Raw genomic sequence first — 56642 nt, 5'->3', positions numbered from 1 at the left:
GGCGTCGCGCGCCCTGTCGGAAGAGATCAACCTCGAGCGGCTGATCGAAACCCTGATGACCATCCTGCTGGAGCGGGCCGGGGCGCAGCGCGGCTTTTTGATTCGGGTGAATGACAACAACATCCCGGAGATCGAGGCCAGCGCCAGCACCACCACCGACGGCGTGAAGGTGCAGATCCGCAAAGAGGTGCCGATGGCCACTGAGATGCCGCTGACGGTACTGGCGGCGGTGATCCGCACCGGGCAGGAGATCCACACCGGCAAACCGGAAGAGTTCCACCCCTTCAGCCAGGACCCGTATCTGGTCACCTCCGGCGCGGCGGTGATGTGCGTGCCGATGTTCAAGCAGGCGCGGCTGGTGGGGGTGCTCTACCTGGAGAACCGCCTGATGCCGGAGGTCTTTACCGTCGAGCACTCCCGGGTGGTGAGCCTGCTGGGGGCGCACGCCGCCATCTCACTGGAGACCGCCCGGCTCTATGCCGAGCTGCTGGAGGAGAACCAGCAGCGGCGTCGGGTGGAGAAAGAGCTGCGGGCCAGCCAGACCTCGCTGATGCTGGGGGAGCAGATCAGCCATACCGGCAGCTGGCGCTGGGAGCTGCAACAGGATCTGATGTTTATGTCGGAGGAGTATGCCCGCATTCTGGGCCTGCCGGAGAAGCAGAAGATGATCTCGATGGCGGAGTTTCTCACCTTCGTGCACCAGGATGACTATCCGCGCATCAGCACCCTGGTGACCGAGAGCGTGCGCGATGGCCTGACCATGCGCGCCGAGTTCCGCATTATCCGCGCCGACGGCGCCGTGCGCACCATTCTGGGGATTGGCGATCCGGTCGGCGTGGGCAGCGAAGTGAACGAGTATTACGGCATCATCACCGACATCACCACCCAGCGGACGGCGGAAGATGCTATGCGGGTGGCGCAGGCCGAGTTGGCCCGCGTCTCCCGGGCGACCACCGTCGGCCAGTTAACCTCGTCCATCGCCCACGAGATCAACCAGCCGCTGATGTCGATTGTCGCGAATGCCGGGGCCAGCCTGCGCTGGCTGAACCGCGATCCGGCCCGGCTGGATAAGGCCAGGCTCGGGCTGGAGGAGATTGTCTCCGAGGGGGAGCGGGCAGGGGAGATCATTCGCAGCCTGCAGTCCCTCACCCGCAAACAGGATCCGGCCTTTGCCCGTATCGATCTGCACTATCTGGTGCGGCACATCATCACTCTTTCGCGCAGCGAGCTGGAGCGGCGGAACATCAGCGTCAGCTATGCCCTGGCGGCGGCGAACAGTTTTATTGTGGCTGATAGCGTACAGATCCAGCAGGTGCTGCTGAATCTGGTGATGAACGCGGTGGAGGCGATGGCCGAGATCAAAACGCGGCCCGGTACGCTGCTGCTCTCCACCTCGAACCCGGAAGGGGGCGGGATCACATTTGAAATCGCCGACAGCGGTACCGGCATCGCCCAGGGGCAGACCGAGCGTATCTTTGACTCGTTCTACTCCACTAAAGCCCAGGGGATGGGGGTGGGGCTGACCATCAGCTACAGCATTATCGAGCGCCATCGCGGCAAGCTGACGGCCCGCAACCGCGAGCCGCACGGCTCTGTCTTTGCCTTTACCCTGCCGCTGGCGGAGGGCGAGACGTCACTCTGAGGGCTGGCTTCTGGTCAGGCGCTCCGCGGCCCTGACCAGATCCGCCAGCGAGCGGGCCTGCATCTTCTCCATTACCCGTCGGCGGTGGACTTTGACGGTAATTTCACTCACCCCCAGTTCGGCGGCGATCTGCTTGTTCAGCATCCCGCTGATCGCCAGCTGCAACACCTCCTGCTCCCGCGGCGTCAGCGAGAGATGGCGCTGCTTCAGAGAGTACTGCTCCCGCAACTGCAGGGCGTTCTCTTCCGCCAGCTTCAGCGCGTCGCCAATGGAGTTCAGCAGATCGTTCGACGCCACCGGCTTGGTGAGAAACTCATACGCACCGCCCTTCATCGCCTTCACCGTCATCGGAATGGTGCCGTGGCCGGTAAGATAGATTATCGGGATCTCGCGCCCGCTGGCCTTCAGGGAGTCCGCCACTTCAAACCCGCTGATGGTGGGCATCTGCATATCGAGGATCACGCAGGAGGGCACATCTTCAAAGGTGTGTTGCAGAAAAGATTCTGCCGAGGAGAAGTCGAGGGCGTTCAGCCCGGCAGACTCCAGCAGCCCGACCACGGACCGCCTGACAGCGTGATCATCATCAACGACATAGACAATGTGTTCCATTAATAGCCCCAATGTTTCAGCCTGACAAAGATGAGAGGATTTTCGCTCAGCGTAAAAACCGCCCCCTCTGTTCATGCGTTTCAGGTGGCAGTTTTATGAACATGTCAATTTTAACACATTAATTATCATTATCATTTAACAATATGATAACTATATGAAAGGCGCATAGCGGAATAGGTGAATCGGCGTTTCTTATCGGGTAAGCGTAGGCCAGAATGGATTACATTGTCGTCATGGGACAGCGGGCCAGAGTAGCAATCGATATTTTTTCCAGCTCAGTCACGGTTTTCGGCAGTCCCAGCCTACGGGTTTTGTAGGCCGGGTAAGGCGTAGCCGCCACCCGGCAATGCCTGATGCTCTCTCACGAGGGGTAAAATATTGGCAGATTATTCCCCCACCAGCTCAATACGGTTCCCGTCCGGGTCCGCAATTACCGCTTCATAATAGCCATCTCCCGTCATCCTTGGAGCGCTCAGCAGCGTATTGCTCAACCGCGCCTGCTCCGCCATCCGATCCACATCCGCCCTGCTACCCACGTTCAGGGCAATATGCGCCCAGCCGACAAACTCCGGGTGCGAAGGGCGATCGGGCAGATCCGGCACCGTCATTAGCTCGATAGTCGGTCCGTCGGACAGCGTGATAAAGTGCGATTCAAAGCCCGGACGGTTTTTGCTGAGGTAGCGTTCGTTACGCTGGCCGCCAAAAACCGTCTGCCAGAAGTGGACCTGTGCGTCCAGGTTACGGGTCCAGAGTGCCACATGTGCAATATTCATCTTATCCCTCGCTGCGGGCGGGTTGAGAGGCGGTGACGGTCACGGAGAGCAGGGCGACGACCAGCATCAGCACCATAATGACCATAAACGCCTGGGTTAAAGAGGTGGCGTGCGCCACGAAACCGATAATTGCGGGCCCGGCGAGCACGCCGAGATAGCCCAGGGTGGTGATAGCCGGGACGGCAACTGCCTGCGGCATGCGGGTCTGGCGGCCAACGGCGGAGAACATCACCGGCACGATATTGGCGCAACCGGCGCCCACCAGCACGTAGCCCAGCAATGACAGCTGCCACTGCGGGACAAAGGTCACCAGCGCAAACCCTGCGGCGGCCACGATGGCGCCCCCCACCACGGCGCGCAGGGCACCGGTGCGGGCGATCAGTTTATCGCCGGTTAAGCGGAAAAAGGTCATCGCCACCGAGAAGCAGGTGAAGCCCAGCCCACCCAGGGATTCAGGCACGCCGCGCACCTCGGTCAGGAACACCGCGCTCCAGTCCAGCACCGTGCCTTCGGCGAGAAACACCGCAAAGCAGATGAGGCCGATCAGCAGCACCACGCCGCGCGGCACGGCAAAGGCCGGGCCAGAGGCGGGATTGGCCCAGGGCAGCAGCCCTTTCAGGCTGAAAGCGAGCATGAGCGCGACGCTCAGAATGATGATCAGGCAGGCGATAAAAGCGCTGGCCCCGAGGGTCAGCAGCAGGGTCATCGCCCCCGCGCCGGCAATGCCGCCCACGCTGTACATGCCGTGAAAACCAGACATCACCGGCCCGGGGGCGTCGCGCTCAACGATGATCGCCTGAATATTCATGGCGCAGTCCGTCACGCCGACCCCCACACCAAACAGCAGCAATGCGGCGGCGAGCAGGCGCGGATCCGGGATGATGGCAAGCAGCGGGGTAGTGAGCAGGACGATCGCCATCGCGGTGATAATCACCCGGCGGCAGCCGTAGCGGCTGGTCAGCATCCCGGTGAGCGGCATCGCAATCAGCGCCCCCATCCCCAGACAGAGCAGCAGCGAGCCAAGCGTGGCCTCGTTAACGCCGGTATTGGCTTTGGCGAAAGGCACCAGCACCGCCCAGGTGGCGGTGACATAACCGGCAATAAAAAAGACGATCCGGGTGGCAAGCCGCTGGACGGCTCCGGTGGTCTGAGAGGTCATTTCACATCCTTATCAGGTTTCAGTAACGGGGAGGCAGGCGCCGTGCGCTGCACCGTTTCCCCGGCGCGCGCATCTGCGTTCACAGGTTCAAACAGGAAGCCGTCATGGGGCTGTGTGGCGGGCACCTGCTGACGGTAATCATCATAGCGCTTCATTGTGATACTCCGGTTTCGGGCCAGGTGGATTGACAGAGCGCGTCGTCATGCAACATTATGCGCATTGTTGCTCGATTCAAATCCAGAGAAGATAATTTATGCTCGATTATGCAGCTTTCCCGGAACAACGACAAGATCGGATCCGCCAGATCCTGCAAGAAAATGGCCGGGTGGTCTGCGCTGACCTGGCGATCCGCATGCAGGTATCGGAACACACGATTCGCCGTGATTTACATGAGCTTAGCAAAGAAGGATTCTGTAAGAAGGTCTATGGCGGGGCGGTGCTACAGCTGGCCGATGCCGGGAACTTCTACAGCCGCGAGCAGCAAAACCACGCAAAAAAAGCCACGATCGCGCAGAAAGCGGCAACCCTGATCAAGCCGGGTAGCTGTATCTTTATCGATACCGGCACCACCAACCTTGCACTGGCGAAAGCCCTGCCGCCGGATCTGGCCGTCACCGTGGTGACTAACTCCCCGGCCATCGCCGCAGAGCTGCTGCGTCACCCCCTGTGCGAGGTGATCATCACCGGTGGGCAGATCCAGCGCAGCTCCGGCGGGGCCGTGGGGGCGACGGCGGCCAGCCAGATCCAGGGGATGATTTTCGATCAGGCGTTTATCGGCGGCTGCGCCATGGATCCTGGGATGGGGCTGACCGGTTTCGACTTTGCTGACTGCGAGTTCAAGAAAGCGGTGATTAGCCAGAGCAGCCAGACCATCGTGGCGCTCACCACCGACAAAATCCCCGGCGTGGCGCGCTTTGTGGTGGCGAAAAGCCGCGATATTGACGTGCTGGTGGTGGAGGCGAGCCTGGATCAGGAGGCGATCGCGGCGTTTACGGCAGAGGAGGTGCGGGTTATCAGCGCCTAACGCACCGCAAATACCACCGCCGTCCAGTTAACGCGCGTAGCAGGCGGAAATTCGGGACAGGGCTGGATCGGCGTGCAGGCGCCCGCCCAGATAAAGGTCTCTTCATCAATCCGGTACCAGTGAGGATTGCCCTGCACCGCATCACCCACCACCGCCGCCTGAATGCGAACCACGCTTCCTTCAGGCAGCTCACCGGCCACAGGTGCGAAAACGGACGGGTTCTCCTTACGGGTATATACCCCCATCAGGGTCTTTACGCTGGCGGAAACCGGCAGTTCAATAAACGGGCTCATCGCAGGCCTCATGACAATACGCTCTTAGTGATTAACGATATAAGTCGCTCTGTAACTTGCGCTCACGATAAAGCGTGAAACTGTCACCCTGTGTCATGCGAATGGCTGAATGCGGCAGGTTTTCATTCCCCCTTGACCCACGACAAGGCAGCGCGGCCCCACCTCTTCCTATAATCACACCCGTTTGTCTTTTTAACTGGTGCTAACCATGGCGTATCAACTCAACCTGAACTGGCCGGAATTTTTAGAAAAATACTGGCAAAAGAAACCCGTTGTCCTCAAAAACGCACTGCCAAATTTTGTCGATCCTATCAGCCCCGATGAGCTGGCAGGGCTGGCGATGGAGCCGGAGGTGGACAGTCGCCTGGTGAGCCATAAAGAGGGCAAATGGCACGCCAGCAACGGTCCGTTCGAGCACTTCGATGGCTTAGGCGAAACCGGCTGGTCGCTGCTGGCGCAGGCGGTTAACCACTGGCACGCCCCTGCCGCCGAGCTGGTGCGTCCGTTCCGCGTCCTGCCGGACTGGCGTCTGGACGATCTGATGATCTCCTTCTCGGTGCCGGGCGGCGGCGTGGGTCCGCATATCGATCAGTACGATGTGTTTATCATCCAGGGGATGGGCAGCCGTCGCTGGCGCGTGGGTGACAAACTGCCGATGCGTCAGTTCTGCCCGCATCCAGCGCTGCTCCATGTCGATCCTTTTGAGCCGATCATCGACGAAGATCTGGCCCCGGGCGACATTCTCTATATTCCGCCTGGATTCCCCCACGACGGCTTCACCCACGAGACGGCGCTCAACTACTCCGTAGGTTTCCGCGGGCCGAATGGCCGGGATCTGATCAGCAGCTTTGCCGATTACGCGCTGGAAAACGATCTGGGCGGAGAGCACTACAGCGATCCGGATCTCACCTGCCGCGACCATCCGGGCCGGGTTGAGGCCTATGAGCTTGAGCGCCTGCGCAAGATGATGATCGACATGATCAGCAAGCCAGACGATTTTACACAGTGGTTTGGCAGCTTCATCTCCACGCCGCGCCACGAGCTGGATATTGCCCCGGCGGAACCGGAGTACACGCCGGAAGAGGTGCTCGACGCGCTGACGGGCGGCGAAACGCTGACTCGCCTGAGCGGGTTACGGGTCCTGAATGTCGGGGGCAGCTTCTTTATCAACAGCGAGCGGCTGGAGGTGTCGGATGCAAACGCAGCGGATGCACTGTGTCGCTACACCGAGCTTAGCCGTGCGGAGCTGGGGGATGCCCTGCGAAATCCGGCATTTGTGGACGAGCTGACCGGGCTGATTAACCAGGGTTACTGGTACTTCGACGAGTGATCGCAAAGGCGGCGCGGGGCACAGGCTCCACGCCGCCACCTTTAAGCGGCAAGGATATGACAGGCTTTCCAGTAATCAAGAAGGCGCTCGTCATCAGGTTCTCGCTCCGCTTTACTTTTCATGGCCCGTGCCAGATTCTCTCTCGACACCTCCTGGCCTTTTTGGACGATATCTAAAACCGCTTCACCAAGAGCCAGGGATATTTCGGTACGATTGGTTTCTACCATATATGCCTCCATGTTGAGTGCGTGAAGATAATTATGCGACATAATAACGTGCCTGGAATATTTCTCAGTCGATTCTTATATATTTCGTGCGAACCTAAAACGCGGCGGGAAATAATGTTTCGAAATGCTAATGAGGCGGTCGAAACGTTATTTATGGACTACAGTTAGTTTCGTGTCACACCCGTAGAAACCAAATGAGGAGAATTAATTATGGTAAACCAGAGTGAAATCAAGGACCATGCTCAGGTAATGGCAAGCTGCGGTACCCACGTTGGCACCGTTGACCATCTTGACGGCAACCGCATTAAGCTCGCAAAAAATGACTCCGAGTCTGGCGGTAAACACCATTATATTCCGCTTGAGTGGGTCGATAAAATCGACGGGAATAATGTGGTTCTGACCAAAGACCATAAAGAAGTGTTTGCTGGCTGGCAAGAAGCGTAATAATCGCCAGCACCAGGCGGATATATTTGAGCTCCGGCATTTTGTCGGAGCTTAATATTTATTAAATTTGCCTGCATTGCCGCCGCGTTAAAGGAGTGATACTGTTTTATTTTTAATATGCTTTTCCAGGCGCAGGTATGTCCGACTCAATGCTCCCTCACCCGGCCCCCACAGCGAAAAAAACCTTTTCCGTTGCTGACTTTAAGGTCTTTGGCGAGCGCTACGGCATTGACTACCGTTTTCCGCTGCTCACTGATACATGCGCCAGCAGCAGCCCGGTTCTGCACGGCCATGTCGAAGAGATGATTCTGCCGTCCGGCATCTCATTAACCCACTCCGATGTCCGCGTTCTGCAACCCTATGAAACCACCTCCCGCCACAGCAGCCCGCTCTATGTGCTGGTGGTGCTGGAAGGCTGCGTGACCCTGACCCTCAGCGGCAACGTTTATGTGGTGCGCCCGGGCATGGCTTTCAGCGCCAGGCTGAGCGAACAGCAGGCGATGTCTGCCCGTCATGACGCTGATATCGCATTGAAAACTCTCTCTTTTGGGGTTTACCCTGACGATGCCCGTCGTGAAAGCCTGCTCGCCTCTCTGCTGGCGCAGTGGGAGAAGCTTAACGCGCCCACCTTTGTCTGGCAGGTACCGGATTTTGTGCTGGCCGGGATCCAGCATGCCCGCCAGCGCGAGCGCAGCAGCCTGTCGCGGCAGCTGCTGCTGGAAGGAGTCATGTATCAACTGCTGGGCCACGGCCTGCACCTGCGGGAGCAGGAGGGCGCGGCGCGGGTAAGCGCTGCCGGCGGTGAGCATGCCCGGCTGGAGCAGATCCGTCATCTGCTGGCGCAGGCTCCGGAGCAGGAGTATACCCTCGCCCAGCTGGCGGCCCGGGCCGCAATGAGCCCCAGCAGCCTGCGCAGCAAATTCCGTCAGGCCTATGGCTGCACGGTATTCGACTACCTGCGCGACTGCCGCCTCGCGCTGGCGCGCCGCTATCTGCTGGAAGGCCACAGCGTGCAGCAGGCGGCGTGGATGTCGGGCTACCAGCACGCCACCAACTTTGCCACCGCCTTTCGCCGTCGCTACGGCATCTGCCCCGGCGCGGTCCGTAACGGCTGCTAATCCGTTTTTTCCCCATCGCCAACGCCATTCGTGCGGTTTGGCATTGCGCATACGTACTCTGGCAGCGCGCATAGCTATCTTCTAAATGAAAAAGGTAATAATTCTCATTAATAATTAGAAATAGCTCTGGAGATTTTCATGTTCGCTAAATCGCGGCTGGCACTGCTGGTGGGATGGGTTACCGGGAGCGTCGCGCTCCCCCTGATGGCGCAGGAGACGCCAAAAACCGAAACGGTTGTTGTCACCTCGCAGATGCAGAGTGGCGCCACCAAGCTGGCGACGCCGGATATCGAGACCCCGCAGGCGGTGTCGATTGTTACCCGCGAGCAGTTTGAGGAGCAGGGCGCCACCAGCGTCCGCCAGGCGGTGAGCTACACCCCGGGCGTCTACAGCAACCAGATCGGCGCCTCGAACCGCTTTGACTACATCGTGCTGCGCGGCTTCTCCGACGGCAGCCTGGATAACGTCTATCTCGACGGCCTGAAGATGATGGGCGACACCAACTCCCACAGCTCGCTGGTGGTTGACCCGTGGTTCCTGGAAAATATCGAAGTGGTGCGCGGCCCGGCCTCGGTGCTGTACGGCCGCTCGTCGCCGGGGGGGATCGTAGCGCTCACCTCGCGCAAACCGTCGTTCGATCCGGGCGGAGAAATTAAGCTGTTCGCCGGGAATAACGATCAGCGCGGGGCGATGTTTGACGTCACCGGCGCGCTGGACGACGACGACCGCGTAGCGGCCCGTCTGAGCGGTATGACCCGCTATGCCGATTCCCAGTTTGATCCACTCAAAGAGGAGCGTTACGCCCTGATGCCGAGCCTGACCTGGCGCATCACCGATAACACGCGCCTGGATCTGATGGCCTACCTGCACCGCGATCCCGAGGGCGGGAGCCACTCCGGCCTGCCCTATGACGGAACCGTGGTGCCGCACAACGGAAAGATGATCTCTAACACCTTCTTCGAAGGCGAGGACGATTATGACAAGTACGATCGCCGCGAGGATATGGTCGGCTATAACATCGAGCACCTGTTCGACAGCGGCTGGTCGGTGCGCCAGAAGCTGCGCTATCTGCACACCAAAGTGGAGCTGAACCAGGTCTATGCCGCGGGTTGGCTGAACGACACCGAACTCAACCGCGGCTACTCCGGCTCGGACGAGAAGATGAACGCCATCACCCTGGACAACCAGATCGACGGCAGCTTTGATACCTGGGCGGTGAACCACCGGGTGCTGATTGGCCTCGATTACCAGGATCGCAGCAACCACACCACCGGCTATTACGGCAGCTTCCCGCCGATTGACGCCTTTAACCCGGTCTACGGTGCCGGGCCGGAGAGCATCACGATGTACAGCAAGGAGAAGCACAAGCTGCGCCAGACTGGCTACTACCTGCAGGATCAGCTCTCCCTGGACCGCTGGCGCCTGACCCTGGGTGGACGCTATGACCAGGTGAGCGTCTCCAATGTCGACAAGCTGAACGATACCCGCAGCGATCTGGACAAGAATAACTTCAGCAGCCGCGCGGCGCTGCTCTACCTGTTCGATAACGGCATCGCGCCGTATATCAGCTACTCCACCGCCTTTACCCCGACCAGCTTTGCGGATGAGAACGGCGATCTGCTGGACCCGATGAAAGGCAAACAGTGGGAAGCGGGGGTGAAGTTTGAGCCGGAGGGGATGAACAGCCAGTTCAGCGCCTCGGTGTTCCGCATCAACCAGAAAAACATCGCCACCAAAGAGGAGCCGACCGATCCGTACCGCTCCATCGGCGAAATTGAATCGGAAGGGGTGGAGCTGGAAGCGGTAGGGCAACTGACCGACAGCCTGCGCCTGCAGGCGGCGTACACCTATACCGACATCCGCTACAAGAAGAGCAGCCCGGAGGAAGAGGGCAAGCGTGCGGTTTATGCCCCGCGTAATATGGCCAGCGGCTGGCTCAGCTATGACGTGAAAACCGGGCCGCTGGATGGCCTGACGGTGGGCTCAGGTGTGCGTTACGTCAACGGCGTGACCAGTGACCGCATGAATACCCACACCCTGCCGTCATACACCCTGGTGGATCTGGCGGTGGGCTATGACCTGTCGAAGGTGGGGCTGACCGGGGTAAGCGCCCAGCTCAACGTCAACAACCTGACGGACGAAAGCTACGTGGCGGCCTGTAACTCGCTCTCCTACTGCTACTTTGGCGCCGAGCGCAGCATTGTCGGCAGCGTGTCGTGGACGTTCTGATGTGAAAATGCCCGGTGGCGCTGCGCTTACCGGGCCTACAAAAGAGTCGAACCGTAGGCCGGGTCAGGCGCAGCCGCCACCCGGCGAACAGGCCGCACCGCGCTACTCCGCCATCGCAATATTCACCGCTTCCCCCATCAGCTCTACCGCCGCGCGGTGCTTCTCGTTTGGCGGCAGGGCGCAGTTGATCCGCAAACAGTTCCGGTACTTGCCGGAGGCCGAGAAGAGCGATCCGGCGGCGATCTGGATGTTAAACCGCGTCAGCTCCCGCGACACGCAGACCATATCCACATGTTCCGGCAGCTCCACCCACAGCATGTAGCCGCCCATCGGGCGGGTCACACAGATGCCGCAGGGGAAGAACTGCCTGACCCAGCAGGTGTAGGTCTCGATATTCTGCTGGTAGATCTGGCGCATCCGCCGCACGTGGCGGTGGTAATACCCTTCCCGGATAAAGGTAGCCAGTGCCAGCTGGCTGGCGGGCACGTTGGTGCCGCTGGCGGCATACTTCATGTGCATAATCCGGTCGTGATAGCGGCCCGGGGCAATCCACCCCACCCGCAGCCCGGGGGCGACAGTTTTGGTAAAGGAGTTGCACAGCAGCACCCGGCCATCAATGTCCAGCGAGTGAATGGTGGAGGGGCGGGGATATTCGAACGCCAGCTCGCCATAAATATCATCTTCAAAAATGACGATATCGTGCCGCTGGGCCAGCGCCAGCAGCTGACGTTTGCGGGACTCGGGCATGATAAACCCCAGCGGGTTATTGCAGTTGGGCACCACAATCACCCCTTTGATCGGCCACTGCTCCAGCGCCAGCTCCAGGGCTTCGACGCTGATCCCCGTCACCGGATCGGTGGGGATCTCGATCGCCTTGATCCCCAGGCCGCGCAGCATCTGCATGGTGCCGTAGAAAGAGGGGGATTCCAGCGCCACGATGTCGCCGGGCTTACAGATGGTCAGCAGCGCCAGAGAGAGGGCGCTGTGGCAGCCGCTGGTGACGATCAGATCGTCGGCGGTGACCACCGATCCGGCGTCCAGCATCAGGCGGGCGATCTGCTCGCGCAGTTCGCGTCGCCCGGCGAGTTCGTCATAGCTGAGCACCTCTTTAACGCTATGCTGCACCACCCGGCTCAGCTCTTTCCACAGGGGCTTGAGGCTTGGCTGGGTCAGGTCGGGCTGGCCGCCGCCAAAGGCCGTGATGTCGGTTTTATTGCGCCCCTCCATCAGGGTCAGCACCTCATCCCACTGGGTTACCTCCACCGGGCGCTGCACCGGGCGCGACATCGCCGGCACCGGCGGCTGCGCCTTTCGCGGTGCGACAAAATAGCCCGAGCGCGGCTGGGGGGTGATCAGCTGTAAGTTTTCGAGGATCTGATAGGCCTGCTGTATGGTGCTGATGCTGACCCCGTGCTCCTGGCTCAGGGCACGCACCGAGGGTAAACGCTCCCCGCTGCGATAGAGCCCTTGTTCAATGCGTTCCGCCAGAAGATTGGCCAGATGTTGGTAGCGCGTCATGCTGTATCCCTTATTCTCACCATACAGAAAAGCAAACCGGTACAGATGGCGGTAAAAACTGCCATGCAGTTCCTGTTTTAGACGATCTGTATGTTAAAAAAAAGTAATTTTTGAATCTGTATTGGAAGGTGTGGGATCCGTGATGATAACCCCTCAGACCCCCGAGGAGAGCATCATGGAATTCCACGAAAATCGAGCCAAACGCCCCTTTGCGATCTTTATCTGGATGGGAAAAGCCCTTGTCCGCTGGTATCGCATCAACCGCACGCGCCGGATTTTGAGCAAGTTAAGTGATGAACATTTAAAAGACATCGGGCTGTCACGGTATGATTTGTAGCCTGCGCAGTTATCGCCCGGTGACGCTGCGCTTACCGGGCCTACAAGGGCACGAACCGTAGGCCGGGTAAGGCGTAGTCGCCACCCGGCGCTTGTCAGCGCAACAGTGCCAGCGTCTGCTGTTTCGGTTTTTCCAGCAAAGCCACCGCCTCCTGATACGACCGCACGTTGTTATACCCCATCACCAGCCCGTAGCGTTTGCCCGACCCGCTGTACCACGCCGACAGGGCGTTCACCTGGAGCTGATGCTGTTGCCAGCAGTGGGCGATCTCCTGGTCACAGCTGCCTTTGGTTAAGAACGCCACGATATGCATTCCCCCATCGTTCTGTTCGGTGAAGAAGCGGTCGCCATAGACTGCGTGCAGGGCGGCAATCATCCAGTCGCGTCGCTGTTGATAGAGGGCGCGCATCTTTTTCAGATGGCGGAAGAAGTGGCCCTCGTTGAGGAAAGTGGTGAGGATCTTTTGCGTCAGCACCGGCTGGCCGCTGGCGAGCAGATCGGCGCAGTCGTTAAAAGCCGTTACCGTGCTGGCGGGCATCACCACATAGCCAAGGCGCAGGGACGGCATCACGGTTTTGCTGAAGGTGCCCATGTAGATCACCCGATCCTGGCGATCGAGGCTTTTCAGCGACGGCAGCACCTTGCGGGTGTAGTGAAACTCGCCGTCATAGTCATCCTCAACGATCCACGCCTCGTTGCGGGTGGCCCAGTCGAGCAGTTGCTGACGGCGCGGCAGCGAGAGAGTGACCGCCAGCGGGCTCTGGTGCGACGGGGTGACGATGGCAAACCGGGCGTCGGCGTGGTGGCGCAGCAGGTAGTCTGTGTCCATCCCCGCGCGATCTACCGGCACCGTATAGAGGCGGGGCACGATGCGCCGCAGCAGTTGCTGGCCCATAAAATAGCCCGGATCTTCAAACACCACCTTGTCGTTGCGGCTGGCGAGGGTATCGAGGATCAGGCGCAGGCTGCCGCTGTAGCCGCTGGTGATCAGCACCTGATCCGGCGTGCAGGTCAGCCCGCGAGAGATGTTCAGGTAGCGGGCAATCGCCTGGCGCAGGGGAGCCCAGCCCATCACCGGCGGGTTGAGCATCTCCTCCTGGCGCATGGCGCGCACCGCCTGGCCCGCCAGCAGCAGCCATTTTTTGTAGGGAAAGCTGTCCAGCGCCGGGATGCCGGGGCGTAAAAAGCCGGCCCGTTCGCGCTGGCTGACCAGGGACTCCGGTAACGTGCCGGTGACGGGATCGTCGGGCGGCGGTGGCGCGGCGGGGAGGTTTAAGTCCGGGTTCACCCGGGTGCCACGCGCCCCCTGGCTCACCAGATACCCCTCGCCGATGAGAATGGCATAGGCGGTTTCCACCGTTTTGCGCGCGACCTTCAGCTCCTCCGCCAGCACGCGAATGGCGGGCACCTTGTCGCCGGGCTTCAGTATGCCGCGGGTGATATTGTCCCGGTAGCGGGTATAGATCTGGTGATAGCCCGGTTTCATGTCCTACCTCGTTTCGCGGTTTTTGTATCTTTTTACTATGTCATGAACGGCGTAAATTTGCCCCATCGCATGACCTGTACCGCACAAAAGAGGAAAGACCATGAGCACTCGCGTTAACCACCATAAAGCCACACCTGCCCTCGCTAAAGCGCTCTCCGACCTGAGCATGGCGGTGAGCCAGACCTCCCTCGACCCGGCGCTGAAGCACCTGATCGACATTCGTGTCTCCCAGCTCAACGGCTGTACCTTCTGTCTGGATATGCACGCGAAAGAGGCGAAAATTGCGGGCGAGCGTGAGCTGCGCCTCTACCATCTGGCCGCATGGCGCGAATCCCCGCTGTTCAGCGCCCGGGAAAAAGCGGCGCTGGCCTTCGCCGAAGCGCTGACGCAGATTGGCCCGCACGGGATCAGCGATGTCCTCTACCGCAGCGTGGCGGAACACTACTCGGAAAAGGAGATTTCAGAGCTGAACTTTGCCATTGTGGCGATCAACGCCTGGAACCGCTTAGGCATCACCTCCCGTATGGAGCCGGGCTCCCTCGACGGTGCCTACGGCCTCAACAAGGCTAACCTCGAGTAAGGCCCCGCTCGCGGATCATCGCCACCAGCGCCTGCAACCCAGGCGGGACGTGACGATGGCCAGGGTAATAGAGACGCAGCCCGGCAAAGGGCTGCGTCCACTCCTCCAGCACGCTCACCAGTTCCCCGCTTTGCAGCTCCTGTTGAATATAGAGTTCCGGTAAAAATCCTACCCCCAGTCCGGCTTTTACCGCCCGGATCGAGGCAAACAGATCCGAGGTGGCAAAACGGGGCACCACCGCCAGGGCAATCTGCTCTCCGCGCCGCTCCAGCTCCCAGCGGTAGATCCCGCCGTGCGCCATCCGCATGCCGATCCCCTGATGTTGCAGCAGATCGTCCGGCGTAAGCGGAATGCCGTGACGGGCAAAATAGTCTGGCGTGGCGGTGATGAGCTGGCGGATATCGGGGGTAAGCGGCACGGCGATCATATCCTGCGGGACCGATTCCGCGAGGCGGATCCCGGCGTCGTACCCTTCCGCCACGATATCGATCATCCGCGCTTCGCTTACCGCTTCGACGCGCATTTTCGGGTAGCGGATCATGTAGTCGATCAGCAGCGCGTCCAGGAACAGAGCGCCGACGTTGTGCGGCACGTTCAGGCGCAGGATGCCGGCAGGCTCGTCGGGATCGCTGTGGATCTCCAGGCTGGCCTGGCGGATCTCCTGCAAGGCAGGCCCCACGCGCGCGACAAAGCGTTGCCCCGCCTCGGTGAGGGCCACGCTGCGGGTGGTGCGATTGAACAGGCGCGTTTGCAGGCGGCTTTCGAGCACGGCAATGGCGTTACTCGCGGCGGTGGCCGACATCCCCAGCTCCTGGGCGGCGGCGCGAAAGCTGCCGCGACGCACTACGGCCATGACCACTTCCAGCTCTGTCAGTCCTGAACGGTGCATAGATTATCCTGAAAATCGAAACAACCTTTGCAGCATAGCGTGGATTATCGTAACGGAGAAGGCGTGCCAGACTCGCTTTATCCAGTCTGAGGTGGTCGCTATGCATCACATCGAACAGGTTTATATCAACGGGGAGTTTGTCACTCCACACGGCACGGAGCGCTTCGATTTGTATAACCCGGCGACGGCGCGCGTCATCGGTCAGGTGCGTCTGGCCGACGCGGTGGATGGCGAACGTGCCATTGCCGCGGCCAGAGCCGCGTTTCCGGCGTGGTCGAAAGCCACAAAGCAAATGCGCATTGCCGCCCTGCAACGGATGCAGGCTGCGGTGGCCGCCCGCCACGACGATCTGCTGGAGGCGGTGGTTGAGGAGTATGGTGCCCCCGCATCACGCTCGGCCTGGATGGCGAGCTATCCGGCGGAGGTGATTGCCCAGGCCATTGCGGCGCTGGAGGCGTTCGAATTTACGACCGTCGCGGGTGCGGCCAGAGTAGAGATGACCCCGCTGGGCGTCGCCGGGCTTATCACCCCGTGGAACAGCGATGCGGGCTTTATCTGCGGCAAACTGGCGGCGGCGCTGGCCGCAGGCTGCACCGCGGTGATCAAGCCCAGCGAGATGAGCGCCCTGCAGACGCAGATTGTGACCGAGGCGCTGCACGCCGCAGATCTACCGCCGGGGGTGTTTAACATCGTTACCGGGCGCGGCGATACGGTGGGGGAGACGATTAGCCGTCACCCCCATGTGGCAAAAATCTCCTTTACCGGATCGACCCGGACCGGCAAAGCGATCCTGCGCAACGCGGCGGAGAACTTTACCCGCGTCACCCTCGAGTTAGGCGGTAAATCGCCGACGCTGATTCTCGACGATGCCGATATCAAACAGGCGATCCCGCTGGCGGTCCAGGCCGGGCTGATGAACAGCGGCCAGGCGTGTGTGGCCGGTACGCGTATTCTGGTACCGCAGTCGCGTAAGGCTGAATTCGAGCAGGCGCTGGCGCTGGCTGTCGCGGCGGTGGCGTCGGGCGATCCGCGCGATGCGAAGACCGTGGTCGGTCCGATGGTGAGCGAGAGACAGTGGCAGCGGGTGCAGGGCTATATTCAGAAAGGGCTGGCTGAGGGGGCGCGTTTGCTGGCGGGCGGGGTAGGGCGGCCGGAGGGCACCCGGGATGGCTGGTTTGTCCGGCCAACGCTGTTCACCGATGTGCATAACCAGATGGCTATCGCCCGGGATGAGATTTTTGGTCCGGTGCTGTGCGTGATCGCCTACCGCGATGAGGCGGAGGCCATCGCCATTGCCAACGACACCGACTATGGCCTGAGCGCGCTGGTGCTCGGCGGCGACAGCGGGCGTGCCCGGCGCGTGGCGCAGCAGATCCAGGCGGGTCGCGTGCTGGTCAATACCCTCACACACGAGCCCAAAGCGCCGTTTGGCGGATTTAAGCACTCCGGCGTGGGGCGCGAGATGGAGGCCTGGGGCATCAGCGCGTTTATGGAGCCGAAGTCGATCCTCAGCTAAAAAACGCCCGGCGGCGCAAGCTTGCCGGGCCTACGGTTCGTGCCTGGGTAGGCCGGGTAAGCGCAGCGCCACCCGGCGGTTCCAGCGTATCGATGCCACAATCGCCATTCCGTAGGCCGGGTAAGCGCAGCGCCACCCGGCAACCCCCGGCGCACGAAAGCGACATTTCGCTCTTCACCGAAGCATCACGTTTTTGTTTCCTGCACTCTCTCCTTAACCTCACAACGGAGAGAGATCATGATTGCAGTCCTGTTTGAAGCCAAAGCCGCACCCGCGCACCAGGCGCGTTACCTGCAGCTGGCCGCCGAGCTAAAACCGCTGCTGGCGGATATCGACGGTTTTATCGATATTGAACGTTTTCAGAGCCTGACCACCGAGGGCAAAATCCTCTCCCTCTCCTGGTGGCGGGACGAGGAGGCGATTTGCCGCTGGAGACAAAATCTGTTTCACCAGGCCGCACAGGCCGAAGGGCGGGCGTCGATTTTTACCCACTACCGTATTCGCGTGGCGCAGGTGGTGCGGGAGTACAGTTCAGCAACCGGAGGGCATGCCGATGTATGACGTTCATGTGAGGTTCAACGACACCCCAGGCGAGCTGGCACGTTTTGGTCAACTGCTGGGGCGCAACGGCGTAGGGCTGGAGGGCGGCGGCGTGTTTGGCGTGGAGGCGCATTTCCTGGTGGTGGAGGGCGAAAAAGCCCGGCGCCTCCTCCTTGCCGCGGGTTTTAATGTGAAAGCGGTGCGAAAACCACTGATCCGTAAGCTGAAACAGGCGCGCCCTGGCGAGCTGGGCGAGATTGCCGCCGCGCTGGCCGCACAGGGGGTCTCCATCCTGACCCAGTACAGCGATCATGCGAATCACCTTATTCTGCTGACGGATAATGATAAGCTGGCCGCAGAGATCACCGGGCCGTGGGCTGCCAATGTTAAAGACGCGTTTACCTCCTGATAATAGCGCTGCGCTGGAGCTGGCCGTTGCGGCTGTTGCGGCGGCGATGGCCGATCCGTCACGGGTCAAAATGCTCTGTGCGCTGATGGACGGGCGGGCGTGGACCGCCACGGAGCTCAGCGCGGTGGCGGATGTGGCACCCTCAACCGCCAGCGGCCATCTCGCCCGGCTGGTGGAGGGCAGGCTGATTACCTGCCTTTCTCAGGGGCGGCATCGCTACTATCGTCTGGCGGGGCACGACGTTGCGGAGCTGGTAGAGCAGATGATGGGGCTGTCGTGGAGCCGCATCACGCCGCCGGAAACCACCGCGCCAGCGTCGATGCGTTATGCCCGCACCTGTTACGACCATCTCGCGGGCACGGTCGCCGTGCAGATCTATGATTTTATGCAGGCCGAAGGCTGGCTGGTGGCAGACGGGGCTGCCCTCACCGGAAAGGGCCGCGAGGCGTTCCTGGCGCTGGGGATCGCGCTTAAGGCTAATACCCGGCGCAAAGCGTGTAGCGCCTGCCTGGACTGGAGCGAACGCCGTTTCCACCTGGGCGGTGAGGCGGGCGCAGCGCTGCTGGTTTTCCTGGAAACCAAAGGCTGGATCCAGCGGGTGGAAGGGTTTCGCGAGGTGACGGTGACGGCATCAGGGCTGCGGGCCATTCAGCAGCGTTTTAGCCGTTGAGGAAACGCCCGGCGGCGCCAGCTTGCCGGGCCTACAAAAAGTAGCCGCATACTCTGTATGCGGCTTGTTTGTTTTAGAAGTTGAGCGACCAGGTGGCGCTCATTGTCTGATCGGTGTCGTGATGAGAGGCATTCACGTTATAGCCCACGCCGAAGGTCATATTGCCTTTCTGCATTTTCACCCCCAGCTGGCCGTTAAAGGCGGTGTCATCCATGATCTCTGCGCGGAGAGTATCGCTGGCGCTGATGCCCACGGTGTGCAGGGTGTTTTGACTCTCCCGGTCGCCGGTGACAGCAACCACGCCGACATCGGCCTGGGTACTCATCTTCCAGCCGGAATCCAGCGCGAAGGTTTTCGCGACTTTCACCCCTACCCGGAACTGCCAGATGTTCTGCGTGCCTTTATCGGTATGGAAGACGCGTTCATCCTGATCGTTTTTGGTATCAAAGGCCTCGGTCTTGAGTTGGTTATAACGCACACCCGCATGAGGAATGATATCCAGCACATCGGTTTCGATCAGGTACTCGCCCCGCACGCCCGCGCTGAACAGCATCCCGTCGACGTTTGCCTTCAGCTTGTTGCCTGCTTCCATCCAACCCGGCTGTTTCTGGTAAACATCGTTGCTGGTCTGGGTCAGGCTGACGTCGCCCGTCAGGTTCCAGCGATCCTGGTTCCAGTTCTGGTACAGGGTAACGCCCCAGAAGCTGAAATCATTGTGGGTGGCGTTGGTATCGCCGCGTGAATCACTGTCGCCATTACCGGCATGGAACGCCGCGCCGCTGCGCAGGGTGCCGTGTTCGGTCTGCCAGGCTTTGTCTCCTCCCATCATCAGGCCGTAGAATTTGCTGTTCTGGCCGTAGCTCAGATTCCCGGCGCTCAGGTCGCTGCTGCGCGGGTTACCGTACAGGGCGTGAACCCAGACGCTGGCGTCAGTGTCAGCGGGTTGCAGGCCCGCGTTGGCAATGGAGTTACGCTCCAGAACGGCATCCACCGCCGCGTTGCCTGCCGCCCAGGTATTGTGCTGCACACCGCCCGCAGTGGCGATTTGCGCCGCGCTGTTGATGGTTCTTACTACCTCATCCACGCTCGCCTGTGGCGTATCGATAGCAACCGACAGATAACGTGCGCCCGCCTGGCTGGCAGAGCGTGAGTTCTCTCCGCTGGCGATAAGCTGATCCAGCGCATGGGTAGTGACCACGCCCGGCAGGACGTCCTGTGCCGCACGAGCCTGGGTAGTGACCCGCACCTCGCCGTCACGCTCCTGGGTCGTGGCCGTCAACAGTTTATTCAACAGCAGATTCTCGTTCTGCCAGCCGTTGCCGGCGATGTTGACGTCGCTAAAGCCTCTGGCAACCGAGTAAGTCTGGTTGGCCTTCGCATCCGCGACGTAAAGTACGGCGCTGTCCGCTACGTTCAGGCTACCCTCGGTCGCATTCAGCGCGGCCTGGCCATTGGTCATCTCCTTCGTGCTGACCATCAGCAAAGAGTGGTCGGCAAAGTCAACGGTATTAAAGGCGGCGTCACGGTCGGCTGAGCTGCCGGTCAGTGAACCGTCGACCCGCAGCCCGCCCTGGGTGGCGTTAAGGTATTGCGGGGTATGGACAGAGACCGCCGCCGTGATGGCGTTTTCACCCCAGGTTAAGCCGCTGTTGGCGAAACGGGCTTCTGCCGCAGCGGTAGAGGTATCACCCAGCACCAGCAGGGCGTTATGACCCACGGTGACGCGCCCGTTAATCTCACTGCCACCGCTTGCCACATGGGAGGCGTTAGCCAGCGTCCCGCCATCCGTCCAGGCCGGGTCGATAAACAACCGAGCCCCCTGCAGATCCAAACGTTCTGCGACCAGCGTGCCCGCGGCGGCGATATCGCCGACGGTGATTTGTGCCTCCTGGCTGGCCGAGAGCTGCCCTGCCAGCAGGGAACCGTTAACCGCCATCTGGGCGCTATCCTGAAGCGCGACATCGCTGTGCAGAGTGGCTTGTTGTTCAACCCTGACCAGGCCGCTGCTGACTACCCCGGCAGCAGATCCGCCGGAAACCAGCGTGTGATCGCCTGCCACAATGTTCAGCGCGCCTTCAGGGGCCACGGTGACGGTACCGGTGAGATGACCGGTCACATCCTGCATGGCTGCGATGCCTAAGTTCAGCGTCCCGTTATTGACCGCTACCGCAACAGGCGCATCGGGTGCGCCGGCCACGTCGATCAACGCGCCAGCGGCCCCGGTCAGAGTCAGCGTCTGGCCGCCGACAATATCCACCGCTGGCTGGCCTTCACCTTCAAACCGCAGCTGCGATGCGCCGAAGCCGTTCCGCACGAAAATGGTGTCATCGGTGATCGCATCTTTCTCGCCGATAATGAGCCGGTTTTTGTCAGAGGTAACCTGGGTGTTGGCCAGCACCGCCTGGGTCATGGCGGCTTCGATTACGCTGGCGGTGCCCGCCACGCTATCGGCATTCTGCAGCGTGCCGAGCATCACCAGGCTGTTGCCTTCTGTGGAGCCCAGCAGCTCATTGACCGCCTTCACATAGTCCAGATGGTAGGTGTCATCGGTCAGGATCAGCGTGCTGTCGGTCAAGCTAAGGTTCGCGCCGGTCTCGTTATAGCCCTCTGGCAGCAGGGATGAGGCCGCCAGGTTGAACAGCTGGTCAGAACGGGTTTGCAGCTGGCTATGGTTGATCATATTCAACGATGCGCCGCTGCTCAGCGCCAGGGTATCGGCGATAAGTTTGGTGTTATCAAAGGTTAAATTGCCGCTGCTCAGCTGCACCGGCGCGGTCACGGTAGTGCCGTTCACTGTCAGGGCGCTGCCCACGTTGGTGTCGGTAAAGCCGTCGGTGAGGACCACATCGTCCGCGATAGCCAGCTTGCCGAAGTTGCTGAACTTCGTCCCGCTAAACTCAGGCATGTTCGCCAGGTGCAGGGTGCTCGCAGCGCCGCTGCCGTACAGATTACCCGCCACCTCAGCGTTATCCAGCCAGATGTCGGAGCGGAGCACTTTGGCACCGTTGAGGTTGATATCCCCGGAGAGGGTGCTGTCGGTCAGATGCAGATCCACGCTGCCCTGGCCGGCGCTGGCATCGACGTTGCCTGTCAGCACGGAGCGGGTGATATCCATGGCAATCTGCGCGGCTTTGTTGGCAATCAGGTTGCCGTTAAGGGAGGGGTCCGCCAGCGAGGCGGTAACGCTCTCCGAGCCGGAAAGCACCGTATGACCGACAATCTCGCTATTATCCAGGCTCAGCTGAGCGGCTTTGCCATTTGACAGGCTAATGGCGTTACCGTTTTTCTGGGTGGTTTTGGTGATGGTGGAATCGGTAACCGACAGCGCGCTGGTGCTGCCTGAGGTAGAGAGGGCCACCGAGCCCGTCAGCTGGCTATGGTCAACTACAATCGTATGCGTTTTATCTGCAGCGGTGAGGTTTGTGATTTCTATCGCATTGGCTGTTTTGGAGACGGCGTTAGTGGTATCGATGAGGCTGTTCTGCACCGTAATGGCGTTATTATTTGTCGCGTTGTACAGCAAAATGCTGCCCGCCTGAATACGGCTGTCCTGCACGGTGACGTCGTGTGTCCCCGCGCCGCCCACGTAGATGCGGCCTGTAATCAAGCTATTGTTCTGGATATCAATATCGGCATCACCGCTGTCAGCGACGTCCAGATGAATGGCGTTTCCGTCAAGATAGTACTTCGAGTTTGGGGCGTTTTTTATATCATAATCTCCCCCCTTAGCGGCACCGTTCAGGGTAGAGTTATCGACAACGATATGGGTATTGGTGTTAGAACTCTTCGCGCCCGCCTCGATGAAGTCCACCGCGGCCTTATTGTTCAGGACAACGGTAGCTGAGCCCTCTTTACTGACGTTGATATAATGGCCACTCAGATTCGCGCCATCAACAAGAAGCTGTTGGATATCAGAAGAGGTTCGGGAAGAGGTGCCGCTGGCAAAATAGATATTCTGGGCCCTGCGTGCCGTCAATGGCCGCATCCTGGGTTTTCTGAGTGAAATACCACGCGGTAGGCTTTGGCGTTATCGGTGACGTCATGTCATATTGCGTTAATCCGCAGGTTCCGGTAAATGCAGTGCCCGCGCAGGTATTTGCCAGTGCTGGAGACAAAAGAAAACTGCTGCCCAGAATCATGCTCATGCTAATAGCCAGCTGATTCAGGCGAAATGATTTATTCATAAGGTGTCCCTCTCTTATTACATAATGATTTTATTTCGCGATAGCGAATATAAAAATACATACACCGTTTAATCCTTCGTTACATTTTGCAGCATAACAAAAGAAAATAATATTGAGGGTGGGATTGTTCTTTCCTTGCCTGGAAAAGTCTTAAGTGGTCGGATATCTTGCTGTTATAACTGATTAAACTTTTCGTTAAATATCATTTTTTGTGCGCGATAGCACGAAATGCCGCTAATTACTTGAGAATATTCCTACAATCCCCCGGAAAACTGTTAATTGCAAATTAATACATTCTCACTGATTATTAATAAATCCACAGTGATGGTGAGGGTAAAGGGAATGGTAATAGTTTTAACATCCTGTAGATATTTCCAGCAGGGGTTTGCCATGCTGGTTGAACAGTTAATGTTCGACGCGCCGTCGTTTCAGCAGGTGCATTATCTTGATGACATCAAAAAAGCGACGAAAGAGGATCTTTCTCGCACCAAAGCGATTGTAGTGGATTATGGTGAGTCTGATATCAAAGTTCTGCATGCCCTACTGGATCTAAAAAACCGGTACGAGCAGAGCTATTTTATTTTTATCACCCGGGATGTGTGCTACGAAAGCACGATTGAAAATATTCTCATTAATACTATTGCCGATTATACCATCGACTGTAAAAGTGCCGTGCGAAAGTTAAGCGCATGTCTTGCCCATCTTGCCCAGGAAGATCAGCCGGTCACTATTTTTAAAAATGCCCGCTGGCACCATCTTGAAAAAGAACAACGGTTAACCCGTATGGAAACCATGCTGCTGCCCTATATTGTGTCGGGGAAAAAGAATAAAGAAATTACCCGCGATCTGGACGTAACGGGAAAAACAGTAAGCCATCATCGACGCAATATTTATCGTAAATTCGCTGTGACCAATCTGACCGGGTTGTTTAAAAAATTTGATCAACGTGCTTGATTCTGCAAGCGACCTCTATTGAACGAAGGATGACGGCACAAAAAAGCCTGGAAAAAGCGCTGTTGATTTTGATACCTGCCAGGGGATGAACGCTCTGCCCGCTTTCGCAATTCCTGCGCTTAACATCCTCGTTTCTTGATACTTACCCTGATAACTATTATCTTCTCAGCGTGTGAAGCGAGGACCTCCCATGCGTGAAGAAGATCTGTTCTGCCGCAGGCCGATGGGCATGCGGATGGCAATGATTGTGCGTCAGTGGCGCGCAGTGATTGACGATGCCATTCTCGACACCGGGTTAACCCAGTCGAGCTGGACGGTGATGATGCAGTTAAAGCAGTTGGGGGATAACGTCTCGGTGAGCGAACTGGCGGAGGTGCAGGGCATTGAACTGCCGCCGCTGATGCGCACCCTTTCACAGCTGGAAAAGCAGGGCTACCTGCTGCGCACCACATCGCCTTATGACAAGCGTATCCGGCTGCTGACGCTCACACCCGAGGGTAACGCGGTGCTGAAAACCCTGACCCGGATTATCGAGACGTTCCAGGAGCGGGTATCGCAGAATATCGCCCCGGAACATCTCGAGATTTTCAGCGCCACACTCAATCAAATCGCCTGCAACTTGCGGACTATCCGCGAAGAAGATAACAAGACCGAATAATCATGACCCCTGAACAAAAGTTTGCCCGCTGGGTAAGGGTAAGTATTGCCTCTTTCCTGCTGATGTTTGTCTATTTCATTATCGCCGATATCTGGATCCCGCTGACGCCGGACTCCACGGTGATGCGCGTGGTGACGCCCGTTTCCGCGCGCGTCTCCGGCTATGTGGCGGCGGTGCACGTGCATAACAACAGCCAGGTGAAGCGGGGCGATCTGCTGTTTGAACTCGATCCAACGCCATTCCGTAATAAAGTGGAAGCGGCTCAGATTGCGCTGGAACAGGCGCGTCTCGCCAATCAGCAGCTGGACGCGCAAATTGTGGCGACCCAGGCGAGCCTGAAAACCGCCCAGCTCACCGCCCGTAACGACAAAGTCACCTTCGATCGCTATCAGAAACTCAGCACGTTGCAGAACGTCTCCCAGGCGGATCTGGATAAAGTCCGCACCACCTGGCAGGGCAGCGAGCAGGCGGTGGCGAATCTGGAGGCCACCATTCATCAGCTGCGCATTGAGCGCGGCGAGCGCGACGAAAAGCGTAACGTGACCCTGCAAAAATACCGTAATGCGCTGGACGAGGCGGAACTCAATCTCCGCTGGACGAAAATCTACTCCGAGGCGGACGGGACCGTCAGTAACGTGCAGCTGAGCCCCGGTTTTTATGCCACCTCCGGTTCGGCGGCGCTGGCGCTGGTGAATAACCAGAGCGATATCGTCGCCGATTTCCGGGAAAAGAGCCTGCGCCATACCCGTCAGGGAACCGATGCCGCCGTGGTGTTTGACGCCTTCCCGGGCCACGTTTTCCGCGCCCACGTCACCAGCAGCGACGCCGGTATTCTGGCCGGGCAGGAGGCCGTCAACGGCCAGCTCTCTGAGCCGGAAACCTCCAACCGCTGGGTGCGTGACGCGCAGCGCATGCGCATTCACGTGGCGCTGGACGAGCCGCTGCCAAAGCACCTGCCGACCGGGGCGCGCGCCACCGTGCAGCTCTATAACAGCGAAGGTCCGTTTGCCCGCTTCTTCTCCGGCATGCAGATCCACCTCGTCAGCCTGCTGCACTATGTGTACTGATTATGTCTATTAATACCCTGGCGCGGGTCTTTACCCCGCACGGCAACATTGTCTATACCGCCAACGACTTTCGCCAGACCCTGCGCATCGTCTTTGCCGGGATGATCGCCCTGAGCGTGTCGAGCTTCTACAACACCAGCTATGGCGTCTTCTTCGTCATCTACCCGATTATGCTGCTGTCGTTGGTGCCGGTCTTTAACCGCCACGTGGCAAAACAGTTTGTGTTCAGCTCGGCGCTGAACTGCATTGAAATGGTGTTTATCATCGGTTATCTGGCGCAATGGCCGGTGATCATGACCCTGGTGGTGTTTGGTCTCTACGTGATGCGTTTTCGCTTTATGAGCCAGGGGCCGCTGTTCCTCTTTGGCTCGATGGGGGTGGTGTGCCAGAGCACCATGCTCAACTTTATGAGCTACCCCACCACCAACTGGCACACGCTGCTCTTTTCCAACCTCGAAGCCAGCGTGATGGCGGTTTGCTTAAGCGCGCTGATGCACTATCTGCTGCCGGATGTCGAGCCACGCACGCCACCGCCGCGGCTGGAGAAAGATGCCGCCCGCGTGCGCCATGAATCGCTGCTCTCCGGGACCGTGGCGACGCTGATCTTTGTGGTGTTCCAGATAAGCGATCTCAGCGATTCACTGTCGGCGCTGATGGCAGGCATCCTGATCCTCTTCCCGATGCACTATCGCGGCGCGGTGATGAGCTCGCTGTGGCGCGTGGTGGGGGTGGTGCTCGGCTGCCTCTATATTCTGCTGGTGCAGATGGTGCTCTACGATCACAGCAGCCACATGCTGCTAATGATGCCGCTGATTGGGCTCGGGCTGGCGTTTGGCGCCCGCCTGCACGTGATGGAGAAGGTGGGAGCCGGGGTCGGTTTTGCCAGCATCACCACCATCGGCATCATGTTCGGCCAGAACATGCACCCGGACGGCGACCTGGTGTTCAGCGATCTCTACCGTATTGTCTCGGTGACGGTGGCGCTGGTGGCGACCCTGACGATCGTGTTCCTTATGCACCTGTTTCTTAACTGTTTCGCGCCGACGCGCTATATCATCACGCCGCCCGCCGGGGATAAATGATAATGTGCGGTAGTCTGCACATTACTTCGCCCTTCTGTGGTAGTAATGCCGGTTGGCTAACCGGATGACAAAGGGAAGGGATCTATGTGGCAGACGCGGGCGCTGGAGCTGAATAATCAGGCTTACTGGAACTGGGAAAAGGCTTGCGAACTGGTGGACTGGGCCGTCGCGCATGACTTTAACACCGTGGTTGTCGGGCAGGCGGATCTGTTCGACAAGCTGGTCTCCCCGAAAGGCTACACGCCGCATCTCGACAACGACCGCCTCTCCAGCCAGCAGCGTGCCCGCTGCGTCTACCTCAACCGGCTGGGCCAACTCTGCCAGCAAAAGGGGCTGCGTTTTTACCTGCAGGCCAAAGAGTTCAGCTTCCCTACCGAACTGCTGCTGGCGCACCCGCACCTGTTTGAGCCGGGCCACGGCGTGCGCCTCGACGTTGATTTCTGGTGCGGGTTCCTGACCCGTAAAATCGCCCTGATCTGCCAGCGGATTCCTGCCATTAGCGGCCTGCTGGTCGCTATCTCCAGCACCGACGGCCTGCTGCCCGTGTCGCGCCCTAACTGGGAGTTACAGGCAGAGGGCGAGGTCAATCAGGTCCAGCGCGACGCCCGGAGCCTGGCCATCTATAGCTGCTGCTTTAATGCCATGTCCCGCACCATGCAGGCTGAAAATAAACACCTGGTGCTGCGGGTGTTTCCGGCGGGCAATCACGATCTGCACAACGTGCTGGAGGCGATCCGCCCGCAGCCCCAGAGCGTCAGCGTCTCCATTAAACTCACCCCGGAACGTTTCTGGCCGTCGTTTCCCAATAACCCGGCCCTGCTGGCGGTGGAGGAGCGTGAAGTGTGGGCGGATATCGATCTGGTGGGCGAAGAGGTGGGCTGGGGCGTCTTTCCCTGGCTGCGCATCGACGAACTGCAGGGGCGTCTGCTGTGGTGCCGCTCGAATCCGGCGATCCGCGGCGTGGTGTGCAAAGCCAGCTGGGAAGGGGTGGATAACCACTGGGTGATGGGCACCCTGAGCGAGTGCAATCTGGTGGCCTGTAGCCGGATGTTAGCCAGCGATGGCAGCCACCTTAGCGTGGCGCAACTGCTGAATAGCTGGCTGGATGAGCGCTATGGCTGGCAGCCGGATGCCGACACTTTTGCCACCTTCCACGCCCTGCTGGAGCAGGCCGGGCAGGTGCTCTATGGCGCCATCTACGTGCGCGATCACGTTTTTCATCGCCACAGTCAGGTGCCGGAAAGCTATGGCCAGGCAGTGTGGAGCCTTTACGGGCAGCTCAACCGCAACCACTGGCTGCCGGGTTCGGAGCGCGATATTTTCTTCAGCGCCAGCGACGTTGAAGCCTCTGCCGCGTCGCTGGCGCGCATTGCCCGCGAAAAAGACGAGGCCCGGGACGCCTCGCAGACCTTACAGGAAGCGGCCCTGCGCTTTACCGACACCGCCGCCTTCCCGTATGCGCTGAAACGCCGCTGGCTGGAGGAGTGGCAGGGCTTTGCCCTCTACTGCCATCTGTTTGTCCATGCCCAGAAGGCGTTCTTTACCCTGCGCTTTGCCCGCGAGGTGGAGAACAGCTGGAGCATGCGCGAAATCTGCCAGATCAACATCCAGGAGCTCTATCGCAGCGCCGCCGAACTGGACGATTTCTGCTTAAAGCACGCCGATGCTTCTCCCGGCATGCACGTGCTGTTCGATGCCTCCCGCGTGCGCGCCCTGGCGGACAGCCTGAGCGAAGAGCTGAAGGCACTAAAGCCTTAGTGTGATCAATATCACGTCAGATGGAGAGGGCTAAAAACCTGACGTGATCGCCCTCATCATTCTCCTTCCTTGCCGGTTACGTGGTGTGATCGGCATCACGCTGCATCGCTGACCGTCGTCCGGTTTGTGAGTTGCCAGGCATATCCCATCAGTCTCCCTCCTGGGCTGCTCGCCCCGCAAGGCCAATCTGCTGATGATAGCGGCGTAATGGACGGGCTGATGAGGAAGATATGTCACAAGGTGACTGGCAGTTAACACAGGGTGACGCACTCACGCGTTTTCTGGGGTCAGCGGCAAAAGCGGAGCGCTTCGCCGAGTTTTATACCGGTGAAACGACAGAGCCCACCTGTGAGGTGGGACCGGATGCGCCGTCGTTTTGCCGTCGGGTGTTCCTGAAGACCCACGCCCGGCGGCAGGTGGAGCCCGCCCAGGCCCTGCCGTGCCGGGAAGGGGTTTTTAGCGGCGACAACCACATTCTCTCCTTTTCGGGCTTTTATCCGCTGGCGTACCATCTGCAGCGCTGGCTGCGGGTGGATCTTTTTGCGCCCCATAGCGGCACCTTTACCTTTCGTCTGACGACCTGCGGCGGCGTGCGGCTCTGGCGTGACGACGAGCCGCTGGTCTGCTTTACGCCCTTCACCCGCAACCGCATGCAGCACACCGAGGTCGCGCTGGCGCTGAGCGCCGGTAAAAACCGCCTGCTGATCCATCTGGATGAACTGTTTGAACGCGATACGACATTTGCCCTGCAAATGGTCTACCTCGACGCGACCCCGCTTGACTATGGGCTGCCGGACGCGTGCCCGCAGCTCATCGCCCCACGGCAGTACACGCCGCCTGCGCACAGTACGACGGCCCACGACGATAGCGGCCAACGCCTGTTGACGCTGATGGCGCAGCGGGAATATGGCCCGGAACTCGACGCGCTGCTGTACAGCACCCTGAAGCGCGTCAGCGCCCGGGAGGCGGGCTCGGTGTTTTCACTCCTGTCGCTGCTCCTCCTCTGGCATCGCCATCAGGGAGAGCACTTCCCGGCGGTGCTGTGGCGGCGGGTAAAATCCACGCTGCTGGGTTATCGCTACTGGCACGATGAGCGGGGCTGCGACGTGATGGCGTTCTGGGGCGAGAAGAATGTGCTCGCCTTCCAGACGGCGCAGTATCTGGCGGGGAAATTGTTCCCGGATGCGCTGTTTATCGCCTCTGGCCGCCGGGGGCATCAGCAGCAAAACCTGGCGCTCGCGCGTGCCGCCGATACCGGGGCATTACTGGCCCATGCAGAAACATTCTTAAAAGGGGCGACAGCATGAACAGCGCGCAGCAGAGGAAAATAGTGGATCGCGTGGTGCGCGGTTTCTGCCGACTGAAAAATCTTGATGAAGTGGGGGCTGGAGACGGGTTCTCCATCAACTTTGAAGAGTGGGAGTGGGAGATTGGCGTCGGGCTGTATGGCTTCTGGCGCTTTGCGGAACACCAGCAGGATGCGGTACTGCAGCAGTCGATTCTGGCGTGGTACGAAACGCAGATTGCGAAAGGGCTGCCGGAGATGCAGATCAACACCACCGCGCCGATGATCGCCCTGGCGCTGGTGGCCGGGCATCATCAGCGTCAGGATCTGCTTAAGACGGTCAACGACTGGGCCGACGCCCTGCTGCGCGACCTGCCAAAAACCGAAGAGGGCGGATTCCAGCACGTGGTGAAAGAGCAGGCGAACACCGGCCAGCTGTGGGATGACACGCTGTTTATGACCTGTCTGTTCCTCGGCGTGGCGGGGATCGTGCTCAAACGCCGGGATCTGATCGACGAGGCGAGCTACCAGTTCCTGCTCCATACCCGCTATCTCAGCGATCCGGTGAGCGGGCTGTGGTATCACGGCTGGACCTTTGTCGATAAGCACCATTTCGCCGGGGCGTTCTGGGCGCGCGGCAACGCATGGATCACCGTCGCCATTCCGGAATTTATCGCGCTGATGGGCGAGCATCTGGACGCCAGCGTACGGCGCTATCTGGCGCAGGTGGTGACGCGTCAGGTGCGCACGCTGTGCGAGCTACAGGCGGAGAACGGCATGTGGCACACGGTGCTGGACGATCCGTTCTCACCCCAGGAGTCCTCCGCCACGGCGGGTATCGCCTGGGGGATGCTGCGCGGCGTGCGGATGGGGATTCTGGATGCGTCGGTGAGCAGGCATGCCCTGCGGGCGTTCGACGCGGTGATGGCGCGCATTGACGAGGAGGGGATTGTGCGGGAAGCCTCCCGCGGCACCATGCTGGGCTGGGATATTCAGTACTACTGCGATATCGCGATGGCCCCGGTGCCCTACGCCCAGGCGTTAACCATTATGCTGCTGCTGGAGATCGATCAGGGCGGCTGGCTGGCGTAATGCGCATAAGGCCGGCGCGAACCGGCTTTGTTAGCGGCTGAGTAGGGGCATGACTTCCGGCAGTTGCGAGAGTAAAAACAAAATCAGCCCAATCGTGCCGCCCACCAGCGTGCCGTTGACGCGGATAAACTGTAGGTCCTTGCCGATGTTGAGCTCAATCTGGCGGGACATATCTTTGGCATCCCAGCCTTTTACCGTGTCGCTGATATGGCGGGTGAGGAAGCGGGCAAAATCGGGCGCCACGCGATGTGCGGCCTGCTCCAGATGTTCGTTCAGCGAGGCGCGCAGGTTGCTGTCTGCCACCAGGGTTTCACCAAACCACAGCCCGGCATTGGCGAGACGCTGCTTCACGCGGGAGTCGTCGCGCTGCATATCGGCCTTCAGCCACTGGCGCAGGTCGGCCCACATCTCGCCCAGATAGCGGTTAAACGCCTCGTCATTCTTCAGATACGTTTTGATGTTCTCGGCTTTGGCCGCGGTTTCCGGGTCGTTTTTCAGGTTATCGACCAGCTTATGCACCGCGCGGTCGAAGGCCTGACGGATCTGATGGGTACGATCGTGGCTGACATCATCCAGGATGGCGTTCACCGCGTTTGAAACCACCTCGGCGCTCTGATCCCCCAGCCACTCGGTGGGCAGCACCATCGATTTGCGCGGATGTTCGGTCTTCAGCCAGTGGACGATCTGCGCGGCGATAAAATCGCGCGTGCTGTCGCGCTGCAGCAGGGTAATCAGGCGATTAATGACCGCGTCCAGCAGCACCTGATGACGCCCGTTTTTTGTCATGCTCTCCAGCATGGCGGCGCTGGTTTCGCTGAAATCGACCTTATCCAGCGCCTTATGTACCGCCCGCTTCAGCATCCGCTGAATGCGCCCGTCGTCGGTCAGCTCCAGAAAACCGCTCATCACCTGCATGATATGCTGCCCGACGCGCTCGGCGTTGTCCGGCTTGCTGAACCAGTTGCCGATAAGCAGCGCCGGTTCATGCTTGCGGATGAGCGCCACCAGCGATTGAGTATCGAGGAATTTCTCCTGCACGAACTGGCCGAGATTGTCGCCAATCCGGTCCTTATTACGCGGGATAATCGCCGTATGCTTCGAAATAAAGGGGATCGGCACCCGGCGAAACAGGGCCACCACGGCAAACCAGTCCGCCAGCGCGCCAACCATCGCCGCTTCGGCAATGGCTTTTACGCCGCGCACCCAAAAGGTTTGTGGCAGAAAGAGGGTAGCGATAAAGGTCGCGGCGGCAATCAGCAGCAGCGATAGCGCCAGCAGCTTGGCGCGTTTGAGTTCAGCGAGTTTTTCCATAGGGTTAAGGATAGAGGGAGAAAAGGCGAAGGGGCAAGGGAGCGGGCATTTTCCCCGGTGGCGCTGCGCTTACCGGGGCTAAGAGGAGTGCGCGGGGGGGTTGTAGGCCTGATAAGCGTAGCGCCATCAGGCGTTTTCTCTGCATTCACAAGGGTAAGAAGAATCGCCATAAAATCCCTGTGCCAAACGCAATCAGCACCATCCCCGCCACGCGCTCCATCTTCCAGATGTGGTCGCTCAGCCGACGTTGAACGGCGGGCAGGGCGATGAACGACACCACCGCCAGATCCCACGCCAGCACCACCGTGACCATCCAGATGCCGCTCACCGACTGCTGGAGCAGCGTCACATTCGGCCCGAGCAGGGCGGTCATCAGCGCCAGATAAAAGAGGGCATTTTTCGGATTTAGTACCGCCGACCCCAGGCCGAGCAGAAGCTGCCTGCGCCAGCCTGGGCGTTCCGGCTCCGCATTATCCAGCTTCAGGGTGCGGGCGCGACTGTGGAGCAGATGCCAGCCTATCCACAGCAGATACAGCCCGCCCAGGAGTTCAATGGCGTTAAACAATAGCGTGTACTGGCGCAGCGCGCTGGCGCCAACGATCACCAGCAGGATATAAAGCCCGTTGCCCAGGGCTATCCCCGCGCACAGCCCGGCGCTGCCGCGCAGGCGATGACGGGCGGCGAAACCCATCAGCAAAAAGAAATCCGGGCCAGGGCTGAGCAGGGCGACGAAGTGCGCCAGCGCGAGCGCCAGAAAAGCGGGCGGGAAGAGAGCGGTAGTCAGTTCCATAGTGACCTCATCAATAAAACTGAGGTCAGGCTACGCCGGTGCGAGCGCTAATTATTGTCGGATATTGATCGCCCGGTGGCGTACTGGCGCGGCGTGGCGGCGGTGTAGCTGACAAAGGTTTTATGGAAGTGGCTCTGATCGGCAAAGCCGCTCTGGTAGCTGACGTCGGCGATGTTGTCCCCGGCGCGCAGGCGGGCTTTGGCGAACTCTACCCTGGAGATGGCCAGAAAGGTGCCGGGCGTCAGGCCGGTATCCTGCTTAAAGGTTCTGATAAGGGTCTCTTTGCGCAGCGAAAAGCGCCGGGCTAAAACATCCAGCGAGGGCGGTGCCTGCAGGCTTTGGCGTAAGGTCTGTAACAGTGCAAGGCTGGAGGGGCGTAGCGTTTCAGGCGGAGAGGGGTTTTCTTTCAACGCTGCCAGTAGGGCATCGATAGCTTCGGGCGACAGCGTGTCAACCACAGCCAGATACTGGCAGAAAAGCGCTTCGCTGCGGATCACCTGCATGGCGGGCTGAAGGTCAGTCTCCAGATAGAGCATGTGGTAGCTGCGGGGTTGTCCCGCAACGGGGTTACAGCTGTGCGGCAGATGCGCGGGGATGACAATCAGGTCGCCAGGATAAAGCGTAAACGGCTCGCCGTTGCAGGTACAGCAGGTTTGCCCCTCGAGGATGGCGCCAATAGAGAGCTGAGCATGGCTGTGACGCTTATAGGCTTGCGTGCTCTGCCAGGTGCTGCGCAGCTCCACGCCGGGCTGGCGTATGAAGGTCTGATTGACTTGGCGGGTATGGGGCATGGCGGTTACCGGTGTGAGGGATAAAGGGGTTTAGGTGCTTATAGCATGAGCGGACAAAGGTGTCGCCTGGAATAATTTGGGAGAGGTCGTTATGTGATTAGAATAGTGGTATAAAATTCAGGGTTAAATAAAATAGCGACGACGCATCATGGACTTATAGGTGAAATTATCAAAGGAATGAATATATGGCCGTTATACCATTATTACCCAAAGAGGGTTTGGATCTTATTCATAAGAATATGCGCGAGGCGCGTATAAATGGAATGTCGAGAAATATGGCCTTGCCGCAAAATTATTACTGGTTCTATCAAAAAGTCCGGAATCGAGGGCCCTGGGATTACAAACAGCAAGACAGAAAACTGGCAAATTTTGGCAATTTTAATTATGGTGCAACAGGATTTGCCGCGGGTATACCTGAGAAAACGCTCTATATGGGAGCGGGTTTTGCGCAGTCACATGCTAAGACGTCGCGTCCACAATGGGGTGCATGGCATGGCGAATTTCCCTATGGTGACGACCCGCGCGATCAGTTTTGGATTAAACAGGGAATAAACTATGCACGTCAGCACGGCTATTAAATGGTTACATCGGCTGATCACCATCCTGTTACTTATTATCGTTGCAGGCTATTTTTCTTATGAATACTTCATGGAGAGTCGAAGCGACGATCGTTTAGTGATGCAAAAGGAGATTTCAGAAAACGTGACGCTTTACGTCACGCAGTATGGGGGTGGGGCAACCGTGCCTGATGTCTATCGTTATTACCTGGATAAAAAAAATCAGACGATAGAGCAGCTCAGGGAAAGTGAGCCTTTTCTTGTTTCAGATAATGGCAGTGCCATAATTAGCGGCTACGGAAATACTATCAATGTTAAGTTATCAGGGCGTATCTACTCTTTCAGTAATCTTACAATGTTCTACGCTCAGGAAAATCTGGTTATCCCTGTGATTAATCTTACTGCTACAGGAGTACGTTAATTCATATGGACATGAAAAAGCATGCAGTGGTGAGACTCAAACGCGATGATATGCCACTACATATTATCCTGCATACTAATGAACTGTTAGCATTGGCAGAAAAGTCTGATAAGGAAATCGATTATAGCGATATTCCAGAAACTACCGATGAACAGTGGGGTAATGCGGTTCGCGGGAAATTTTAGTGATCTAAAATAACAGATGCCACCTGAAGGTGGCGCGCTCGATATAATTGGCTTCACCCTCGTAAAACCCTTTGTGGAAGCGGTTTTTATAGCAAGCCAACGATGGTGGCTCTATTTAGAAAAATAGAAATCGTGACAGTAAATTAAATGAAAAATAGCAATTTTTTCTCCTGTATGTATAAGCATATTTTAAAGGCTTTGATATTCTTGACGGTTCAGATCTGGAGTTTGTTTGAAGCCGTATTATTTGTAGGCGGGTTTATAGTTTGCCTTATGTTGCCTGTCGTGTGGCCAATGAAGTTCGTTTATGCCGCGTTATGGCTTGTTGTATTCTACGTATGTTTAAACGTTATTGGTGTATTAGAAAAATCTCTTGCCAGAAAAAAAAGCGAATAGGAAAAGATTGTCTTCAAAGACAGCTGGAACGAACGCTGCGTCGCCTGAATGGAGCAATTATATCTCACGCCACCCGCCGGGTGGCACACCCTGTATACCTAACTTTACCTGCGAAACCAGCTATTTTGACTACTCTTAATACCCCAAGCGGTAAAAAAGGAGGCAACAATGGCCTATCAGACAGTGAATCCTGCCAACAACAAACTCATCAAAGAATATCCTTCTCATACTGATGCTGACGTCGAAGCGGCGCTGAATACGGCTGATGCGCTCTACCATTCCGACTGGTCAAAGGGCAGTATCGACAAGCGCCTGGCGGTGCTGCATAAGCTGGCGGACCTTATTGATTCCCGCACTGAAGAGCTGGCAAAAATCGCCAGCGAGGAGATGGGTAAACTCATAGCCCAGAGCCGTGGCGAGGTAAAACTCTGCGCCCAGATAGCCCGCTACTACGCTGACAATGCGAAGCAGTTCCTTGCGCCGGTGAAGTATCCGTCGGAGCTTGGCGAAGCGTGGGTGGAGCATCACCCCATCGGCGTGGTGATGGCCGTAGAGCCGTGGAACTTCCCTTACTACCAGCTGATGCGCGTGCTGGCGCCGAACCTGGCGGCGGGTAACCCGGTTATCGCCAAACATGCCAGCATCGTGCCGCACTGTGCCGAGACCTTCGCCCATCTGGTGCGCGAAGCCGGCGCTCCGGACGGGGCGTGGACTAACCTGTTTATCTCTTCAGATCAGGTGGCCAATATCATCGCTGACGATCGCGTGCAGGGCGCGGCGCTGACCGGGTCTGAGAAGGCCGGTAGCGTTGTGGCGGCCCAGGCGGCGAAGCACATCAAAAAATCGACCCTTGAGCTGGGCGGTAACGACGTCTTTGTGGTGCTGGACGATGCCGATCTGGAGAAGGCGGTAAAAATTGGCGTCAATGCGCGCCTGGCCAATGCCGGACAGGTCTGTACCGCAGCCAAACGCTTTATTATCCACGAGAAAGTGGCGGAGGAGTTCCTGGCGAAGTACACCGAAGCCTTTAAGCAGGTGAAGATTGGCGATCCGCTGGACGAGAGCACCACGCTTGGGCCGCTCTCCTCTAAAGACGCGCTGGAAACCCTGACAAAGCAGGTCGATGAGGCGGTGAAAAATGGTGCCACGCTGCATTACGGCGGCAAACCGGTGCAGCGCGAGGGCAGCTTCTTTGAGCCGACCATCCTGACCAATATCACCCGCGATAACCCTGCGTACTTCGAAGAGTTCTTCGGCCCGGTGGCGCAGATTTATGTGGTGAAAAATGATGAGGAGGCGGTAAAGCTCGCCAACGACTCGCACTACGGTCTGGGCGGCGCGATCTTCAGTAAAGATACCGATCGTGCCAGAAAGATGGCCTCGAAGATCGAAACCGGGATGGTGTGGATCAACTGGCTCACCGATACCGCGGCAGAGCTGCCGTTTGGCGGGGTGAAGCGTTCTGGTTACGGGCGTGAGCTGTCGGATCTGGGGATCAAAGAGTTTGTGAACCAGAAGCTGGTGGTGATCCGCCGGTAAAAGTCTTTACCGGAACAAAGGCGGCAGCGGATGCCGCCTTTTTTATGCTTCGGCCTGGTTTTATCAGAAGGTGACGCCGCCGCCAACGTAGGCGCCGTCAATCAGGGTGTGGCCCGGACGGCCATCTTTGCCGTCAACGCTGACGTGACGGTAACCCACCTTCAGGGTTACGGGGGTAACCGGCGTCCAGCTCACGCCGCCGTTGGCTTCAACGTAGTTTTTCACGCTGTTATTCAGTCCTTCCGGCGCGACATAGCCTTCACCGTAAACGTGGATGCTGTCGGTCAGGGCCAGGTTGACGCCACCACCGATAGGGAATGCCACGCCGTTATCGCCTTTCTTCGGTCCGAGGTAGATGGCTTTCGCACCGGCATTGAGCATCACCGGCCCCACTTCCAGGTTATAACCCGCGCCAACACCGCCGGTCTGGGTGCCGTCATCGGTGTTTTTCAGCCAGTTACCTTCGGCATACAGACCTGAGGAGGATTTACCCATCTCAAGGTTCAGATTGGTGAAGTTTTTGCTCTGCTCAATGCTGCCGCCCATGGCCATCGCGGAGCCGGAAATCGCGGTCAGTGCAGCAAGGATGAAGATATTAAGCTTTTTCATGTTTTATGCCTCGTCATCTAATTTGTCTGCGCACACCCTAACAGGCGAGGTTTATGGCTGCAAATGTGCTCATGAGCGCGGTTTTATGCTGATTTTGTTTGAAATTTGTTCGATTGATGTGGGCGAAAAGTTTAAATAGCGTCGGGTCAATCGTTAAATTTTTCACGTTGAGCGGAGGTTTAGATGAGCGCCTAAACAGAAACTGAACGGGGCGGGAAAAGTAATTAGTTAAGTATTAATTGAATTTCTTATAATTTCCGAAAATGTTTCTGATGTAACAGATAAATATGTGAATTTACATTTTTGCAGATAAGCTGAAATCCTGAACAGGCGATTTTGCCGGCGGGAAAAAGCGGCCGGGATAAATTGCCCCTTGTTCCTGGCCGGCAGGCGGCCGAAAATGTCGCAGGGGAGAAGGTAACCTCTTTAAAAGAGCCAGAACGGAAGTAGGAATATTTTGAGTGGTAATAAAAAAGGAAAAAAAATGAGCGCCCTGATTACGCGCGCACGATGTTTATTCGCAACGAAAAAGACGCGGATTATTGCCTTCTGCATCGTTACGGCCGGCGTCGTTGGCTTCGCAAACGATCTGTTTGGCCTCTGGGATATGATAGGCCCAAAGCCGCAGGAGAAGTTGGCTGTGATTCAGGCGCGACTGCAGCCGTTTCGTACCAGCCCGCTCGTAACCCACTCGGTGAACGATCTTTTTTTAATGATGGAGGTGAGGAATTATGGTGAAAAGACCATGATGTTGACGTCCGCTGAGATTGATATCAAAAAGAGCCGGGTGGCATCAAAGGGTAAGGCCGGTTCCTTTTCCCGCTGCGCATTAACCGACGATGCGAATCGCAACACGCCCATTTTGCTTCGGCCCGGAGAGACTTCATGGATAATGGTGTCACAGGCGGTAACGCTGCCCGGGCTGACCGACTGGTTAAATAACGATGAGCTGAAGAATATTTTTGTCGCCACGCCTGAAAATGCTTTTACCATCGCGCAGCACGATTATCTGCCCGTCTTTAATAAAAAAATGGCCGAGCATTATGGCGCTGATGCGGAAATTGAGGCAGTTGTGCATTTTGGGCAAGACAGCGGCTCTCAGGTTTTCCATTTTCCTCTGGCTAACGGGAAAGATATATATGATAAAAGCGGCGGTTTGCAGCACGACTGGTTTATCGCAAATTGGCTTTATCCCCAGCCGAGCAGGTTACGGGCAGAGGGCGACATCTGTCATTTCCGTAGCGGATAGCAGACCCTCTCCGCAGGAGAGGGCGCCATCAGGCGTTACTTCCGTAATCCCGCAAACCCTGCGCGAATCTCTTCTTCCGGCAGCTCAATGCCAATAAACACCATCACGCTGTGCGGCTGCTCGTCGCCCCAGGGGCGATCCCAGTCGGCGCTGTAGAGACGCTGTACGCCCTGGAACAGCAGGCGGTTCGGTTCGCCGTCGATCCAGAGCATCCCTTTGTAGCGCAGCAGTTTGTCGGCAAACGACAGCAGCAGGTTCTCCATTACCCGGGAGACTTCGCTGATATCCACCGGGTAATCCAGCTCCACCACAATCGACGCCACGTCGTTCTGCTTGTCCGCCATAAAGTGGAAGCGCGGTTTAGTGGTGACATTCTCTTCCAGCATAAAGCCGTTGGTGTTGAACAGCTGAGACAGGTCGATATCGCCATGGGTGACGGTATAGATGGGGGCCCGGGAGTTGATGCGCATCAGGCGCTCGCGCAGTTTTTCACTCTCGCCCGCCACATCGGTTTTGGTCAGCAGAATGCGGTCGGCGTAGCCCACCTGTGACTGGGCGATGGTGAACTGGTTCATCTGGTCGTCGGCGTGTACCGCATCGACCAGGGCGATCACGCCGTCCAGCAGATAGCGCTGGCAGAGGATCTCATGGGAGAAAAAGGTCTGAATAATCGGGCCGGGGTCGGCCATGCCGGTGCACTCAATCACCAGGCGGTCGAAGTCGATCTCACCCCGATCGCGGCTGTCGAGCAGGTCGAGCAGGGCATCTTCGAGTTCGTTGGAGCGGGTGCAGCAGATGCAGCCATTGGTCAGGGTTTTGATCTGGGTGGCGCGATCGCCAATCAGCTGGTCGTCCACCGAGACTTCACCGAACTCGTTTTCGATGACGGCGATTTTAAAGCCGTGCTGTTCGTTAAGGATGTGACGCAACAGGGTGGTTTTGCCCGCGCCGAGAAAGCCGGTGAGTAGGGTAACTGCAATCGGTGTCATGGTTTCTCCTTCAGCAGCAGCGTACGCCGCCTTCTCCTCCTCCGCCATAGCGCGCTTCCTGACGCTCGCGGAAGAATTCGTTGTAGGTCATGTACGGCTTATCCGGATGGTTGGTCTTCATATGCTCAACGTAGTTGTCATAGTCCGGAATGCCAATCAGCATTTTCGCTGCCTGACCGAGATATTTTTTTGCTTCGCCTAAGTTACCAAACATTGTGCCATCCAGATAGAAAAAGCCCGGTGGCGCGCAGCGATCCGGGCCTACAGTACCGTTGTAGGGCGGGTCAGCGCAGCGCCACCCGCCATTGTTTTAGTGGTGTGAAGAGGTCTTCACGCCGCCTTCCGGCACCGGTACGTACGGCGTCTCTTTATCGGTACGACCCTCGGCGTTACGCACTTTTATCCAGGTTTTGATGCCGTAGAAGATGATGCTGTAGACCACCACCAGGAACAGAATGCTCAGACCCGCGTTGGTGTAGTTGTTCACCACGATATGGTTCATGTTGGCAATCTGCTGGGCAGTCAGCTCACCGCCGCCTGCGGCAATCTTCTCTTTGTACTGGTTCGCCATAAAGAAGAAGCCTTCCAGCTGCGGGTTGGAGCTGAACAGTTTCAGACCCAGCGCCCAGGTGGTGCAGAGCAGCAGCCACAGAGCAGGTACCACGGTCACCCAGATATATTTGGTGCGCTTCATCTTCACCAGCACCACGGTGCCGAGCACCAGGGCGACAGCCGCCAGCATCTGGTTAGAGATACCGAACAGCGGCCACAGGCTCTTCACGCCGCCCAGGGGGTCGACTACGCCCTGATACAGCAGATAGCCCCACAGACCTACGCAGCCCGCGGTACCCAGGATGCCCGCCACCAGCGAGTCGGTCTTCTTCAGGAACGGCACGAAGTTACCCAGCAGATCCTGGAGCATAAAGCGGCCTGCACGGGTACCGGCATCCAGCGCGGTAAGGATGAACAGCGCTTCGAACAGAATACCGAAGTGGTACCAGAAGCCCATGTCCGCCCACGGCAGCACTTTGTGGAACACGTGGGCGATACCGACCGCCAGGGTTGGTGCGCCACCGGCACGGTTCAGCACCGACGGTTCGCCGATGTCTTTGGCTGTCTGCATGATCTGCTCAGGGGAGATCACAAAGCCCCAGGAGCTGACGGTCGCCGCCGCGTGGGCGCTTACGTCTTTCAGCTGCGCCATGATCAGCGCCGCGTTGTCACCGCCCATCTCATGCAGGTTCGGCATGGTAATGCCCAGGCCCGCAGGTGGGGTGTTCATCGCGAAGTAGAGACCCGGCTCGATGATGGAGGCCGCCACCAGGGCCATGACCGCCACGAAGGACTCCATCAGCATCGCGCCGTAACCGATAAAGCGCGCGTCGGTTTCGTTCGCCAGCAGTTTCGGCGTAGTGCCGGAGGCGATCAGGGCGTGGAAGCCAGAGACCGCACCACAGGCAATGGTGATAAACAGGAACGGGAACAGCGCGCCTTTCCACAGTGGACCGGTACCGTCGATGTACTGGGTCACCGCAGGCATTTTCAGCTCAGGGTTGATGATCACGATGCCGATCGCCAGACCGACGATCACGCCGATTTTCAGGAAGGTCGCCAGGTAATCGCGTGGCGCCAGAATCAGCCATACCGGCAGCAGGGCGGAGATAAAGGCGTAACCAATCAGCGCAAAGGTGATGGTGGTGTCTTTAAAGGTCAGCGCCGGGCCCCAGTACGGGTCGTGGGCAATCACGCCGCCGAAGTAGATGGAGGCCACCAGCAGCACGATACCAATCACCGACACTTCACCCACGCGGCCCGGACGCAGGAATCGCATATAGATCCCCATGAACAGCGCAATCGGCACGGTAGAGCAGACGGTGAAGACGCCCCACGGACTTTCCGCCAGCGCTTTCACCACGATCAGCGCCAGCACCGCAAGGATGATGATCATGATCAGGAAGCAGCCGAACAGGGCGATGGTGCCTGGGACGCGGCCCATCTCTTCTTTGATCATCTCACCCAGAGAAGCGCCGTTACGGCGAGAAGAGATAAACAGCACCATAAAGTCCTGCACCGCACCCGCCAGCACCACGCCCGCCAGCAGCCACAGGGTACCCGGCAGGTAGCCCATCTGCGCCGCCAGGACCGGCCCAACCAGCGGACCCGCGCCTGCGATAGCCGCAAAGTGGTGACCAAACAGCACGTAGCGGTTGGTTGGCACGTAGTTCAGGCCGTCATTGTTAATGACCGCCGGGGTGGCGCGCGTCGGGTCGAGCTTCATGACCTTTTGCGCGATGTAGAGGCTGTAGTAGCGGTACGCCACCAGATAGACCGACACGGAGGCCACGACGATCCACAGGGCGCTGATGTGCTCGCCGCGACGCAGGGCGACGACGGCAAGGCAACATGCCCCGAGTATCCCAAGCAGCAGCCAGGGGACGTGCTTAAGTAGTTTTTTGATATCCATAATAAGACCTGGTTTTTAGATGAAAAAAGCGTCAGGGTTCGCTGTAGAGAGAGTGATTAATGCTACGGCGATCTTGCCAGAGCCTTGCGCGTGTAAAGGAAGGTAAATCGGTGAGTGGTTGTATGGCGGGATGAGCGGTCAACTGCGAGGGCGAGTGGTTCAGGCTCGCCGTCAGAGGAGGGAATTGTGTGAAGGGGATCACGAACCAGGGGTTAGTCCAGGGTTTCCAGTACCTTGCAGGCGATCTGGTTCAGGGCAATGAACTCGCTCCAGCTGTATTGCTGCTGATAATTCAGCACAAACTGTTTTTCCACATGGCAAATAAGGGGGCGGGTTTCATAGATGCTGCACAATTTTGTCTCTATGCAGTAGTGGCGGCAAACGCCGTCGCCACGGTCGAGAAATCGGGTCTCATCAGCCCGGTTCACGTGGCGGCAGCAGGCGCCGCACTGATTGCAGGGAAACGCCGGGGCCAGAATCATAGTGATTTTAGCCAGTCGTTGACCGAGGCAAGGTTCCCTGCCTCGAAGGGCAGTTCGATGTTGCGTTTTTCGATCTCCTGACGCAGCAAGAACTCCCGTTCCAGCTCGGTGTTGACCAGCGTCAGGTGGTGGGAGAAAGACGCAAGCTCATCGGCATTCATCGAAAACTCAAGGGCTGCCAGCTCTTTCAGGTAGCGATCCAGTTCGACGTTTACTTTCTCGTAATAGGCTACCCCGCGCTGGAACTTATCCTGGAAACGGTCCAGAAACGCCCAGACGCTTTTCATCATGCTGCTATGCTCCAGAAAATAGTGCATCACCAGCGTGAGCAGGCCGGTCGCCAGCGCGCCGCAAAATGCTGCCAGCTCCGGGCCGAAGGGGAAGGCGAAGAGAGTTGAAAGATGTTCATTGATAACGACGCCCGCAGCAACTGCCACGCCAGCGGAAATGATTTTACTGACGGCTTTCATCAGCTCACCTGGCGCCAGGTTTTGCGGGTTAAAGACCATCACTTTCCACGCCTGCACCAGGTTATTCCACATCTCACGGATCAACCTCACCGCCATTTTTTGCGTAGTGAAGACGATATTCATCAGCGTGGTAGTCACGGTAGAGAGTACGCCGCCGATAGCCCCCTCTTTAAAGGCGATAAGGAATTCGCTGAACCTGACACGGATACGCTCCCATACGGCGCGAAGTGCCTCGCCAAGATCGCCCGCAAAATCGCTGGCCTGGAAGCGCTCGCGATGGCGTTGGTAAATGGCCGGAATGCGGTCGCGAAATTCGAACCACACCTCTGCCAGCACCAGGCCAAGCATCTGGCGAGTGCCCATTTTGAAGCCGTTAGCCAGGGATGCCTGTGAAATATTCAGGGCAAATTTACTGCTGGTGTAGTACGCCTGGTTTAACGTGGCATTGTAGCGAGCGCGGGCCTTCTCATCCGCCTCGCGCATCTTATCAAAATCGGCGCTGGCTTTATTTTCCAGCTTTTTCAGGCGCTTTTGTTCCTGCTCCGTAAGCGCCGGTTTGCTTTTCAGTTCGGCAATCTCGGTTGTCGTCGCCTGATATTGCTCCTGTAACACCTTAATGAACTCGCTCATCGGTTTGGCTTTTTTGGCTTTGTTGAGCGATTCGTTGGTGAAGGTCAGGTTGCTGGCATCATTCGCAAGGTCAGCGCCGTCCATCTCCGATAAAATGCGTCCGGCATCGTGGTGAATTTCATTGGCCGCAATGATGTGGTCAAGGTTAGTTACTCCATCGGCGGCGAAGGTTGCGCCGGTATAGCTGTCTTGTAGATCTCCCGCCTGGCGCTGTTTTTTGCCCTCGCGGTTGGTATCTATGTAGTTTTTATGATGATGATAGAGGGTGGAGTTATAGGCTTCGCGTTGTTCATAGCGCTGGCGCTCTGCTTCGGTGCCATAAATGTTTTGCCGGACATTATGGAGAGTATTTACATCGCCACCGGTTTTGTCTTCAAAGAGTAAAAAATCGAGTCCGAAAGAGGTGGTCAGGCTTTTCACGACCGTGGTGTGTAACTCTGATCCCCAGTCGAAGGTTGTTGTGCTCATGATAACGTTCCCTGAATAAGTTCGCCGGGCGGAGCCCGGCAGTAAGTTAGGCTTTCGCTAAAAAGCGAACATACTCCTGGTCTGAGGTTTCCAGGGCCTTATCCAGCGCCTGTTTGTTCAACACGTTGATGCCGTTTTCATCCACTTCCAGCTCAATAACGCCCTCGTCATTGATAACCGCCTCGTTCTGGGCGTTGGTCACCGGTTTGAACAGTGGGGTGGTGATGACATCGGTCATGATGGCGGCGAGCATGTACCCGTTTTGAATCGCCCGCAGGACGGATTCCGGTTCATTAATCTCTTTCTGACCTGCCGTGATTTTTTGATGGGTTGCTTTCAGGATGTCAAAATAGTCAGCGAAGGTGTCGTGCATGCGTACCAACGCGTGGTAAATGTTATCGACGTAGTGGTTCACATTTGCCAGATGCGCTTCGGCCTGATCCATCTGCGTGATGGCCTTGCGCACCTTACGCGCCATCTCCTGGGCATTTTCCAGCGCCTTCTCAGCATGATTGTTGTAGGCCCAGCCCATAATAGCTATCAGCGGGGCTACTACAGCGCCTCCCAGCACCATTGCACCGCCGGCCATTCCCCAGCCGCCAGCCGCCAGCGATCCGCCACCGATCGCAGCCATCGTGGCATTATAGGCAGCGGCGCCAGAGAGGGCGGCAATCGGCGTTCCGGTAGAGGCCGCCGCAAATGCCATCACCCCGCTGTAGACGGCAAACCCCGCTGCGGCACCAGAAGTACCTGCCCCAATGACAGTACCCAAAAACTCCGTCGCGGAAATAGAGAGTTTTTCAATCTGATTCAGACGATGCTGGGGAACCTGTACATTCAGATCTGTTTGTCCCTCTCTGGCCATTTTCTCTAACAACGCTTTAGCGATGGTATTGAATTCCTTAAATTCAGTACCAATTTGCAGTTCTTTCTCGCCCAGGCGTTCAAGCTTCTGTGAAGAGAGAGTATTAGCCGCCTCGAAAGTCTCCTTACGATTATCAAACCGTTCCTGTGCGCCATCGAAAATATCGTTAGCTTCGGATTTTTTTTGGTAGCCGTCGTACGCTTTTTTCCCGCCAAAGGCGGTCGCCGCTGCCGCAACGCCCAGAATGATAAAAGGTAATGCCATCTGTATTTCTCCGTTGTGTGTCGTCTGTAATGCAACGTCCGTCTTAATCCACAGACTCAGGGGTCGCTGCCAGGTAATCATGTAAAGTTTTTAAGAACGTGGCCTTCAGCCATGCCGGTTCCAGCACCTCGATGTTAGGCAGCCAGTAGAAGAGCAGCGGCAGGATCTGATTTTCATGTGCGGCATGGCAGCGCAGGGTGATGCCGTTTTTATCTTCCGCCAGAATTTCCTGGCCGGGCAGCAGATTGCGGCGTTTAAAATAGTGCGCAATAGTGGCGGGAATAAGCACATCCACTTCGAATGTCTCTTCGCTGACCCACGGGTCGGGATTTTTTTCCAGCAATTCGAGGGTGTCATTATCTGGCGAGAAGGTTTCGCTGCGAATATCCAGCCACTGAATAAGGCTTAAAGAAAACGATTTCAATCTGCCATCTTCGGTGGCTTGTAAATACCATATATTTTTTTTGTTAATTATTTTATAAGGGTTAACCTGGCGCGATTTTCCTTTATAGAGGATCTGGCAAATCTGCTGGCCCTTAATCGCCTTCTCAAAGGCCGCAAGCTGCGCGTGAATATCCCATTTTTCTTTCCGCTCGGCCTCGTTGCCGAGGATCATAATATGGTTTTCCTCCACCCGTGACTCCAGTTTCTGCCAGAATTCACGCCCTTTATCAGGAAAATAGTCATCCACATTCAGGAAGTTAGCAATGACGTGATGCAGCCCCGGTCCGGTGTGTCCTTGCGGGGAATGAATAAGCCGGTACAGCCCGTTTCCGGTGTACTCCACAATTGGCGAGAGTGCATTCAGATCGCGATAGACGGTGCGCTCAGTAATATTAAATTTATGCATCAATGCCTGGCGGTTAACCACGCCGTGTAAATGAAGCTCCAGCAGAATATCTACCAACCTTTCAGCCGAGCGACTCCTGGTCGGAATTGTCATATAGCTTTCCCGTGATTTAAAACATTGCTGTGAATTACGCCGGTGCGTGCTGACAAAATATGTCAGTGCAAAAAGCGGCGTGAAAATTTGTCTTAGGTTATAACGGCCAGATTAGGGGTAAACATTAGTTATTTTTACAACGAGGGGATAAAAGCGAGGGGCAGATCGGATCCGCCGGGGCAATCTCCCCGGCGTAGGGGTGAATTAGCGTTCGAGTTCGGAATCGGTAATGGAACCCGGCAGGGGGAGTTCGGTCGGAACGTTAAGCCAGTCGGACTTACCGTAAAACACGGCGTTGATCTGCGTGTTGTAGAGCAGGTGGGTACGAAAACGCTGGAACAGCTGCTTGTCAGGCGCGAAATCCGCTCGCCAGAACTGGTTCAACGGCCCCTGCCAGGTTAAGCCTTCGATGTCGTACAGCGCTTTGCCCATCACCTTGAGCGGCTTGTTGTGGATAAGCGCCGACAGCCCTGCAGTGCTGTTAACGGTGATCACACCCCGGGTGTGGGTCAGCAGGGCGGGCAGGGAGAGATCGTGGATATAGATCACCCGGTCAGCCGTAATGCCGTACTTCTCGCACAGCGTATTAATCAGCACGCCATAATAGCGATGACCGCGATCCATAGGGTGGTGCTTGAACACCAGATGGCGTTCTTTTGGCGCATGGCGGGCGAACGAGCGGATCACGGTTTCGATATAGTCACGCACGTCTTTATACGGGCTGTGATGAATGATCTGGCTGTCGTTGTAGACCTGCAAAATCGCCAGGTAGTAAGCGTTGTCCAGCGTTTCGGTGATATGCCGCAGCATGTGGCGCTCCTTCCAGCGATACCACAGCTTACGGCGGCCGGCACGGAACCAGCAGCGCATCTCATACCACGGGGAGAACGACTTGTGGTGGCGGTAGCCGCGATAGCGATGGCGACCAAACCAGCCCGCCGCGTAGTAGAGCATGGCGTGGGCGGCACGGTTAAAGGCGCTGGGCTTCCACGGCGTCGGGGTTTTCAGCTCCGGCAGCGGCTGCTCGCGATAATATTTCGCATCGATGGGCATTGAGGAGAAGGCGTTCACGCCCCCTTTTTCCAGGGTGATATAAAATGGCCGGAAATACCCCTCCTCAAAGGCGAGAAAGTCGATGGCTTTGCCGCGCGCCCACTTCTTCGCTTCGACATGCATCGGGCGGCAATCCCCGAAGCAGACGATGGTGTCGAAGGGGTAGATTTTATGCAGGTCGCGCAGCCAGAAGGCAAAATTTTTCACCGGACCGGTGTAGTGCAGCGACGTCTCTTTCGCGGCATACCAGGCGTCTCCGGCGTTAAAGCAGACCTGCTTTACTTCGCGGTGGCTGTGCTGCAGCCAGGTCGCCAGACGTGAAAAGCAGGGGCCCATCGGTCCTTGTAGTAAAAGATATCGACGGCCATTTAGCAGGTGGCGGATAGCTTGCTCTTCCATTATTTTTCCCAGATCGGTCCGTTGATGAAGAGTGAGTAACGGCTTGATGACCGCTTTTCTTTAATAAATCAGGATAAATAGTTTGCTAGCGAAGTGTCTGAACGAGATAGCTCAGTTTGAGCTGCCAGCGCTGCCAGCGGCTGGCTTTTTGCGATAAGGAGTGACCCTGCGCGGCCAGCTGGCGGATCAACTGCTCCGGGCTCATCCACAGCCCGCTCTGCCAGTCGATATAGCGCGGGTAGGCCACCAGCGTCAGATAGACCAGCGCCGCCAGCGAAAGAGGGCGCTGACGACGCGGGGCGGGATGCCTGTCTTCGGTGAGCCCCCAGCCGCTGTAGAACGGCTGGCCCCAGGTGGTGACCTTCACCCCCTGCACCAGTGCTTCAAAGCCGCTCAGCGAGGTCATGGTGTGCAGCTCATCCACATGGGGATAGAGACTGGTGAGGCCCAGATCCAGCACCTGGCTGTCGACGCAGCTTGCCAGGCATTTGGCAGAGATAGCCCCGGCCCGGTTGCCTGCCACCACGTCCGGGTGCGGTTTAAACAGGATATGCGCCTCTGGTCTGGCGTCACGTACCGCCCACAGCAGCGCTTCGTTGCTGCGGATGACCGGGCTGCCGGTGAGGATCGAGGCATCGCCATCCACCTGGCCCACCACCAGCACCAGAGAACGGCCATCACCGGGTGGGGTGAAGGGCTGTACGGTGCCGACGTTATATTTGCTCACCCCGTGCTGGCGGAGCAGATCCACCAGCGTCTCGCCGCGAGCCAGCTCCTGGTCGGTAAGCTCATGCTGATTTAGCAACTGCTCCAGCCCGCTTGGACGGCGACTGTCGAAGTAGATCCCCACCGGGTCGATGGAGAGCGACGAAGGGCGGCACAGATTCGAGCCCAACCCCCGGGAGCGGATAAAACCATCTTCCACCCGGATGGCGCTGTTGAGTTCAGGATGACGGCTGCCCCACACCAGCACCTGTTCGTCGGCGGCCAGCGTTTCAGGCAGTTTGCGCACAAAGCGCAGCTCTTCGGCCAGCGGCTGGCAGAAGGCGCGCATAAAGGCGCGCTTCCACAGCGAGAAGCCCACCATATAGAGACGGCGATAGCGCGGGGCGGGATTCTGCTGACCGGCAATAATGTCGAGTACCTGCTCCACTTCGCAGCGCTGGCCCAGGATCGGGTCCAGATAGCGCGGGTAGAGGATCAGCGCCGCCGCCACCAGCTGGGGCAGGGCGATCGGCCCCTGGCGACGCGGGCAGGTTTTGCTGTCGTGGGTCAGCCCCCAGCCCGCATAAAACGGCATGCCGAAGCAGTAGACCGTTTTCCCGAGCAGCAGCGCTTCAAAGCCCATCTGGGAGGAGACGGTATAAACCGCCTCTACGCTGTTCAGCAGGGCATGGGGATGGCAGTGTTCGGCCACCACCTCCACATCGTCCAGCGCCAGCCGCGCCAGCACGCCGCTTTTTTTACCCAGCCGGGTATCCGGGTGGGTGCGCAGCAGCAGGCGGGCATCGGGGTGGTTACGTCGGGCCGCCGCCACCATTGCGACAAAATCGTCTTCGCTTGCCAGCGCACCAGGAATGGAGAGATCCCCCGCCACCTGGTCAATCAGCAGCACTTTCGGGCGCGGGTCGTTATGCAGACGGGCCGCCAGCGTATCCGGCAGGCCGCTGCCTGCGGCATAGCAGTTGTACTTGGTGATGCCAAGACGCAGCAGTTCAGCTGTGAGCGCTTCGGCACGCGCCAGCATCTTGTCATCGCAGGGGGTCGCGATCAGCTCTTCAAGGCGGCTCGGCTGGCGGGCATCGTAGTAAATTCCCACAGGATCGGCGATCAGGGAGACGGCTTTGCCCCCCCTGGCGGGATGGCCAATATACCCGATAAAGCCATCCTCAAGCTGCCAGTACGGCAGGCCTAGATCGTGGGCTTTTTGTCTGATTTGGCGGGTATTGGCTTTTTGGCCCCAGCCGACCAGGACATCGTCTTGCGCCAGTGCTGTGTTGGTTTTAAAGGCGTGTAACGGGTGGCCCAGCATCGGCTCAAGCTGCGCTTTTCGCGCCAGGATCCCGGCTGAACCTGTATAGAATGTCATGTGCGCTCTGTGCATCAGAAAACGCCCCGCGTCACTGCGGGGCGTAGGACTCAGAAGTACTCTGCGTCAGGGAAGGATTTGGCAACGCTGTCTTTGGCGGAGGTGAGGATCTCGCTGTCGATTTCTGGCCAGGTAATACCAATGGTCTCATCGTTCCAGCGGATGCCGCGGTCGCTCTCCGGCGCGTAGTAGTTGGTGGTTTTATACAGGAACTCTGCGGAGTCGCTCAGGGTCATAAAGCCGTGGGCGAAACCTTCCGGGATCCACAGCTGGCGCTTGTTCTCGCCAGACAGATGCACACCCACCCACTGACCGAAGGTCGGGGAGCTTTTACGGATATCCACCGCCACGTCGAAGACTTCACCCGCCACGCAACGCACCAGTTTGCCCTGCGCATGTGGCGCCAGCTGGTAGTGCAGGCCACGCAGAACGCCTTTTGAGGATTTAGAGTGGTTGTCCTGCACGAAGTTGACGCTGCGGCCAATGGCAGCTTCGAACTGCTGGTGGTTAAAGCTTTCGAAGAAAAAGCCACGGTCATCGCCAAACACTTTTGGCTCAAAGATAAAGACGTCGGGGATTGCGGTCTGAATTACGTTCATGATTACGGCCTGATTGATAAATGGGGCATGACGCCCCAGGTGTTAATGGTGACTACTTGAGCATTTTCAGCAGATATTGCCCGTAAGCATTCTTCGCCAGCGGTGCAGCTAACTTGCGCACCTGGTCGGCATCGATAAACTTCAGACGATAGGCAATCTCTTCAGGACAGGCCACTTTCAGCCCCTGACGGGTTTCAATGGTCTGGATGAAGTTGCTGGCCTCAATCAGGCTCTCGTGGGTGCCGGTATCAAGCCAGGCATAACCACGACCCATCATGGCGACCGACAGATCGCCCTGCTCAAGGTAGATACGGTTCACGTCAGTGATTTCCAGCTCGCCGCGCGGGGATGGTTTCAGGCTTTTGGCAATCTCAACCACGCGGTTGTCATAGAAGTAGAGACCGGTTACCGCATAGTTGCTCTTCGGTTCCAGCGGTTTCTCTTCCAGAGAGATGGCGGTGCCCTCATGGTCGAACTCCACCACGCCATAACGCTCAGGATCGTGTACATGATAGGCAAAGACGGTAGCGCCCGCAGGTTTGGCGGCGGCGGCTTCCAGCTGTTTTTGCAGGTCGTGGCCGTAGAAGATGTTGTCGCCCAGCACCAGCGCACAGTCGTCGCCGCCGATAAACTCTTCGCCGAGGATAAAGGCCTGCGCCAGGCCGTCCGGGCTTGGCTGCACTTTGTACTGCAGGTTCAGGCCCCACTGGCTGCCGTCGCCCAGCAGCTGCTCAAAGCGCGGTGTATCCTGCGGGGTGCTGATGATCAGGATGTCGCGGATACCGGCCAGCATCAGGGTGCTCAGCGGGTAGTAGATCATCGGCTTGTCGTAGATTGGCAGCAGTTGTTTGCTCACCGCCATGGTGACCGGATAGAGACGAGTCCCTGACCCACCGGCCAGAATAATACCTTTACGCTTGTTCATAATCCTTCATTTCTTCTGTTTTGCTCGGGAGGGCGGCGTACCGCCATCCGGCATCTGTTTGATTGCTGTAGAGGGAGCTAAACGAGCCGCTCCCTGACAAAGGTCCGTGTCGATAAAACAAGGCATGCATAGCATACCCTGTTGCATTTACTTTCCAAGAATTTCGGCAAGCATGCGATCGACGCCGATGGTCCAGTCCGGCAGCGTCAGCCCGAAGGTGCGCTGGAACTTGCTGGTATCGAGGCGTGAGTTATGCGGACGTTTTGCCGGCGTCGGGAACGCGCTGGTCGGCACTGCGTTCACCTGGGTGACCGCCAGCTCAACGCCTGCCGCCCGTGCAGTCGCGAAGACCCGCTGGGCATACTCGAACCAGGTGGTGGTGCCGGAGGCGATCAGGTGATAAAGGCCGGCGACCTCCGGCTTATCCTGGGCGATACGGATCGCATGCGCCGTGCAGTCGGCCAGCAGCTCTGCCCCGGTCGGCGCGCCAAACTGATCGTTGATCACCGACATTTCGCTGCGCTCTTTGCCAAAGCGCAGCATGGTTTTGGCGAAGTTAGCGCCACGGGCGGCATAGACCCAGCTGGTGCGGAACACCAGATGACGGGAGCAGAGCGCAGCAGCCTGCTCGCCCGCCAGCTTGGTTTCACCGTAGACGTTCAGCGGTGCAGTCTGGTCTGTCTCGACCCAGGGTTTTTCACCGCTGCCATCGAAGACGTAGTCGGTGGAGTAGTGCACCAGCCAGGCGCCCAGCGCCTCGGCTTCTTTAGCGATGGCGGCTACGCTTGTGGCGTTGAGCAGCTCGGCAAAGTCGCGCTCGCTCTCGGCTTTATCCACCGCGGTATGGGCGGCGGCATTGACGATCACGTCCGGCTTCAGCAGACGCACGGTCTCAGCCACGCCTTCAGGGTTACTGAAGTCGCCGCAGTAGTCGGTGGAGTCAAAATCCACCGCGGTGATGCGACCCAGCGGCAACAGCGCGCGCTGCAGCTCCCAGCCCACCTGGCCATTTTTACCGAACAGCAGAATATGCATCAGTTACGCTCCTGATAGTTCTTCGCGATCCAGTCCTGATAACTGCCGCTTTTCACGTTGTTGACCCACTGCTGGTTATCCAGATACCACTGCACGGTTTTGCGGATACCGGACTCGAAAGTTTCCTGCGGCTGCCAGTTCAGCTCATGGCTCATTTTGCTGGCATCGATCGCGTAGCGACGGTCGTGGCCTGGGCGGTCAGTCACGTAGGTGATCTGGTCGCGGTAGGAACCGGTTTTCGGCACTATCTCGTCGAGCAGGTCGCAGATGGTGTGGACCACATCCAGGTTCTGCTTCTCGTTATGGCCGCCGATATTGTAAGTCTCGCCCACCACGCCGGTAGTGACCACGGTGTAGAGCGCACGGGCGTGATCTTCCACATACAGCCAGTCGCGGATCTGATCGCCTTTGCCGTAGATGGGCAGCGCTTTGCCATCCAGCGCATTGAGGATCACCAGCGGGATCAGCTTCTCAGGGAAGTGATACGGGCCGTAGTTGTTGGAGCAGTTGGTGACGATGGTCGGCAAACCATAGGTACGACGCCACGCGCGCACCAGGTGGTCGCTGGAGGCTTTCGACGCCGAGTACGGGCTGCTTGGCGCGTACGGCGTGGTCTCGGTAAAGAGCGGAAGCTCACTACCCGCACTCACTTCATCCGGGTGCGGCAGGTCGCCATACACTTCGTCGGTGGAGATGTGGTGGAAACGGAACGCCTGCTTGCGGGATTCATCCAGCTCGCTCCAGTAAGCGCGAGCCGCTTCCAGCAGCGTGTAAGTGCCAACGATATTGGTTTCGATAAAATCAGCCGGGCCGGTAATGGAGCGATCCACATGGCTCTCGGCGGCCAGATGCATCACCGCATCCGGTTTATGGGTGGCAAAGACCCGATCCAGCTCTGCACGATTGCAGATATCCACCTGTTCGAAGGCGTAACGGTCGCTCGCTGCGACCTCGGCCAGCGATTCCAGATTGCCCGCGTAGGTAAGCTTATCAAGGTTGATCACCGCATCCTGCGTATCCCGGATGATATGGCGAACAACAGCAGAACCGATAAAACCGGCTCCACCGGTTACAAGGATTTTCATAAGCGATTTTTACTTTTCTATTGAATGAAATGGTCACCAGAACACAATCTCTGCTATCCGTTCAGACCGTGTTTTAGCGGCAGGCAGTCTGAAATACAACGCCTGTTACAGGGTGGAAATCATTATTTCCCTTGCCGTCCCGTTTTTAACTGATTAACGAGTACGAGTATTCCTTCGCATTTTTCGCCAGCGTCTGACGTTTTTGCCCGGAATTCACCAGCAGCGCCAGGGTATCGATCCACTTCTGTGGATCGTTATTCAGCAGCACGCCATTGATATTTTGCTCTATAAAGTCACTGTAGGGCGCGCAGTTGCTGTAAACCCCCACTGCGCCCATGCGAACGAAATCATAAAATTTTACCGGCCCGCGCGCCATATTAAACTCTGACGCCAGTAACGGCGCCAGACCGATATCGATTCGGTGATGCTGGGTGTAATCCAGATAGTTCTGCCAGCTCATGGGATGCAGTACCGTCACGCGCGGCAGATCGCGATAGAGCTTATAGATTTCGTGTTCGCCAAAGATTTCGAAGCTGGCCTGCGGGCACTGGGCCAGCACCCCGTCCATCACCTCACGCAGCCAGTACTTTTCGGCCTGGTGCGAGCTGGAGCCGTGGTAAGCAATTTTTACCGGTTGCTTAACGGCCAGCAGCAGCGGCGTGGGCTGCGCGGGCACCACATCGGGGTTGAGGTGGGCATATTTACTGGCCAGGTAGGGCGTCGACACCCAGATACTGTCGCAGTGCGAGGTGATCCAGCGATGCTGGGCCGCAGAACGACGAATGATCTTCGTCCGGTAGGCTTTGGGAAGTGCGCCTAACGCGGACGGGTCAAACAGATCGTCATCCATGAAGTAGACCACCTGGGAGAGATCGTCGATGTTGCGCGCAATTTCGCGCTGCCACTCGGCGGAGATAAAGCGGATAACCACAATGGCCGCTCCTTTATCCACGTCGATAGTGGGCGTAGTTAAGGTATCCACCAGCTGACAGACCGCGCCGGGAAAGCGACTCCGGATGGCCGCTTCAAAATAGGCCAGCGTCGGTGAATTCCCTTCATGCAGAATCAACAGAGAGCGGCACGCCCAGTTGTCAGCAGGCGTCTCGCTGCTTTGCTTATTCAACTTCAGATACGGTTTAAAGAGTGCCTTTCTGATCAGTTCGTCCATGGCAGCACCACATTAGGAGCATGACTTAATGAGAAATCGGGTCGGTCATAGCTCAGGTTGGGATTGTATGCGGGATCGTGTGTGAGCCGCTGCGCCCAGCGTTTTTTCATATAGCGCAGCTCACCCTGGGAGCGCGCCAGCTGTTCTGGCGTGACATCTTTGCCGCGGGAGACCGACTCGTGGTGATACAGCTCGGCAAAGGGCGTCCAGACGATACGCCAGCCAGCCTCGCCGACCCGCAGACAGTAATCCACATCGTTAAAGGCCACCGGCAGGTTAACTTCATCTAAGCCGTTAAGGGATAAAAAGAGCTGGCGATGGGTGAGCAGACAGGCCGCCGTTACGGCGGAGAGCTCCTGGGCGCTCACCGCCCTGCGCTGGTAGCCGGGTTCATCGGCGGCCAGCCCACTGTGAAAATGGTCGGCGCAGCCACCCGGCCCGACGGCATCGCCCGCATGCTGGACCCGGCCATCGCCGTAGAAGAGCCTTGCCCCCACGATGCCGACGCCCGGGCGCAGCAGGTGGGAGACCATCTCATCCAGCCACTGCGGGTTAATCACCTCGGTGTCGTTATTAAGCAGGCAGATAAGCTCGCCCGTGGCCTCGCGCACCCCCGCATTGTTGATCGCAGAGTAGTTAAACGGATGATCCCAGGCGATAACCCGCACCCCGTACTGCCGGGTAATGTAGCCAAAATAAGCCAGCGTGTCGGGATCGTCGCTCTGGTTATCCATCACCATGATTTCGATATTCGGGTAACGGGTGTGCTGCACCAGGCTTTCGATACACGGCCTGAGATGCGCCAGACCGTTGCGGGTGGGGATGATCACCGACACCCGGGGAAGCTGTTCCGGCAGCGGCCAGCGCCAGCGGCAGATGCCGTGCGGAGCTGACTCCAGCGTTACCCCGACGGGTAAATCTTGCAGCTGGTTTGCCAGGGTTTCGTAGCCATCGTGCTGCACCAGCGCGTCCGGGACGTGCATCAGTAGGGCGGGGATATGCGCGATATCTTTGGGCGCGAGCTGCCGGGCCAGCTGCAACCAGCCGCGGTAGTTTTCACCCCCGTCCTGCGGGATGGCGAAGGTACCCTGTTCCCGCCAGAGGCCACTCCAGCCGACATAGTTCTGGCTGTGCAGCAGGGTTTCGTTCCAGTCCGGTTTGAAGTCCGGCGAGTGGCGTTTTCCTTTTTCATCCAGCAGATCGTGATCGCCGTAGATCCATTTTGCCTCTGGCGTCTGGCGTAGCTGGTGCGCCAGCCACACTAATGCGGCCGGAGCGAGTTCCGCCCCAACCGGAATGGCCCACTGCCATTCTCCCTCTGGCCTTACACTATCAGAGGGGTGCTCCAGCACGGTGATATGCGTGGCCGGGTAACAGAGTGTCGCGATGCTGTCGAGCGTGCGCTGGCGTGATGCCTCATCGCCGCCGTTCACCAGATGCAGGCAGACGCGGGGCAGGTTGCCCCAGCGGGCCAGCAGGCGATCGATCAGACGGCGTTCACCGGGCTGCACGATATCGAAATTCGCCAGCCAGTGTTCATAGGCGTGCAGCGGCCTGTCGTCGCGGATTTTGCCCACCAGCGTGTAAGCCTGCTGTAAATCGGTAAACCACAGGTGCCACGACAGCCCCAGACGTTTGCGCTTTTGCGCATTCAGGCGCTGATAAAAAGGCCACACCCGGCGCAGACGGCGCCAGAGGCTGTTTGCTGCCGACACCTGGGCAAAACGGGCAATGTTAAGCTCACATTCCGCCCCTTCGCTGCTGGCGAGCAGCCCCACCTGAGTGGCGCCCACCGGCAACCAGACTAGCTCCTGCAGGGTACCGCGGCGGGTGATAGGCAGGATCTGCTCATGCCAGACGCCCTGACACTGCCAGCGCAGGCGGGTTTCACCCCGCGGCTGACGGGCACGCAGGGTGCCCTGGATCAAAAACCAGCCCGCACGGGATAAAGAAGAGTCTGGCAGCGCCAGAGGGTGCCAATGGTAATCGCTTT

At 58.1% G+C, this 56642-nt stretch carries 53 protein-coding genes (2 of these 53 only partly in view); 24 read left to right on the top strand and 29 right to left on the bottom strand.

Annotated elements, in window-relative coordinates:
• Positions 1-1642: the 3' portion of a trifunctional serine/threonine-protein kinase/ATP-binding protein/sensor histidine kinase gene (locus tag B3X29_RS03290; protein WP_290503561.1), read on the top strand. 3962 nt of this gene lie to the left of the window's left edge; the window shows 1642 of its 5604 coding nt (coding positions 3963-5604); the start codon falls outside the window, past its left edge; it ends in the stop codon at positions 1640-1642.
• Here the strand turns inward: B3X29_RS03290 and B3X29_RS03285 are convergent.
• The 4 genes from B3X29_RS03285 to B3X29_RS03270 form a co-directional block, all read right to left on the bottom strand.
• A complete protein-coding gene (locus tag B3X29_RS03285) occupies positions 1634-2251 on the bottom strand; it encodes a response regulator transcription factor (RefSeq protein WP_039030554.1) in 618 nt (205 codons plus the stop codon). The two genes, B3X29_RS03290 and B3X29_RS03285, sit on opposite strands and share 9 nt — an antisense overlap.
• A 386-nt stretch (positions 2252-2637) precedes the next feature.
• Positions 2638-3024: a VOC family protein gene (locus B3X29_RS03280; protein WP_103178083.1), complete on the bottom strand. Its 387-nt coding sequence runs from the start codon at positions 3022-3024 to the stop codon at positions 2638-2640.
• A gap of 1 nt (position 3025) precedes the next feature.
• Positions 3026-4183 carry an MFS transporter gene (locus tag B3X29_RS03275; protein ID WP_290503560.1) on the bottom strand — a complete coding sequence of 386 codons (1158 nt, stop codon included), beginning with the start codon at positions 4181-4183 and terminating at the stop codon, positions 3026-3028.
• On the bottom strand, positions 4180-4338 hold the full coding sequence (locus tag B3X29_RS03270; protein ID WP_290503559.1) for a hypothetical protein: 159 nt from the start codon (positions 4336-4338) through the stop codon (positions 4180-4182). The genes B3X29_RS03275 and B3X29_RS03270 overlap by 4 nt, the downstream gene beginning before the upstream one ends.
• A 98-nt stretch (positions 4339-4436) precedes the next feature.
• Between B3X29_RS03270 and B3X29_RS03265 the strand changes: the two genes are divergently transcribed.
• A complete protein-coding gene (locus B3X29_RS03265; protein ID WP_263951511.1) occupies positions 4437-5207 on the top strand; it encodes a DeoR/GlpR family DNA-binding transcription regulator in 771 nt (256 codons plus the stop codon).
• Here B3X29_RS03265 and B3X29_RS03260 read toward each other — a convergent pair.
• Complete coding sequence (locus tag B3X29_RS03260) at positions 5204-5500, bottom strand: hypothetical protein (protein ID WP_103178086.1); 297 nt, start codon at positions 5498-5500, stop codon at positions 5204-5206. The genes B3X29_RS03265 and B3X29_RS03260 overlap by 4 nt on opposite strands.
• 208 nt (positions 5501-5708) lie before the next feature.
• Between B3X29_RS03260 and B3X29_RS03255 the strand changes: the two genes are divergently transcribed.
• Entirely contained in the window at positions 5709-6830 is a 1122-nt protein-coding gene (locus B3X29_RS03255; protein WP_103178087.1) for a cupin domain-containing protein, read from the top strand.
• A gap of 41 nt (positions 6831-6871) precedes the next feature.
• Here the strand turns inward: B3X29_RS03255 and B3X29_RS03250 are convergent, their stop codons facing one another.
• Complete coding sequence (locus tag B3X29_RS03250; RefSeq protein ID WP_103181021.1) at positions 6872-7057, bottom strand: DUF2767 domain-containing protein; 186 nt, start codon at positions 7055-7057, stop codon at positions 6872-6874.
• A gap of 210 nt (positions 7058-7267) precedes the next feature.
• Here B3X29_RS03250 and B3X29_RS03245 point away from each other — a divergent pair, with 210 nt between their 5' ends.
• From B3X29_RS03245 to foxA, 3 genes are all read left to right on the top strand, one after another.
• Entirely contained in the window at positions 7268-7501 is a 234-nt protein-coding gene (locus B3X29_RS03245; protein WP_103178088.1) for a DUF2171 domain-containing protein, read from the top strand.
• A 137-nt stretch (positions 7502-7638) separates the two neighbouring features.
• Positions 7639-8619: a helix-turn-helix domain-containing protein gene (locus B3X29_RS03240; protein ID WP_290503558.1), complete on the top strand. Its 981-nt coding sequence runs from the start codon at positions 7639-7641 to the stop codon at positions 8617-8619.
• A 120-nt stretch (positions 8620-8739) separates the two neighbouring features.
• Positions 8740-10848 carry a ferrioxamine B receptor FoxA gene (gene foxA / locus B3X29_RS03235; protein WP_103178090.1) on the top strand — a complete coding sequence of 703 codons (2109 nt, stop codon included), beginning with the start codon at positions 8740-8742 and terminating at the stop codon, positions 10846-10848.
• 102 nt (positions 10849-10950) lie between these two features.
• Here foxA and B3X29_RS03230 read toward each other — a convergent pair whose 3' ends face one another.
• Complete coding sequence (locus B3X29_RS03230) at positions 10951-12366, bottom strand: PLP-dependent aminotransferase family protein (protein ID WP_290503557.1); 1416 nt, start codon at positions 12364-12366, stop codon at positions 10951-10953.
• A gap of 175 nt (positions 12367-12541) precedes the next feature.
• Here B3X29_RS03230 and B3X29_RS03225 point away from each other — a divergent pair, with 175 nt between their 5' ends.
• On the top strand, positions 12542-12703 hold the full coding sequence (locus tag B3X29_RS03225; protein ID WP_103178092.1) for a DUF1127 domain-containing protein: 162 nt from the start codon (positions 12542-12544) through the stop codon (positions 12701-12703).
• A 94-nt stretch (positions 12704-12797) separates the two neighbouring features.
• Here the strand turns inward: B3X29_RS03225 and B3X29_RS03220 are convergent, their stop codons facing one another.
• Positions 12798-14189 carry a PLP-dependent aminotransferase family protein gene (locus B3X29_RS03220; RefSeq protein ID WP_263951506.1) on the bottom strand — a complete coding sequence of 464 codons (1392 nt, stop codon included), beginning with the start codon at positions 14187-14189 and terminating at the stop codon, positions 12798-12800.
• A 100-nt stretch (positions 14190-14289) separates the two neighbouring features.
• Between B3X29_RS03220 and B3X29_RS03215 the strand changes: the two genes are divergently transcribed.
• Complete coding sequence (locus B3X29_RS03215) at positions 14290-14769, top strand: carboxymuconolactone decarboxylase family protein (protein WP_114316000.1); 480 nt, start codon at positions 14290-14292, stop codon at positions 14767-14769.
• Here the strand turns inward: B3X29_RS03215 and B3X29_RS03210 are convergent.
• Entirely contained in the window at positions 14756-15658 is a 903-nt protein-coding gene (locus B3X29_RS03210; protein WP_290503556.1) for a LysR family transcriptional regulator, read from the bottom strand. The genes B3X29_RS03215 and B3X29_RS03210 overlap by 14 nt on opposite strands.
• A gap of 100 nt (positions 15659-15758) precedes the next feature.
• Between B3X29_RS03210 and B3X29_RS03205 the strand changes: the two genes are divergently transcribed.
• The 4 genes from B3X29_RS03205 to B3X29_RS03190 all read left to right on the top strand — a co-directional run bounded on the left by B3X29_RS03205 (position 15759) and on the right by B3X29_RS03190 (position 18793).
• Positions 15759-17174, top strand: coding sequence for an aldehyde dehydrogenase family protein (locus tag B3X29_RS03205; RefSeq protein WP_290503555.1), 1416 nt, complete (start codon positions 15759-15761; stop codon positions 17172-17174).
• Between the two features lie 237 nt (positions 17175-17411).
• Positions 17412-17735, top strand: a complete 324-nt coding sequence (locus B3X29_RS03200; RefSeq protein ID WP_290503554.1) for an antibiotic biosynthesis monooxygenase family protein — start codon at positions 17412-17414, stop codon at positions 17733-17735.
• Positions 17728-18123 (top strand): amino acid-binding protein, encoded by a 396-nt coding sequence (locus tag B3X29_RS03195; protein WP_103178098.1) that lies wholly within the window; start codon positions 17728-17730, stop codon positions 18121-18123. Before B3X29_RS03200 ends, B3X29_RS03195 begins: the two co-directional genes overlap by 8 nt.
• A complete protein-coding gene (locus tag B3X29_RS03190; protein WP_290503553.1) occupies positions 18098-18793 on the top strand; it encodes an ArsR/SmtB family transcription factor in 696 nt (231 codons plus the stop codon). Before B3X29_RS03195 ends, B3X29_RS03190 begins: the two co-directional genes overlap by 26 nt.
• A 73-nt stretch (positions 18794-18866) precedes the next feature.
• Here the strand turns inward: B3X29_RS03190 and B3X29_RS03185 are convergent, their stop codons facing one another.
• On the bottom strand, positions 18867-22769 hold the full coding sequence (locus B3X29_RS03185; protein WP_290503552.1) for an autotransporter outer membrane beta-barrel domain-containing protein: 3903 nt from the start codon (positions 22767-22769) through the stop codon (positions 18867-18869).
• A 598-nt stretch (positions 22770-23367) separates the two neighbouring features.
• Here B3X29_RS03185 and B3X29_RS03180 point away from each other — a divergent pair.
• From B3X29_RS03180 to B3X29_RS03150, 7 genes are all read left to right on the top strand, one after another.
• Positions 23368-23931: a helix-turn-helix transcriptional regulator gene (locus tag B3X29_RS03180; protein ID WP_290503551.1), complete on the top strand. Its 564-nt coding sequence runs from the start codon at positions 23368-23370 to the stop codon at positions 23929-23931.
• 190 nt (positions 23932-24121) lie between these two features.
• Positions 24122-24589, top strand: a complete 468-nt coding sequence (locus B3X29_RS03175) for a MarR family winged helix-turn-helix transcriptional regulator (protein ID WP_103178102.1) — start codon at positions 24122-24124, stop codon at positions 24587-24589.
• Positions 24589-25656 carry an HlyD family secretion protein gene (locus B3X29_RS03170; RefSeq protein ID WP_290503937.1) on the top strand — a complete coding sequence of 356 codons (1068 nt, stop codon included), beginning with the start codon at positions 24589-24591 and terminating at the stop codon, positions 25654-25656. The genes B3X29_RS03175 and B3X29_RS03170 overlap by 1 nt, the downstream gene beginning before the upstream one ends.
• 2 nt (positions 25657-25658) lie before the next feature.
• Complete coding sequence (locus tag B3X29_RS03165; RefSeq protein WP_103823107.1) at positions 25659-26738, top strand: DUF2955 domain-containing protein; 1080 nt, start codon at positions 25659-25661, stop codon at positions 26736-26738.
• An 84-nt stretch (positions 26739-26822) separates the two neighbouring features.
• Complete coding sequence (locus B3X29_RS03160) at positions 26823-28496, top strand: hypothetical protein (protein WP_290503550.1); 1674 nt, start codon at positions 26823-26825, stop codon at positions 28494-28496.
• Between the two features lie 230 nt (positions 28497-28726).
• Positions 28727-29803, top strand: coding sequence for a hypothetical protein (locus tag B3X29_RS03155; RefSeq protein ID WP_290503549.1), 1077 nt, complete (start codon positions 28727-28729; stop codon positions 29801-29803).
• Positions 29800-30873, top strand: a complete 1074-nt coding sequence (locus B3X29_RS03150) for a glycoside hydrolase family 88/105 protein (RefSeq protein ID WP_290503548.1) — start codon at positions 29800-29802, stop codon at positions 30871-30873. Before B3X29_RS03155 ends, B3X29_RS03150 begins: the two co-directional genes overlap by 4 nt.
• A gap of 30 nt (positions 30874-30903) precedes the next feature.
• Here the strand turns inward: B3X29_RS03150 and B3X29_RS03145 are convergent, their stop codons facing one another.
• The 3 genes from B3X29_RS03145 to B3X29_RS03135 all read right to left on the bottom strand — a co-directional run bounded on the left by B3X29_RS03145 (position 30904) and on the right by B3X29_RS03135 (position 33765).
• On the bottom strand, positions 30904-32184 hold the full coding sequence (locus tag B3X29_RS03145) for a DUF445 domain-containing protein (protein WP_263951496.1): 1281 nt from the start codon (positions 32182-32184) through the stop codon (positions 30904-30906).
• 145 nt (positions 32185-32329) lie between these two features.
• The gene (locus tag B3X29_RS03140) at positions 32330-32974 is read right to left on the bottom strand and encodes a LysE family translocator (protein WP_290503547.1); all 645 of its coding nucleotides are present in this window, start codon (positions 32972-32974) and stop codon (positions 32330-32332) included.
• A 47-nt stretch (positions 32975-33021) separates the two neighbouring features.
• Positions 33022-33765, bottom strand: a complete 744-nt coding sequence (locus B3X29_RS03135) for an AraC family transcriptional regulator (protein WP_263951494.1) — start codon at positions 33763-33765, stop codon at positions 33022-33024.
• A gap of 185 nt (positions 33766-33950) precedes the next feature.
• On the opposite strand from B3X29_RS03135, the gene B3X29_RS03130 reads away from it, so the two are divergent.
• The 4 genes from B3X29_RS03130 (at position 33951) to B3X29_RS03115 (ending at position 36863) form a co-directional block, all read left to right on the top strand.
• Positions 33951-34343 (top strand): polymorphic toxin type 44 domain-containing protein, encoded by a 393-nt coding sequence (locus B3X29_RS03130; RefSeq protein ID WP_263951493.1) that lies wholly within the window; start codon positions 33951-33953, stop codon positions 34341-34343.
• A complete protein-coding gene (locus B3X29_RS03125; RefSeq protein WP_103178112.1) occupies positions 34321-34743 on the top strand; it encodes a hypothetical protein in 423 nt (140 codons plus the stop codon). The genes B3X29_RS03130 and B3X29_RS03125 overlap by 23 nt, the downstream gene beginning before the upstream one ends.
• A 5-nt stretch (positions 34744-34748) precedes the next feature.
• Entirely contained in the window at positions 34749-34928 is a 180-nt protein-coding gene (locus B3X29_RS03120) for a hypothetical protein (protein ID WP_103178113.1), read from the top strand.
• A gap of 564 nt (positions 34929-35492) precedes the next feature.
• Entirely contained in the window at positions 35493-36863 is a 1371-nt protein-coding gene (locus B3X29_RS03115) for an NAD-dependent succinate-semialdehyde dehydrogenase (RefSeq protein WP_290503546.1), read from the top strand.
• Between the two features lie 63 nt (positions 36864-36926).
• Here the strand turns inward: B3X29_RS03115 and B3X29_RS03110 are convergent, their stop codons facing one another.
• A complete protein-coding gene (locus B3X29_RS03110) occupies positions 36927-37472 on the bottom strand; it encodes a YfaZ family outer membrane protein (RefSeq protein WP_103823123.1) in 546 nt (181 codons plus the stop codon).
• Positions 37473-37956: 484 nt separating this feature from the next.
• Between B3X29_RS03110 and B3X29_RS03105 the strand changes: the two genes are divergently transcribed.
• Positions 37957-38721 carry a hypothetical protein gene (locus tag B3X29_RS03105; RefSeq protein ID WP_214421591.1) on the top strand — a complete coding sequence of 255 codons (765 nt, stop codon included), beginning with the start codon at positions 37957-37959 and terminating at the stop codon, positions 38719-38721.
• 35 nt (positions 38722-38756) lie between these two features.
• Here B3X29_RS03105 and yjiA read toward each other — a convergent pair whose 3' ends face one another.
• The 15 genes from yjiA to B3X29_RS03030 all read right to left on the bottom strand — a co-directional run.
• Positions 38757-39710: a GTPase gene (gene yjiA, locus B3X29_RS03100; protein WP_103178117.1), complete on the bottom strand. Its 954-nt coding sequence runs from the start codon at positions 39708-39710 to the stop codon at positions 38757-38759.
• A 10-nt stretch (positions 39711-39720) separates the two neighbouring features.
• Positions 39721-39924 carry a YbdD/YjiX family protein gene (locus B3X29_RS03095; RefSeq protein WP_032616354.1) on the bottom strand — a complete coding sequence of 68 codons (204 nt, stop codon included), beginning with the start codon at positions 39922-39924 and terminating at the stop codon, positions 39721-39723.
• A 96-nt stretch (positions 39925-40020) separates the two neighbouring features.
• A complete protein-coding gene (locus B3X29_RS03090) occupies positions 40021-42174 on the bottom strand; it encodes a carbon starvation CstA family protein (RefSeq protein WP_103178118.1) in 2154 nt (717 codons plus the stop codon).
• Positions 42175-42386: 212 nt separating this feature from the next.
• Positions 42387-42656, bottom strand: coding sequence for a YkgJ family cysteine cluster protein (locus B3X29_RS03085; RefSeq protein ID WP_290503545.1), 270 nt, complete (start codon positions 42654-42656; stop codon positions 42387-42389).
• Positions 42653-44224: a cobalamin adenosyltransferase gene (locus B3X29_RS03080; protein ID WP_269776043.1), complete on the bottom strand. Its 1572-nt coding sequence runs from the start codon at positions 44222-44224 to the stop codon at positions 42653-42655. Before B3X29_RS03080 ends, B3X29_RS03085 begins: the two co-directional genes overlap by 4 nt.
• Before the next feature lie 46 nt (positions 44225-44270).
• Positions 44271-45353, bottom strand: coding sequence for a chemotaxis protein (locus tag B3X29_RS03075; protein ID WP_103823129.1), 1083 nt, complete (start codon positions 45351-45353; stop codon positions 44271-44273).
• 43 nt (positions 45354-45396) lie between these two features.
• The gene (locus B3X29_RS03070) at positions 45397-46296 is read right to left on the bottom strand and encodes a helix-turn-helix transcriptional regulator (RefSeq protein ID WP_290503544.1); all 900 of its coding nucleotides are present in this window, start codon (positions 46294-46296) and stop codon (positions 45397-45399) included.
• Between the two features lie 204 nt (positions 46297-46500).
• Positions 46501-47748 carry a capsule biosynthesis protein gene (locus B3X29_RS03065; RefSeq protein ID WP_290503543.1) on the bottom strand — a complete coding sequence of 416 codons (1248 nt, stop codon included), beginning with the start codon at positions 47746-47748 and terminating at the stop codon, positions 46501-46503.
• An 85-nt stretch (positions 47749-47833) separates the two neighbouring features.
• Positions 47834-49837, bottom strand: a complete 2004-nt coding sequence (locus tag B3X29_RS03060; RefSeq protein WP_290503542.1) for a capsular polysaccharide biosynthesis protein — start codon at positions 49835-49837, stop codon at positions 47834-47836.
• A gap of 50 nt (positions 49838-49887) precedes the next feature.
• Positions 49888-50436 carry a dTDP-4-dehydrorhamnose 3,5-epimerase gene (gene rfbC, locus B3X29_RS03055; protein WP_032175613.1) on the bottom strand — a complete coding sequence of 183 codons (549 nt, stop codon included), beginning with the start codon at positions 50434-50436 and terminating at the stop codon, positions 49888-49890.
• Between the two features lie 52 nt (positions 50437-50488).
• Entirely contained in the window at positions 50489-51361 is an 873-nt protein-coding gene (gene rfbA / locus B3X29_RS03050; protein WP_059308801.1) for a glucose-1-phosphate thymidylyltransferase RfbA, read from the bottom strand.
• Between the two features lie 147 nt (positions 51362-51508).
• Positions 51509-52396: a dTDP-4-dehydrorhamnose reductase gene (rfbD, locus tag B3X29_RS03045; protein ID WP_290503541.1), complete on the bottom strand. Its 888-nt coding sequence runs from the start codon at positions 52394-52396 to the stop codon at positions 51509-51511.
• Entirely contained in the window at positions 52396-53481 is a 1086-nt protein-coding gene (gene rfbB / locus B3X29_RS03040; RefSeq protein WP_290503540.1) for a dTDP-glucose 4,6-dehydratase, read from the bottom strand. The genes rfbD and rfbB overlap by 1 nt, the downstream gene beginning before the upstream one ends.
• A gap of 145 nt (positions 53482-53626) precedes the next feature.
• Complete coding sequence (locus B3X29_RS03035; RefSeq protein WP_032656632.1) at positions 53627-54649, bottom strand: glycosyl transferase group 1 family protein; 1023 nt, start codon at positions 54647-54649, stop codon at positions 53627-53629.
• On the bottom strand, positions 54637-56642 hold the 3' portion of the coding sequence (locus B3X29_RS03030; RefSeq protein WP_290503539.1) for a glycosyltransferase family 2 protein. The gene runs 4 nt beyond the window's last position; 2006 of the gene's 2010 nt are visible here — the last part of the coding sequence; its start codon lies off the right edge, out of view — the gene reads right to left on this strand; it ends in the stop codon at positions 54637-54639. Before B3X29_RS03030 ends, B3X29_RS03035 begins: the two co-directional genes overlap by 13 nt.

This window comes from Leclercia sp. UBA5076 (assembly GCF_002416465.1).
Classification (GTDB): Bacteria; Pseudomonadota; Gammaproteobacteria; order Enterobacterales; family Enterobacteriaceae; genus Enterobacter.
Note: the sequence above shows the minus strand (reverse complement) of the source record. Positions and strands in the feature narration are given on the sequence as shown.

Coding starts and splice junctions, on each gene's coding strand:
- B3X29_RS03285 (WP_039030554.1), bottom strand. CDS start 2,251: ATGGAACACATTGTCTATGTCGTTGATGATGATCACGCTGTCAGGCGG.
- B3X29_RS03280 (WP_103178083.1), bottom strand. CDS start 3,024: ATGAATATTGCACATGTGGCACTCTGGACCCGTAACCTGGACGCACAG.
- B3X29_RS03275 (WP_290503560.1), bottom strand. CDS start 4,183: ATGACCTCTCAGACCACCGGAGCCGTCCAGCGGCTTGCCACCCGGATC.
- B3X29_RS03270 (WP_290503559.1), bottom strand. CDS start 4,338: ATGAAGCGCTATGATGATTACCGTCAGCAGGTGCCCGCCACACAGCCC.
- B3X29_RS03265 (WP_263951511.1), top strand. CDS start 4,437: ATGCTCGATTATGCAGCTTTCCCGGAACAACGACAAGATCGGATCCGC.
- B3X29_RS03260 (WP_103178086.1), bottom strand. CDS start 5,500: ATGAGCCCGTTTATTGAACTGCCGGTTTCCGCCAGCGTAAAGACCCTG.
- B3X29_RS03255 (WP_103178087.1), top strand. CDS start 5,709: ATGGCGTATCAACTCAACCTGAACTGGCCGGAATTTTTAGAAAAATAC.
- B3X29_RS03250 (WP_103181021.1), bottom strand. CDS start 7,057: ATGGTAGAAACCAATCGTACCGAAATATCCCTGGCTCTTGGTGAAGCG.
- B3X29_RS03245 (WP_103178088.1), top strand. CDS start 7,268: ATGGTAAACCAGAGTGAAATCAAGGACCATGCTCAGGTAATGGCAAGC.
- B3X29_RS03240 (WP_290503558.1), top strand. CDS start 7,639: ATGTCCGACTCAATGCTCCCTCACCCGGCCCCCACAGCGAAAAAAACC.
- B3X29_RS03230 (WP_290503557.1), bottom strand. CDS start 12,366: ATGACGCGCTACCAACATCTGGCCAATCTTCTGGCGGAACGCATTGAA.
- B3X29_RS03225 (WP_103178092.1), top strand. CDS start 12,542: ATGGAATTCCACGAAAATCGAGCCAAACGCCCCTTTGCGATCTTTATC.
- B3X29_RS03220 (WP_263951506.1), bottom strand. CDS start 14,189: ATGAAACCGGGCTATCACCAGATCTATACCCGCTACCGGGACAATATC.
- B3X29_RS03215 (WP_114316000.1), top strand. CDS start 14,290: ATGAGCACTCGCGTTAACCACCATAAAGCCACACCTGCCCTCGCTAAA.
- B3X29_RS03210 (WP_290503556.1), bottom strand. CDS start 15,658: ATGCACCGTTCAGGACTGACAGAGCTGGAAGTGGTCATGGCCGTAGTG.
- B3X29_RS03205 (WP_290503555.1), top strand. CDS start 15,759: ATGCATCACATCGAACAGGTTTATATCAACGGGGAGTTTGTCACTCCA.
- B3X29_RS03200 (WP_290503554.1), top strand. CDS start 17,412: ATGATTGCAGTCCTGTTTGAAGCCAAAGCCGCACCCGCGCACCAGGCG.
- B3X29_RS03195 (WP_103178098.1), top strand. CDS start 17,728: ATGTATGACGTTCATGTGAGGTTCAACGACACCCCAGGCGAGCTGGCA.
- B3X29_RS03190 (WP_290503553.1), top strand. CDS start 18,098: ATGTTAAAGACGCGTTTACCTCCTGATAATAGCGCTGCGCTGGAGCTG.
- B3X29_RS03180 (WP_290503551.1), top strand. CDS start 23,368: ATGCTGGTTGAACAGTTAATGTTCGACGCGCCGTCGTTTCAGCAGGTG.
- B3X29_RS03175 (WP_103178102.1), top strand. CDS start 24,122: ATGCGTGAAGAAGATCTGTTCTGCCGCAGGCCGATGGGCATGCGGATG.
- B3X29_RS03165 (WP_103823107.1), top strand. CDS start 25,659: ATGTCTATTAATACCCTGGCGCGGGTCTTTACCCCGCACGGCAACATT.
- B3X29_RS03160 (WP_290503550.1), top strand. CDS start 26,823: ATGTGGCAGACGCGGGCGCTGGAGCTGAATAATCAGGCTTACTGGAAC.
- B3X29_RS03155 (WP_290503549.1), top strand. CDS start 28,727: ATGTCACAAGGTGACTGGCAGTTAACACAGGGTGACGCACTCACGCGT.
- B3X29_RS03150 (WP_290503548.1), top strand. CDS start 29,800: ATGAACAGCGCGCAGCAGAGGAAAATAGTGGATCGCGTGGTGCGCGGT.
- B3X29_RS03145 (WP_263951496.1), bottom strand. CDS start 32,184: ATGGAAAAACTCGCTGAACTCAAACGCGCCAAGCTGCTGGCGCTATCG.
- B3X29_RS03140 (WP_290503547.1), bottom strand. CDS start 32,974: ATGGAACTGACTACCGCTCTCTTCCCGCCCGCTTTTCTGGCGCTCGCG.
- B3X29_RS03135 (WP_263951494.1), bottom strand. CDS start 33,765: ATGCCCCATACCCGCCAAGTCAATCAGACCTTCATACGCCAGCCCGGC.
- B3X29_RS03130 (WP_263951493.1), top strand. CDS start 33,951: ATGGCCGTTATACCATTATTACCCAAAGAGGGTTTGGATCTTATTCAT.
- B3X29_RS03125 (WP_103178112.1), top strand. CDS start 34,321: ATGCACGTCAGCACGGCTATTAAATGGTTACATCGGCTGATCACCATC.
- B3X29_RS03120 (WP_103178113.1), top strand. CDS start 34,749: ATGGACATGAAAAAGCATGCAGTGGTGAGACTCAAACGCGATGATATG.
- B3X29_RS03115 (WP_290503546.1), top strand. CDS start 35,493: ATGGCCTATCAGACAGTGAATCCTGCCAACAACAAACTCATCAAAGAA.
- B3X29_RS03110 (WP_103823123.1), bottom strand. CDS start 37,472: ATGAAAAAGCTTAATATCTTCATCCTTGCTGCACTGACCGCGATTTCC.
- B3X29_RS03105 (WP_214421591.1), top strand. CDS start 37,957: ATGAGCGCCCTGATTACGCGCGCACGATGTTTATTCGCAACGAAAAAG.
- yjiA (WP_103178117.1), bottom strand. CDS start 39,710: ATGACACCGATTGCAGTTACCCTACTCACCGGCTTTCTCGGCGCGGGC.
- B3X29_RS03095 (WP_032616354.1), bottom strand. CDS start 39,924: ATGTTTGGTAACTTAGGCGAAGCAAAAAAATATCTCGGTCAGGCAGCG.
- B3X29_RS03090 (WP_103178118.1), bottom strand. CDS start 42,174: ATGGATATCAAAAAACTACTTAAGCACGTCCCCTGGCTGCTGCTTGGG.
- B3X29_RS03085 (WP_290503545.1), bottom strand. CDS start 42,656: ATGATTCTGGCCCCGGCGTTTCCCTGCAATCAGTGCGGCGCCTGCTGC.
- B3X29_RS03080 (WP_269776043.1), bottom strand. CDS start 44,224: ATGAGCACAACAACCTTCGACTGGGGATCAGAGTTACACACCACGGTC.
- B3X29_RS03075 (WP_103823129.1), bottom strand. CDS start 45,353: ATGGCATTACCTTTTATCATTCTGGGCGTTGCGGCAGCGGCGACCGCC.
- B3X29_RS03070 (WP_290503544.1), bottom strand. CDS start 46,296: ATGACAATTCCGACCAGGAGTCGCTCGGCTGAAAGGTTGGTAGATATT.
- B3X29_RS03065 (WP_290503543.1), bottom strand. CDS start 47,748: ATGGAAGAGCAAGCTATCCGCCACCTGCTAAATGGCCGTCGATATCTT.
- B3X29_RS03060 (WP_290503542.1), bottom strand. CDS start 49,837: ATGACATTCTATACAGGTTCAGCCGGGATCCTGGCGCGAAAAGCGCAG.
- rfbC (WP_032175613.1), bottom strand. CDS start 50,436: ATGAACGTAATTCAGACCGCAATCCCCGACGTCTTTATCTTTGAGCCA.
- rfbA (WP_059308801.1), bottom strand. CDS start 51,361: ATGAACAAGCGTAAAGGTATTATTCTGGCCGGTGGGTCAGGGACTCGT.
- rfbD (WP_290503541.1), bottom strand. CDS start 52,396: ATGCATATTCTGCTGTTCGGTAAAAATGGCCAGGTGGGCTGGGAGCTG.
- rfbB (WP_290503540.1), bottom strand. CDS start 53,481: ATGAAAATCCTTGTAACCGGTGGAGCCGGTTTTATCGGTTCTGCTGTT.
- B3X29_RS03035 (WP_032656632.1), bottom strand. CDS start 54,649: ATGGACGAACTGATCAGAAAGGCACTCTTTAAACCGTATCTGAAGTTG.